Annotated in this window: 58 protein-coding genes and 2 pseudogenes (1 of these 60 only partly in view); 27 read left to right on the plus strand and 33 right to left on the minus strand. The window is 52.1% G+C overall.

From position 1 onward, the window contains the following. Window positions 1–97 precede the first annotated feature (97 nt). Both mobB and mobA read right to left on the minus strand, forming a co-directional pair. Entirely contained in the window at window positions 98–616 is a 519-nt protein-coding gene (mobB, locus tag OGY18_RS00985) for a molybdopterin-guanine dinucleotide biosynthesis protein MobB (RefSeq protein ID WP_103015350.1), read from the minus strand. Further along, a complete protein-coding gene (gene mobA, locus OGY18_RS00990) occupies window positions 598–1,182 on the minus strand; it encodes a molybdenum cofactor guanylyltransferase MobA (RefSeq protein WP_003825335.1) in 585 nt (194 codons plus the stop codon). Before mobA ends, mobB begins: the two co-directional genes overlap by 19 nt. A gap of 69 nt (window positions 1,183–1,251) precedes the next feature. Between mobA and OGY18_RS00995 the strand changes: the two genes are divergently transcribed. From OGY18_RS00995 to dsbA, 3 genes are all read left to right on the plus strand, one after another. Continuing rightward, window positions 1,252–1,521 carry a YihD family protein gene (locus tag OGY18_RS00995; protein ID WP_003028616.1) on the plus strand — a complete coding sequence of 90 codons (270 nt, stop codon included), beginning with the start codon at window positions 1,252–1,254 and terminating at the stop codon, window positions 1,519–1,521. A gap of 76 nt (window positions 1,522–1,597) precedes the next feature. Then, window positions 1,598–2,584, plus strand: a complete 987-nt coding sequence (locus tag OGY18_RS01000; protein WP_286551321.1) for a serine/threonine protein kinase — start codon at window positions 1,598–1,600, stop codon at window positions 2,582–2,584. 16 nt (window positions 2,585–2,600) lie between these two features. Then, the gene (gene dsbA / locus OGY18_RS01005) at window positions 2,601–3,224 is read left to right on the plus strand and encodes a thiol:disulfide interchange protein DsbA (RefSeq protein ID WP_003028621.1); all 624 of its coding nucleotides are present in this window, start codon (window positions 2,601–2,603) and stop codon (window positions 3,222–3,224) included. A gap of 13 nt (window positions 3,225–3,237) precedes the next feature. On the opposite strand, the gene yihG is transcribed toward dsbA, so the two are convergent. After that, window positions 3,238–4,104, minus strand: a complete 867-nt coding sequence (gene yihG, locus OGY18_RS01010; protein WP_284969549.1) for a 1-acylglycerol-3-phosphate O-acyltransferase, YihG family — start codon at window positions 4,102–4,104, stop codon at window positions 3,238–3,240. Here yihG and OGY18_RS01015 point away from each other — a divergent pair. The 3 genes from OGY18_RS01015 (at window position 3,986) to spfP (ending at window position 7,537) form a co-directional block, all read left to right on the plus strand. Further along, window positions 3,986–4,321, plus strand: a complete 336-nt coding sequence (locus OGY18_RS01015; protein WP_230320052.1) for a hypothetical protein — start codon at window positions 3,986–3,988, stop codon at window positions 4,319–4,321. The genes yihG and OGY18_RS01015 overlap by 119 nt on opposite strands. Before the next feature lie 215 nt (window positions 4,322–4,536). Continuing rightward, complete coding sequence (gene polA / locus OGY18_RS01020) at window positions 4,537–7,323, plus strand: DNA polymerase I (protein WP_286551322.1); 2,787 nt, start codon at window positions 4,537–4,539, stop codon at window positions 7,321–7,323. A 166-nt stretch (window positions 7,324–7,489) separates the two neighbouring features. After that, window positions 7,490–7,537 (plus strand): small protein SpfP, encoded by a 48-nt coding sequence (spfP, locus tag OGY18_RS27455; RefSeq protein ID WP_071892919.1) that lies wholly within the window; start codon window positions 7,490–7,492, stop codon window positions 7,535–7,537. 227 nt (window positions 7,538–7,764) lie between these two features. On the opposite strand, the gene yihA is transcribed toward spfP, so the two are convergent. Beyond that, on the minus strand, window positions 7,765–8,397 hold the full coding sequence (gene yihA, locus OGY18_RS01025; RefSeq protein ID WP_063941722.1) for a ribosome biogenesis GTP-binding protein YihA/YsxC: 633 nt from the start codon (window positions 8,395–8,397) through the stop codon (window positions 7,765–7,767). A gap of 209 nt (window positions 8,398–8,606) precedes the next feature. Between yihA and OGY18_RS01030 the strand changes: the two are divergent. The 3 genes and pseudogenes from OGY18_RS01030 to hemN all read left to right on the plus strand — a co-directional run bounded on the left by OGY18_RS01030 (window position 8,607) and on the right by hemN (window position 11,033). Then, window positions 8,607–8,855 (plus strand): annotated as a pseudogene (locus tag OGY18_RS01030) (hypothetical protein). Between the two features lie 106 nt (window positions 8,856–8,961). After that, a complete protein-coding gene (gene yihI / locus OGY18_RS01035; protein WP_003028627.1) occupies window positions 8,962–9,471 on the plus strand; it encodes a Der GTPase-activating protein YihI in 510 nt (169 codons plus the stop codon). A gap of 188 nt (window positions 9,472–9,659) precedes the next feature. Continuing rightward, a complete protein-coding gene (gene hemN / locus OGY18_RS01040; RefSeq protein ID WP_126319655.1) occupies window positions 9,660–11,033 on the plus strand; it encodes an oxygen-independent coproporphyrinogen III oxidase in 1,374 nt (457 codons plus the stop codon). Between the two features lie 87 nt (window positions 11,034–11,120). On the opposite strand, the gene OGY18_RS01045 is transcribed toward hemN, so the two are convergent. The 4 genes from OGY18_RS01045 to glnA form a co-directional block, all read right to left on the minus strand. Continuing rightward, window positions 11,121–11,231, minus strand: a complete 111-nt coding sequence (locus tag OGY18_RS01045) for a YshB family small membrane protein (protein ID WP_020996121.1) — start codon at window positions 11,229–11,231, stop codon at window positions 11,121–11,123. Window positions 11,232–11,343: 112 nt separating this feature from the next. After that, entirely contained in the window at window positions 11,344–12,753 is a 1,410-nt protein-coding gene (gene glnG, locus OGY18_RS01050) for a nitrogen regulation protein NR(I) (RefSeq protein ID WP_003825317.1), read from the minus strand. A 10-nt stretch (window positions 12,754–12,763) separates the two neighbouring features. Next, a complete protein-coding gene (gene glnL / locus OGY18_RS01055) occupies window positions 12,764–13,813 on the minus strand; it encodes a nitrogen regulation protein NR(II) (protein ID WP_008786986.1) in 1,050 nt (349 codons plus the stop codon). Window positions 13,814–14,095: 282 nt separating this feature from the next. Then, window positions 14,096–15,505, minus strand: a complete 1,410-nt coding sequence (gene glnA / locus OGY18_RS01060) for a glutamate--ammonia ligase (protein WP_003825314.1) — start codon at window positions 15,503–15,505, stop codon at window positions 14,096–14,098. Between the two features lie 379 nt (window positions 15,506–15,884). Here glnA and typA point away from each other — a divergent pair, with 379 nt between their 5' ends. Next, window positions 15,885–17,708, plus strand: coding sequence for a ribosome-dependent GTPase TypA (typA, locus tag OGY18_RS01065; RefSeq protein WP_008786988.1), 1,824 nt, complete (start codon window positions 15,885–15,887; stop codon window positions 17,706–17,708). Between the two features lie 69 nt (window positions 17,709–17,777). Here the strand turns inward: typA and ompL are convergent, their stop codons facing one another. The 8 genes from ompL to yihU form a co-directional block, all read right to left on the minus strand. Then, entirely contained in the window at window positions 17,778–18,470 is a 693-nt protein-coding gene (ompL, locus tag OGY18_RS01070) for a porin OmpL (protein ID WP_003825311.1), read from the minus strand. A 66-nt stretch (window positions 18,471–18,536) separates the two neighbouring features. Then, window positions 18,537–19,958 (minus strand): MFS transporter, encoded by a 1,422-nt coding sequence (locus OGY18_RS01075; RefSeq protein WP_286551326.1) that lies wholly within the window; start codon window positions 19,956–19,958, stop codon window positions 18,537–18,539. A gap of 46 nt (window positions 19,959–20,004) precedes the next feature. Next, window positions 20,005–21,387, minus strand: coding sequence for an MFS transporter (locus OGY18_RS01080; RefSeq protein ID WP_003825308.1), 1,383 nt, complete (start codon window positions 21,385–21,387; stop codon window positions 20,005–20,007). Between the two features lie 45 nt (window positions 21,388–21,432). Then, window positions 21,433–23,469 (minus strand): alpha-glucosidase, encoded by a 2,037-nt coding sequence (locus tag OGY18_RS01085; RefSeq protein ID WP_286551328.1) that lies wholly within the window; start codon window positions 23,467–23,469, stop codon window positions 21,433–21,435. A gap of 48 nt (window positions 23,470–23,517) precedes the next feature. Further along, window positions 23,518–24,360 (minus strand): aldose-1-epimerase, encoded by an 843-nt coding sequence (locus tag OGY18_RS01090; RefSeq protein WP_286551331.1) that lies wholly within the window; start codon window positions 24,358–24,360, stop codon window positions 23,518–23,520. A gap of 18 nt (window positions 24,361–24,378) precedes the next feature. After that, window positions 24,379–25,620 (minus strand): sulfoquinovose isomerase, encoded by a 1,242-nt coding sequence (gene yihS / locus OGY18_RS01095; protein ID WP_126957459.1) that lies wholly within the window; start codon window positions 25,618–25,620, stop codon window positions 24,379–24,381. 12 nt (window positions 25,621–25,632) lie between these two features. Further along, window positions 25,633–26,508: a sulfofructosephosphate aldolase gene (yihT, locus tag OGY18_RS01100; RefSeq protein ID WP_003825301.1), complete on the minus strand. Its 876-nt coding sequence runs from the start codon at window positions 26,506–26,508 to the stop codon at window positions 25,633–25,635. A gap of 10 nt (window positions 26,509–26,518) precedes the next feature. Further along, a complete protein-coding gene (gene yihU, locus OGY18_RS01105) occupies window positions 26,519–27,415 on the minus strand; it encodes a sulfolactaldehyde 3-reductase (protein ID WP_048227546.1) in 897 nt (298 codons plus the stop codon). Between the two features lie 166 nt (window positions 27,416–27,581). On the opposite strand from yihU, the gene OGY18_RS01110 reads away from it, so the two are divergent. The 6 genes from OGY18_RS01110 to fabY all read left to right on the plus strand — a co-directional run bounded on the left by OGY18_RS01110 (window position 27,582) and on the right by fabY (window position 32,306). Continuing rightward, window positions 27,582–28,478 (plus strand): sugar kinase, encoded by an 897-nt coding sequence (locus OGY18_RS01110; RefSeq protein WP_148362611.1) that lies wholly within the window; start codon window positions 27,582–27,584, stop codon window positions 28,476–28,478. 33 nt (window positions 28,479–28,511) lie between these two features. Beyond that, window positions 28,512–29,315, plus strand: coding sequence for a DeoR/GlpR family DNA-binding transcription regulator (locus tag OGY18_RS01115; RefSeq protein ID WP_003825295.1), 804 nt, complete (start codon window positions 28,512–28,514; stop codon window positions 29,313–29,315). A 105-nt stretch (window positions 29,316–29,420) separates the two neighbouring features. Further along, window positions 29,421–30,020, plus strand: coding sequence for a glucose-1-phosphatase (gene yihX, locus OGY18_RS01120; RefSeq protein WP_003825293.1), 600 nt, complete (start codon window positions 29,421–29,423; stop codon window positions 30,018–30,020). Further along, entirely contained in the window at window positions 30,014–30,886 is an 873-nt protein-coding gene (locus OGY18_RS01125; protein ID WP_008786998.1) for a virulence factor BrkB family protein, read from the plus strand. The genes yihX and OGY18_RS01125 overlap by 7 nt, the downstream gene beginning before the upstream one ends. Then, a complete protein-coding gene (dtd, locus tag OGY18_RS01130) occupies window positions 30,883–31,320 on the plus strand; it encodes a D-aminoacyl-tRNA deacylase (RefSeq protein ID WP_003825289.1) in 438 nt (145 codons plus the stop codon). The genes OGY18_RS01125 and dtd overlap by 4 nt, the downstream gene beginning before the upstream one ends. A gap of 44 nt (window positions 31,321–31,364) precedes the next feature. Then, window positions 31,365–32,306, plus strand: coding sequence for a fatty acid biosynthesis protein FabY (gene fabY, locus OGY18_RS01135; RefSeq protein WP_003825286.1), 942 nt, complete (start codon window positions 31,365–31,367; stop codon window positions 32,304–32,306). A gap of 5 nt (window positions 32,307–32,311) precedes the next feature. Here the strand turns inward: fabY and OGY18_RS01140 are convergent, their stop codons facing one another. The 3 genes from OGY18_RS01140 to OGY18_RS01150 all read right to left on the minus strand — a co-directional run bounded on the left by OGY18_RS01140 (window position 32,312) and on the right by OGY18_RS01150 (window position 33,807). Next, entirely contained in the window at window positions 32,312–32,599 is a 288-nt protein-coding gene (locus tag OGY18_RS01140) for a type II toxin-antitoxin system RelE/ParE family toxin (RefSeq protein ID WP_003825284.1), read from the minus strand. Continuing rightward, window positions 32,592–32,834: a type II toxin-antitoxin system ParD family antitoxin gene (locus tag OGY18_RS01145; RefSeq protein WP_003825282.1), complete on the minus strand. Its 243-nt coding sequence runs from the start codon at window positions 32,832–32,834 to the stop codon at window positions 32,592–32,594. The genes OGY18_RS01140 and OGY18_RS01145 overlap by 8 nt, the downstream gene beginning before the upstream one ends. Window positions 32,835–32,898: 64 nt before the next feature. Further along, window positions 32,899–33,807 (minus strand): alpha/beta hydrolase, encoded by a 909-nt coding sequence (locus OGY18_RS01150; protein ID WP_286551339.1) that lies wholly within the window; start codon window positions 33,805–33,807, stop codon window positions 32,899–32,901. 188 nt (window positions 33,808–33,995) lie between these two features. Between OGY18_RS01150 and OGY18_RS01155 the strand changes: the two are divergent. Together OGY18_RS01155 and nadS are read left to right on the plus strand one after the other, a co-directional pair. Further along, window positions 33,996–34,124, plus strand: a pseudogene (locus tag OGY18_RS01155) (type II toxin-antitoxin system RelE/ParE family toxin); the annotation flags it as partial. Next, the gene (gene nadS / locus OGY18_RS01160) at window positions 34,125–34,412 is read left to right on the plus strand and encodes a NadS family protein (protein ID WP_038635893.1); all 288 of its coding nucleotides are present in this window, start codon (window positions 34,125–34,127) and stop codon (window positions 34,410–34,412) included. It abuts the pseudogene before it with no gap. A 43-nt stretch (window positions 34,413–34,455) separates the two neighbouring features. Here nadS and fdhE read toward each other — a convergent pair whose 3' ends face one another. Genes fdhE through fdnG form a run of 4 tightly spaced genes read right to left on the minus strand, consistent with a single transcriptional unit; the run spans window position 34,456 to window position 39,979 of the window. After that, window positions 34,456–35,385 (minus strand): formate dehydrogenase accessory protein FdhE, encoded by a 930-nt coding sequence (gene fdhE / locus OGY18_RS01165; RefSeq protein ID WP_003028685.1) that lies wholly within the window; start codon window positions 35,383–35,385, stop codon window positions 34,456–34,458. Beyond that, window positions 35,382–36,017 (minus strand): formate dehydrogenase cytochrome b556 subunit, encoded by a 636-nt coding sequence (gene fdoI / locus OGY18_RS01170; protein ID WP_286551342.1) that lies wholly within the window; start codon window positions 36,015–36,017, stop codon window positions 35,382–35,384. The genes fdhE and fdoI overlap by 4 nt, the downstream gene beginning before the upstream one ends. Further along, complete coding sequence (gene fdoH, locus OGY18_RS01175; RefSeq protein WP_003825273.1) at window positions 36,014–36,916, minus strand: formate dehydrogenase O subunit beta; 903 nt, start codon at window positions 36,914–36,916, stop codon at window positions 36,014–36,016. The genes fdoI and fdoH overlap by 4 nt, the downstream gene beginning before the upstream one ends. A 12-nt stretch (window positions 36,917–36,928) precedes the next feature. Further along, window positions 36,929–39,979 (minus strand): formate dehydrogenase-N subunit alpha, encoded by a 3,051-nt coding sequence (gene fdnG, locus OGY18_RS01180; RefSeq protein ID WP_100193805.1) that lies wholly within the window; start codon window positions 39,977–39,979, stop codon window positions 36,929–36,931. Between the two features lie 194 nt (window positions 39,980–40,173). Here fdnG and fdhD point away from each other — a divergent pair, with 194 nt between their 5' ends. Beyond that, window positions 40,174–41,010, plus strand: a complete 837-nt coding sequence (fdhD, locus tag OGY18_RS01185) for a formate dehydrogenase accessory sulfurtransferase FdhD (protein ID WP_197385394.1) — start codon at window positions 40,174–40,176, stop codon at window positions 41,008–41,010. Here the strand turns inward: fdhD and OGY18_RS01190 are convergent. Together OGY18_RS01190 and OGY18_RS01195 are read right to left on the minus strand one after the other, a co-directional pair. Next, window positions 40,977–41,483, minus strand: a complete 507-nt coding sequence (locus tag OGY18_RS01190) for a YgjV family protein (RefSeq protein WP_286551346.1) — start codon at window positions 41,481–41,483, stop codon at window positions 40,977–40,979. The two genes, fdhD and OGY18_RS01190, sit on opposite strands and share 34 nt — an antisense overlap. 58 nt (window positions 41,484–41,541) lie before the next feature. Further along, window positions 41,542–42,063 carry a Crp/Fnr family transcriptional regulator gene (locus OGY18_RS01195; RefSeq protein ID WP_286551348.1) on the minus strand — a complete coding sequence of 174 codons (522 nt, stop codon included), beginning with the start codon at window positions 42,061–42,063 and terminating at the stop codon, window positions 41,542–41,544. Between the two features lie 129 nt (window positions 42,064–42,192). On the opposite strand from OGY18_RS01195, the gene OGY18_RS01200 reads away from it, so the two are divergent. Further along, entirely contained in the window at window positions 42,193–42,405 is a 213-nt protein-coding gene (locus tag OGY18_RS01200; RefSeq protein ID WP_003825262.1) for a YdgH/BhsA/McbA family protein, read from the plus strand. Between the two features lie 42 nt (window positions 42,406–42,447). Here OGY18_RS01200 and OGY18_RS01205 read toward each other — a convergent pair whose 3' ends face one another. Together OGY18_RS01205 and OGY18_RS01210 are read right to left on the minus strand one after the other, a co-directional pair. Beyond that, the gene (locus OGY18_RS01205; protein ID WP_003825260.1) at window positions 42,448–42,771 is read right to left on the minus strand and encodes an AzlD domain-containing protein; all 324 of its coding nucleotides are present in this window, start codon (window positions 42,769–42,771) and stop codon (window positions 42,448–42,450) included. After that, window positions 42,771–43,430: an AzlC family ABC transporter permease gene (locus OGY18_RS01210; RefSeq protein WP_003825259.1), complete on the minus strand. Its 660-nt coding sequence runs from the start codon at window positions 43,428–43,430 to the stop codon at window positions 42,771–42,773. The genes OGY18_RS01205 and OGY18_RS01210 overlap by 1 nt, the downstream gene beginning before the upstream one ends. A gap of 101 nt (window positions 43,431–43,531) precedes the next feature. On the opposite strand from OGY18_RS01210, the gene OGY18_RS01215 reads away from it, so the two are divergent. After that, a complete protein-coding gene (locus OGY18_RS01215; RefSeq protein WP_003825255.1) occupies window positions 43,532–44,080 on the plus strand; it encodes a helix-turn-helix domain-containing protein in 549 nt (182 codons plus the stop codon). Window positions 44,081–44,163: 83 nt separating this feature from the next. Here the strand turns inward: OGY18_RS01215 and rhaM are convergent, their stop codons facing one another. The 5 genes from rhaM to rhaB form a co-directional block, all read right to left on the minus strand. After that, window positions 44,164–44,478 (minus strand): L-rhamnose mutarotase, encoded by a 315-nt coding sequence (gene rhaM / locus OGY18_RS01220; RefSeq protein WP_003825253.1) that lies wholly within the window; start codon window positions 44,476–44,478, stop codon window positions 44,164–44,166. Next, window positions 44,475–45,623 (minus strand): lactaldehyde reductase, encoded by a 1,149-nt coding sequence (gene fucO / locus OGY18_RS01225; protein WP_286551351.1) that lies wholly within the window; start codon window positions 45,621–45,623, stop codon window positions 44,475–44,477. Before fucO ends, rhaM begins: the two co-directional genes overlap by 4 nt. Before the next feature lie 74 nt (window positions 45,624–45,697). Continuing rightward, window positions 45,698–46,525, minus strand: coding sequence for a rhamnulose-1-phosphate aldolase (gene rhaD, locus OGY18_RS01230; protein WP_003825250.1), 828 nt, complete (start codon window positions 46,523–46,525; stop codon window positions 45,698–45,700). A 143-nt stretch (window positions 46,526–46,668) separates the two neighbouring features. Then, window positions 46,669–47,928, minus strand: a complete 1,260-nt coding sequence (gene rhaA / locus OGY18_RS01235) for an L-rhamnose isomerase (protein WP_286551354.1) — start codon at window positions 47,926–47,928, stop codon at window positions 46,669–46,671. Next, window positions 47,925–49,394, minus strand: coding sequence for a rhamnulokinase (gene rhaB, locus OGY18_RS01240; RefSeq protein ID WP_286551356.1), 1,470 nt, complete (start codon window positions 49,392–49,394; stop codon window positions 47,925–47,927). The genes rhaA and rhaB overlap by 4 nt, the downstream gene beginning before the upstream one ends. Window positions 49,395–49,697: 303 nt before the next feature. On the opposite strand from rhaB, the gene rhaS reads away from it, so the two are divergent. The 4 genes from rhaS (at window position 49,698) to OGY18_RS01260 (ending at window position 53,084) form a co-directional block, all read left to right on the plus strand. Next, complete coding sequence (gene rhaS / locus OGY18_RS01245) at window positions 49,698–50,546, plus strand: HTH-type transcriptional activator RhaS (protein WP_003825246.1); 849 nt, start codon at window positions 49,698–49,700, stop codon at window positions 50,544–50,546. A gap of 136 nt (window positions 50,547–50,682) precedes the next feature. Beyond that, on the plus strand, window positions 50,683–51,522 hold the full coding sequence (gene rhaR, locus OGY18_RS01250) for an HTH-type transcriptional activator RhaR (protein WP_286551358.1): 840 nt from the start codon (window positions 50,683–50,685) through the stop codon (window positions 51,520–51,522). A 181-nt stretch (window positions 51,523–51,703) separates the two neighbouring features. Further along, window positions 51,704–52,417 (plus strand): hypothetical protein, encoded by a 714-nt coding sequence (locus OGY18_RS01255; protein WP_079939312.1) that lies wholly within the window; start codon window positions 51,704–51,706, stop codon window positions 52,415–52,417. A 187-nt stretch (window positions 52,418–52,604) separates the two neighbouring features. After that, window positions 52,605–53,084, plus strand: a complete 480-nt coding sequence (locus tag OGY18_RS01260) for an Hcp family type VI secretion system effector (RefSeq protein ID WP_286551361.1) — start codon at window positions 52,605–52,607, stop codon at window positions 53,082–53,084. Window positions 53,085–53,193: 109 nt separating this feature from the next. Here the strand turns inward: OGY18_RS01260 and rhaT are convergent, their stop codons facing one another. Further along, complete coding sequence (gene rhaT, locus OGY18_RS01265) at window positions 53,194–54,228, minus strand: L-rhamnose/proton symporter RhaT (protein WP_003825242.1); 1,035 nt, start codon at window positions 54,226–54,228, stop codon at window positions 53,194–53,196. Window positions 54,229–54,517: 289 nt separating this feature from the next. Here rhaT and sodA point away from each other — a divergent pair, with 289 nt between their 5' ends. Together sodA and kdgT are read left to right on the plus strand one after the other, a co-directional pair. Beyond that, a complete protein-coding gene (sodA, locus tag OGY18_RS01270) occupies window positions 54,518–55,138 on the plus strand; it encodes a superoxide dismutase [Mn] (RefSeq protein WP_003825239.1) in 621 nt (206 codons plus the stop codon). Between the two features lie 235 nt (window positions 55,139–55,373). Further along, window positions 55,374–56,298: the 5' portion of a 2-keto-3-deoxygluconate transporter gene (gene kdgT, locus OGY18_RS01275; RefSeq protein WP_003825237.1), read on the plus strand. The gene runs 59 nt beyond the window's last position; 925 of the gene's 984 nt are visible here — the first part of the coding sequence; it begins with the start codon at window positions 55,374–55,376; its stop codon lies off the right edge, out of view.

Below are 56,298 nucleotides of genomic sequence, written 5' to 3' on the forward strand. Positions count from 1 at the left end.
ATGCGGCGTGCCGCCTTATCCGGCCTGCAGGGGCTGGGCTGAACGTATTTTGTAGGCCTGATAAGCGCAGCGCATCAGGCGCATCACAACACCACGGTTACCATCTTATCCATTGCGTAACAAAATCAGCAAGTTGCTGTATATCGTTGATGTCTAACAATGGAACATCCACCGCCAGCGGAACATCACTGGCAACCGCGATAACATATTCGTCTATCGCCAATTCTTCAGGACTATGCCCGCAACCGTCGCGAAAAAGCACGATCTTAGCGACAGGTTCATGCTTAAACCCTTCAACCAGCACTAGATCCAACGTCGCTGCATCCATCCGGCTTACCAGATACGCTAAATCCAGTTCGGGCTCTTCCGGTGTTTCTACCATTAATGCCCAACGTTGCTGGCTGGCGACCAGCGTTTGTGCTGCACCGGCTTTGCGCAGTTCATAACTATCTTTACCGGGCTTGTCGACATCCATATTGTGATGAGTATGTTTAATCAATCCGGGACGTATACCTCTGGCACGTAGTTCCGGGATCAACTTTTTGAGCAGCGTGGTTTTTCCCGTGCCGCTCCATGCCGCAATGGCGAGTAATGGGATCATGATTTTTCCTGCCATTTTGCGAGCTCTTCGGGGGTATTCACGTTTACGAACGCATCTTTATGATCGCTGAAATCGACAGCATGACCGCCAGCCAGACGCATAAAGACCATGACACGTCGTTCACCGGACTGAAGATAATCCTGCAGCAAAGGCTGCATAGAGCGGTGCATCAGCGCAATGGTTGGGTGATCTCTTTCCCCATCATGCACCCAGACAACGGGTGCATCTTTACGTTGCTCTTTTAGACGAGCGACCAGATCGTGAGGAATATAGGGCATATCGCACGGGCAAAACAGAAACCACTCCCCCGTTTGCTGCAGGAATACCGATAGCATCCCGGCCAGTGGGCCAGGGAAATCGGCCAAGGAATCGGGAATAACTTTCAGGCCGCTTTGCTGGTATATATCCCGGTGGCGATTGGCATTAACCACCACGGTTTCGACCTGCAAAGCGAGAATGTCGGCCACATGCCGCCAAAGAGGTTTACCGTCCAGTTCAAGCAGACCTTTATCGGTTCCGCCCATCCGTCTGGCCTTACCGCCAGCCAGCACAACCCCTGTTATTGCACTATCCAGAATCACTGATATCGCCTCTTTTAATGTGGGATTGACCCTGCTAACGTATCTGTATTGAGCCTAAGGAGCACAACCATGAAATGTAAACGTCTGAATGAAGTTATTGAACTCCTCCAGCCTGCCTGGCAGAAGGAACCCGATCTTAACCTGATGCAATTTTTACAGAAACTGGCGCAAGAGTCAGGTTTTGACGGCGAACTGGCGGATTTAACTGATGACATTCTGATCTATCACCTGAAAATGCGTGACTCGGCGAAAGACGCGGTCATTCCTGGTATTCAGAAAGATTATGAAGAAGATTTTAAAACCGCACTACTCCGCGCACGTGGCGTAATTAAAGAGTAAAAGCTTGTAATCGCCGCCACCGAAAGCGCTGCGAGATGATATCCTGAATCATTCGTAGTATTTTCCGGATGATGGGATGAACGACAACGCTTTTAATTTCCAGACGCTACACCCGGATACCATCATGGATGCACTGTTTGAGCAGGGGATCCGGGTGGATTCCGGGCTTACTCCGCTTAACAGCTATGAAAACCGTGTCTATCAATTCCAGGACGAAGACCGTCGACGCTTTGTCGTTAAGTTTTATCGCCCTGAACGTTGGTCTGTCGATCAGATCCAGGAAGAGCACCAGTTTGCTCTGGAACTGGTAAGCGATGAAGTTCCGGTAGCTGCGCCGTTGGTACTGAACGGCCAAACGCTGTTAAGCCATCAGGGTTTCAATTATGCGATCTTCCCCAGCGTCGGTGGACGCCAGTTTGAAGCCGACAACATCGATCAGATGGAGGCGGTGGGGCGCTATCTCGGGCGTATGCACCAGACCGGATGCAAGCGTACTTTTGCCTTCCGCCCAACGATTGGCCTTGAAGAGTACCTGGCTGAGCCGCGTAAAGTTTTTGAACACGCACAGCTTATCCCATCAGGGCAAAAAGCGGCTTTCCTGAAGGCAACGGATGCGCTTATCGCGATTGTTACCGAACGCTGGCATACGCGTTTTACCACGTTACGCCTGCACGGTGATTGTCATGCCGGTAATATTCTGTGGCGCGATGGCCCGATGTTTGTCGATTTAGATGATGCCCGCAATGGTCCGGCTATTCAGGATTTATGGATGCTCCTCAATGGTGATAAAGCTGAACAACGCATGCAGCTAGAAACCATTATCGAGGCTTATGAAGAGTTTAGTGAGTTCGACACGGCGGAAATCGGACTGATAGAACCTTTACGCGCTATGCGTTTAGTTTATTATCTTGCCTGGCTGATTCGACGTTGGGCTGACCCTGCGTTCCCAAAAAACTTCCCGTGGTTAACCGGAGAAGATTACTGGCATCGTCAGACCGCGACCTTTATTGAGCAGGCAAAAATTCTGCAAGAGCCCCCCTTACAATTAACGCCAATGTATTAATCGGAGAAACTTGAACATGAAAAAAATATGGCTGGCGCTGGCTGGTATGGTCTTAGCTTTTAGCGCATCTGCAGCGCAGTTCCAGGATGGTAAACAATACATCACCCTGGAGAAGCCTGTTGCGGGTGAACCGCAAGTGTTGGAGTTCTTCTCCTTCTACTGCCCGCACTGCTATCAGTTTGAAGAAGTGCTTCATGTATCTGATAACGTGAAGAAAAAACTGCCGGAAGGCACCAAGATGACCAAATACCACGTCGAGTTTCTTGGGCCTTTGGGCAAAGATCTGACGCAGGCATGGGCGGTTGCTATGGCGCTGGGTGTTGAAGATCAGGTCACTGTTCCGCTGTTTGAAGGGGTTCAGAAAACTCAGACCGTTCAGTCCGTTGCTGATATCCGTAAAGTGTTTGTCGACGCAGGTATTAAAGGCGAAGACTATGATGCGGCATGGAACAGCTTCGTGGTGAAATCACTCGTGGCGCAGCAGGAAAAAGCGGCAGCTGATTTACAGCTGCAGGGCGTTCCGGCGATGTTCGTGAATGGCAAATATCAGGTCAACCCGCAGGGCATGGATACCAGCAGCATGGATATCTTTGTGCAACAGTATGCGGATACCGTGAAGTACCTGGTTGGTCAGAAGTAAAAGCAAAAGCCGGTCACTGACCGGCTTTTTTACTTGATGCTTTAATCGCATCTATTTGCGCGTCTTTCTCACTCCACAGCGTATTCAACCACAGCTGAAAGCGGCGCTTGAATGCCTTATCGTTCACGTAATCACCGTGTAACTCTTCATGGATTGGCTCCAGATTCACCCGCACGACAATCCGCGTTAGCTTACCGCTCAGCATATCGTAGAACGGTCGGCTACTGTTTTCCGGATAGCACAACGTGACGTTCAACATTTTATCGAACTGTGACCCCAGTACGTTCAATGCCATTGCAATACCTGCCGCTTTAGGAGGGAGCAGGTTTTGATAAGGAGAGCGGGTTTGCTCACGTTTATCTTTGGTAAAGCGTGAACCTTCGACAAAATTCACAATGGTTGTCGGGTGTACGCGAAACTTCTCGCAGGAACGACGCGTTGTTTCGACATCTTTACCACGGCGTTCCGGATGGCGAAGCAGATAGCCACGTGAATAGCGTTTCATAAACGGCATATCCAGCGCCCAGCAGGCCAGGCCAATAAAGGGCACCCAGGCCAACTGCTGCTTGAGGAAATATTTATTCATCGGGATGTGCTTACGGAACAGAACGCAAAGCACAACGATATCGGCCCAGCTGTAATGATTACAAATGAGCAGATACCAGTTTTTCTTGCTAAGACCTTCCAGCCCTTCAACATCCCACTTCAGCCGCGGATTAAGGTGCAGCAGTAGCGCCAGACCTTCACACCAGCAGTACATCATGAAATTACAGAAGACGGAAACCTTGCGCCAGACGACAGGAATGGGCAAAAGGAGTTTCACAACTCCGGCAAGGATGATCGGCACAGAACAAAAAATCGTGACCAATATGGTCAACACGATACTCAGCAACAGCGTTATCGCAGCGAGTATTCTCGTCATAATTAAATTATTCAAAAGGTTAGCCATAGACAGTGCGCGAAAGAGGCGCAAGGGGCTGATTTTATCAGAAAACGAACCAAATGATGGATCTTCCCTGAATAGAAAAAAAGAGAATATCTATCCACATCAGGATATAAGCTGTAAAAATGGAATAAAATGCCGTGAGTTTATTTAACCAATTGAAATTGTTGTATAAATATAATGAAGCATTAATTTCCTTGCTATATTTAAAGAGCTGAAAATTATTTATTCACAAAGTTATCCACAGCTGTCTTTGCGAGCAAAGCAGAAGATCTGCAAAAGTTTTTCGACAAATGCGGAGAAAAACTCATGTTTTCATCCTGTCTGTGGCATCCTTTACCCATAATCTGATAAACAGGCACGGACATTATGGTTCAGATCCCAGAAAACCCACTTATCCTTGTAGATGGCTCATCTTACCTGTATCGCGCATACCACGCGTTCCCACCGCTGACTAACAGAGCAGGAGAACCTACGGGCGCGATGTACGGTGTCCTCAACATGCTGCGTAGCTTGATTCTGCAATATCAACCAACCCATGCAGCGGTGGTATTCGACGCCAAGGGTAAAACCTTCCGTGATGAATTATTCGAACATTATAAGTCTCACCGCCCACCGATGCCGGACGATCTGCGTGCACAGATTGAACCTCTGCATGCGATGGTAAAGGCGATGGGGCTGCCACTGTTGGCTGTTTCTGGCGTGGAGGCGGACGATGTTATCGGTACGCTGGCGCGGGAAGCAGAGAAGATCGGTCGCCCGGTGCTGATTAGCACCGGTGATAAAGATATGGCTCAGTTAGTGACGCCGAATATCACCCTTATCAACACCATGACCAATACGATCCTCGGCCCGGATGAAGTGGTGAATAAGTACGGCGTCCCGCCGGAACTGATCATCGATTTCCTGGCGCTGATGGGGGATTCCTCAGATAACATTCCTGGCGTTCCAGGCGTAGGCGAAAAAACCGCTCAGGCACTGCTGCAGGGGCTGGGTGGGCTGGATACCCTCTATGCCGAATCAGACAAAATAGCGGGGCTGACCTTCCGTGGTGCGAAAACCATGGCGGGCAAACTTGAGCAGAACAAAGAGGTGGCGTACCTCTCTTATCAATTGGCTACCATCAAAACGGATGTTGAGCTGGAATTGACCTGTGAGCAGCTGGAAGTCCGTCAGCCCGCTGCAGAAGAACTGCTTGGCCTGTTTAAACAGTATGAATTCAAACGTTGGGTTACTGACGTTGAAGCGGGTAAATGGCTACAGGCAAAAGGAACGAAGCCGGCTGCAAAACCGCAAGAAACTATTGTCGTCGATGAAACGCCTGAGGAGCCGGCTACGGTTCTTTCGTACGATAACTATGTGACGATTCTGGACGAAGCGACGCTGGAAGCGTGGATCGCTAAGCTGAAAAAAGCACCTGTCTTTGCCTTCGATACTGAAACTGACAGCCTGGACAACATTTCCGCGAATCTGGTTGGCCTGTCTTTTGCCATTGAACCGGGTGTGGCGGCGTATGTTCCTGTTGCCCACGATTACCTGGATGCCCCTGACCAGATCGCGCGCGACCGCGCGCTGGAGCTGCTAAAGCCGCTGCTGGAAGATGAGAACGCGCACAAAGTCGGGCAAAACCTGAAGTACGATCGCGGCATCCTGGCGAACTATGGCATCGAGCTGCGCGGCATCACTTTTGACACCATGCTCGAATCCTACATTCTTAACAGCGTCGCTGGACGACATGATATGGACAGCCTGTCGGACCGCTGGCTGAAACATAAGACCATCACCTTTGAAGAGATTGCTGGAAAAGGCAAAAACCAGCTGACCTTTAACCAGATAGCACTGGAAGAGGCTGGTCGTTACGCTGCGGAAGACGCCGACGTTACGTTACAGCTGCATCTGAAGATGTGGCCAGAATTGCAGCAGCATAAAGGGCCGTTGAACGTCTTTGAAAATATCGATATGCCGCTGGTGCCGGTTTTGTCTCGCGTTGAGCGCAACGGTGTGAAAATCGATCCGGCTGTTCTGCACAAGCATTCAGAAGAGCTGACGCTGCGTTTGAATGAGCTGGAGCAAAAAGCGCACGAGATCGCCGGAGAAGCGTTTAACCTCTCTTCCACTAAGCAACTGCAAACTATCCTGTTTGAAAAGCAGGGTATTAAGCCGTTGAAGAAAACCCCAGGCGGCGCGCCATCAACGTCGGAAGAGGTACTGGAAGAGCTCGCGCTGGATTACCCATTGCCGAAAGTGATCCTGGAATATCGTGGTTTAGCAAAACTGAAGTCGACCTATACGGATAAGCTTCCGTTGATGATTAACAAGAAAACCGGACGCGTGCACACCTCCTACCATCAGGCGGTTACCGCCACCGGGCGCTTGTCTTCAACGGATCCAAACCTGCAAAACATCCCGGTACGTAATGACGAAGGTCGTCGTATTCGTCAGGCGTTCATTGCGCCAGAAGACTACGTGATTGTCTCTGCGGACTACTCACAGATTGAACTGCGTATCATGGCGCACCTTTCACGTGATAAAGGTCTGCTTACCGCGTTTGCCGAAGGGAAAGATATTCACCGCGCAACGGCGGCAGAAGTTTTTGGTTTACCGCTTGATGCTGTGACCAGCGAGCAACGCCGCAGCGCGAAAGCCATCAACTTCGGTTTGATCTACGGGATGAGCGCCTTTGGTTTGGCGCGCCAGTTGAATATTCCGCGCAAAGAAGCACAGAAGTACATGGATCTCTACTTTGAACGCTACCCAGGTGTGTTGGAATACATGGAACGTACCCGCGCGCAGGCGAAAGAGCAAGGCTATGTAGAAACGCTGGAAGGTCGCCGTCTCTATTTACCGGATATTAAATCCAGTAATGGTGCTCGTCGCGCTGGTGCTGAACGTGCGGCCATTAACGCCCCGATGCAGGGAACTGCCGCAGATATTATCAAGCGAGCCATGATTGCTGTGGATGGATGGCTGCAAACCGAGCAACCGCGCGTGCGCATGATCATGCAGGTACACGATGAACTGGTGTTTGAAGTGCACAAAGATGATCTGGAAAGCGTCTCTAAAAAGATCCACCAACTGATGGAAAACGAGACCCAGATTGACGTGCCGTTGCTGGTGGAAGTCGGGAGTGGTGAAAACTGGGATCAGGCGCACTAAGGGTTTACTTAATAACGCCCCTTTTTCGTAACTAAGCAACATAAGAGAGAGCTTTTTGTGATGTCCATTAGAATTCCCTATGTAAGGAATGAAAAAAAATTACAAAAAGTGCTTTCTGAGCTGCTCAAAAAAGAGTAAAGTTATTCTCGTAGGGTACAGAGGTAAGATGTTCTATCTTTCAGACCTTTTACTTCACGTAATCGGATTTGGCTGAATATTTTAGCCGCCCCAGTCAGTAATGACTGGGGCGTTTTTTATTTTGCTCGTCATACTTCAAGCTGCATACGCGTTGGCTTCCTCGCTCACCCCAGTCACTTACTTATGTAAGCTCCTGGGATTTGCTGCGTCGCCGCCTTTATGCAACTCGAATTATTTAGAGCAAAAATAAAGATCTGTAGGCCGGATAAAACGCGCTACGGCGCCATCCGGCATATCGGTGGGTTATTCCCCGTCCTGCTCCTCTTCAACCGGTGCCAGTTCACTAAACCAGCTATCCAGTTTTTGCCGCAGTTTGTCCACACCCAGTTTTTTCAGCGATGAAAATGCTTCTACCTGCACATCACCGTTAAATGCCAGTACGGCTTCACGTACCATATTCAGCTGCGCTTTGCGTGCACCGCTGGCCAGCTTATCTGCTTTAGTCAGCAGTACCAGAACCTGAACGTTGCTCTCAACTGCCCACAGGATCATCTGTTGATCGAGATCTTTTAACGGGTGACGAATATCCATCAGCACTACCAGACCTTGCAGGCTCTGACGCTTTTCCAGATATTCAGCCAGCGCGCGCTGCCATTTACGCTTCATCTCTTCCGGAACTTCGGCATAACCGTATCCTGGTAAATCGACCAGGCGTTTGCCGTCAACGACTTCAAACAGGTTGATGAGCTGAGTACGACCCGGCGTTTTAGATGTACGCGCCAGACCTTTTTGATTCGTCAGGGTATTTAGCGCACTGGATTTGCCTGCGTTGGAACGGCCAGCAAAAGCCACTTCGATACCGGTATCGGAAGGTAAGTGGCGAATATCAGGCGCACTCATCACAAAGTGCGTCTGTTGATAATTCAAGTTAGTCAAAGCAGTCCTCTCCATCAATCAGGGCTTTGCAGCGATTATACCTGAACCCCAGCAAAAGGCTGGTTTTTCGACGAGTGGGCTGTGTAAGTAAAAACCCCGCGCTTTGTGAGACATTGCCGACAGTTTCTATACGAGATGACAGAGTAAAAAATGACAGAACTAAAATAAATCATATGGTTACATTTGGGCGCTATTCTTAAAATCAGAAATTGTTACCCAGGTTACTTGTACGTTTAAACCAAAACGGTAAAGTAGCATCCATAGCGAGGAAGCTGAAAGGATAGACGACTCAGGATGAGGGTCAGGAGCGCCAGGAGGCGAAGACACAGGATTGTCAGGAAGACAAACGTCCGGAGACGTTAGTAAAAGGAAATGGAAACAACACGGAATGTTACAGGCTAAGGGAAAAACAGGGTGTGTTGATAGCCAACAGGGATTGTAGAGCCCGTAAGGGTTGAGAGTCAGGAAAAAAGGCGACAGATTACTCTGTCGCCTTTTTTCTTTATTTCTGCTAGATTCCGGCGCAATTATATACTGAATAAAAACAGCCAAAGACGAATCATGATGAAACCAACTTCTACACCACGCGGTAAAGGTCCTGCAAAAGCGCGTCGTAAAACACGCGAAGAAATTAACCAGGAAGCTCGCGACCGTAAGCGCCAGAAAAAACACCGTGGTCATGCGGCAGGTAGCCGTGCGTCCGGTAGCGAAGGCGCATCTGGTGGCGGAAACCAAAATAAGCAAAAAGATCCTCGTATTGGCAGCAAAACCCCCATTCCATTGGGCGTGACCGAAAAAGTCACCAAACAGCACAAACCGAAGAGTGAGAAACCTATGCTTTCACCACAGGCTGAGTTGGATTTACTGGAAACGGATGAGCGCCTGGATGCGCTGCTGGAGCGTCTTGAAGCAGGAGAAACCCTGAGCGCGGAAGATCAGTCCTGGGTTGATGCCAAGCTGGATCGCATCGATGAGCTGATGCAAAAGCTGGGTCTTTCTTACGATGACGAGGAAGAAGAGGAAGAAGAAGAAAAGCAGGAAGACATGATGCGCCTGCTGAAAGGCGGCAACTAACGGTTTTACACCGTGGGTCTTCCCGTCCTGCTTATAACCCTTCCGGTTATATGTTATCTGGTGTGGTTATTCGTTAAACTACAGCGGTTGTCGCGGCGACAGAAGTGGCTGCGCAACCGACTTATCACCCGTACAGGGGTTAAGTCGGTACGCCGTACCCGCCAGAGACGCCATCGGAAGGAGTGAGCATGTCAGAGCAGTTAATAGACTGGGACCTGGCCCTGATCCAGAAATATAACTATTCCGGGCCACGATATACCTCGTACCCGACCGCGCTGGAGTTTTCTGAAGACTACGGCACTGAGGCATTTCTAAAGGCCGTGGCGCGTTATCCTGAGCGTCCTCTCTCGTTGTACGTTCACATCCCGTTCTGCCACAAGCTGTGCTACTTCTGCGGCTGTAACAAGGTCGTGACTCGCCAGCAGCATAAAGCCGATCAATACCTCGATGTCTTAGAACAAGAAATTATTCATCGCGCACCGCTGTTCGCCGGACGCCATGTCAGTCAGCTGCACTGGGGCGGCGGCACGCCAACGTACCTGAATAAAGCGCAAATCAGCCGTTTGATGTCGCTGCTACGTGGCAACTTTAACTTTAACGACGACGCCGAAATTTCGATCGAAGTGGATCCGCGTGAAATTGAGCTGGATGTGCTCGATCATTTACGCGCTGAAGGTTTTAACCGCCTGAGCATGGGGGTGCAGGACTTCAATAAAGAAGTTCAGCGCCTGGTGAACCGTGAGCAGGATGAGGAGTTTATCTTTGCGCTGCTGAATCATGCGCGTGAGATTGGCTTTACCTCAACGAACATCGATCTGATTTATGGTTTGCCAAAACAGACGCCGGAAAGTTTCGCCTTCACCCTGAAACGCGTTGCTGAGCTGAATCCAGACCGACTGAGCGTCTTTAACTACGCGCACCTGCCGACGCTGTTTGCCGCTCAGCGCAAAATTAAAGATGCCGACCTGCCCAGCGCGCAGCAGAAGCTGGATATCCTGCAGGAAACCATCTCTTCACTGACCGAAACTGGCTATCAGTTCATTGGTATGGATCACTTTGCCCGCCCGGATGATGAGCTGGCGATTGCTCAACGCAAGGGTGTGCTGCATCGTAATTTCCAGGGTTATACCACCCAGGGTGATACCGATCTGCTGGGAATGGGCGTGTCAGCCATCAGTATGATTGGTGACAACTACGCGCAGAACCAGAAAGAGCTGAAGCGCTATTATCAGCAGGTAGACGAGCAGGGTGACGCGCTGTGGCGCGGAATTGCCCTGACCCGCGATGACTGCATTCGTCGTGATGTTATTAAGCTCCTGATCTGCAACTTCCGCCTCGACTATGCCGCTGTGGAACAGCAATGGGATCTGAACTTCGCTGACTATTTTGCCGAAGACCTGAAACTGCTGGCACCGCTGGCGAAGGATGGGCTGGTGGATGTCAATGAGAAGGGGATTCAGGTCACGCCGAAGGGCCGTCTGCTGATCCGTAATATTTGCATGTGCTTCGATGCGTATCTGCGCCAGAAAGCGCGGATGCAGCAATTCTCTCGGGTGATTTAACGCTTTTCCGGGTGGTGCTTCGCTTATCGTGCCTACGAAAATCTCAATACGTAGGTCGGGTAAGCGAAGCGCCACCCGGCGAACCCGCTAGCTGAAAAGCCCAACAAGCGCTGCGCACAATACTGCGGCGACCGCAGTTTGTGGCGTATGGCTTTCGACTGCACCGCTCGACAGCAGATTAATGATTGATTCCAGCATGATGACTTCCCCCCGTTTTCCGGGCACGATCATACTTAACTCATCGGAACAGTAAAGCGCAAAATAGCAGCTATTTGCGCTCAATTATTAATCTTTACACAGTGACGATATGTCACTCCATTCCGAGTTCTTTTAGCTTACGCGTCAAGGTATTACGACCCCAGCCGAGCAAGCGTGCCGCTTCCTGTTTATGCCCCTGAGTATGACGGAGCGCGGTAGTCAACAGCGTGCGCTCCATCTCCGGTTGGGCCTCGGAAAGCAAGTTTTGATGGCCGGAGCGTAATGCCCGATCTGCCCACTGTGCCAATAGCGTTGCCCAACTATCCGGCTGCATATGGGACGGTGCGTCTGGCACGGAGGTTTCAAACAGCTCGGTTGGTAAGTCCTGAATCAGTACTTCCTGCCCGGCGGCCATTACGGTTAACCAGCGGCAGGTGTTCTCAAGCTGACGCACGTTACCTGGCCAGGCCAGACGGGTGAGCGCAGCCTCAGTTTCCGGGTGTAATTGTTTGGCTTCCACCCCCAGTTCGCGGGCGGCCTCCTGCAGGAAATGACGCGCCAGGCGGGGGATATCCTCCCGACGTTCACGCAGCGGTGGCAGATGTACCCGAATGACGTTCAGCCGATGGAATAAGTCCTCACGGAATTTGCCTTCTTGCACGCGTAGTTCAAGGTTTTGGTGTGTGGCGGCGATAATGCGTACATCTACCTTTACGGGCGCGTAACCGCCTACGCGGTAAAACTGTCCGTCGGCTAATACGCGCAATAAACGCGTTTGCACGTCCAGCGGCATATCGCCAATTTCATCGAGGAACAGCGTACCGCCGTCTGCCTGTTCAAAGCGCCCCTGACGAATGGTATTCGCCCCGGTAAACGCGCCTTTCTCGTGACCAAACAGCTCAGATTCGATCAAATCTTTCGGAATAGCCGCCATGTTCAGCGCGATAAACGGCGCTTTGACGCGCGGGCTATGACGGTGCAACGCATGGGCGACCAGCTCTTTACCGGTCCCTGACTCTCCGTTTATCAATACGCTGATTGACGATCGGGACAGGCGGCCAATAATGCGAAAGACGTCCTGCATTGCTGGCGCTTCGCCGATGATGTCGGTTGTGGGGCCGTTAATCTGAACATTACGCGGCTGCTGCTGTTCCTGATAATGGCTGATGGCACGCTCGACCAGCGCCACGGCTTCATCAATATCAAAAGGTTTGGGCAGATAATCAAACGCCCCTTGCTGATAGGCGCTGACGGCGGCATCCAGATCGGAGTGCGCGGTCATTATGATGACCGGAAGCATCGGATGCCGCTGTTTAATCTGTTTTAACAGCGTCAGGCCGTCCATACCCGGCATGCGGATATCTGACAACAGTACGTCCGGCGTCTTGCTGGCCAGCGCGTCCAGTACCTCTTTACCACTTTCAAATGTGGTACAGCTTAGCCCTGCCCCTGCGAGCGCACGTTCAAGCACCCAACGGATGGAACTATCGTCATCAACGACCCAGACTATTCCTCGTTGCATAAACGTCACCTTATTTCCTGATAGGCAGGTAAACCGAGAACTCGGTATGACCCGGCCAACTGGTAAATTCAATTTTGCCAGAATGTTGATCAATCAAATTACGGGCGATAGATAATCCAAGGCCGGTACCGCCTTCGCGACCGCTGACCATTGGGTAGAACAGCGTGTCCTGCAAATGCGAGGGAATACCCGGACCGTTATCCTCAACATCAATTCGTGCCGCCAGACGGTAACGCATGCCGTGTAGCGTGAGCTGAAACGCGGTGCGGGTACGCAGAATGATCTCGCCGCCTTCCGGTCCCAGCGCCTGCAAAGCATTGCGCACGATGTTCAGCAAAACCTGCTCGATCTGGTCCGGGTCGTGCAGTAATTCGGGCAGACTTGGGTCGTAATCCCGGATTAGCGTGACGTTTTCCGGCAGCTCCATCGAGACCAGCGCCACCACGCGTTCCGCCACTTTGTGAATACTTTCCGTGATGTGCATTCCCGGCTGTTGTGGCCCCAGCAGACGGTCAACCAGATTACGCAGGCGGTCCGCCTGTTCAATAATGACTTTGGTATATTCGGTCAGCGCCGGGTCCGGAAGTGCTTTGCTGAGAAGTTGCGCCGCACCGCGTAATCCGCCCAGCGGGTTTTTAATTTCGTGCGCCAGGCCACGCACCAGATCGCGGGCAGCAATCTGCTGGGCGTGCTGGAGCTGTTCCTGACTCAGACGGCGCTGGTTATCCATAGGGGCCATCTCCAGCAAGATAAGGCCATCAGGCAGCCTCTGAGCGGTCACAGAGAGGATATGTGAGTGGCTGTCTATCACCAGCGTCACTTCGTTATCCGTAAAGCCCTGGCCTGCTTCCAGGCTCTCTCGCATCAGTCCGATGTTTAAGGAGAAATAACTCAACAGATCGGGAAGCGGTGTACCAAACAGTTTGCGGGAGCTTTGGGCGAGCAGCTGCTGTGCCGCCGGGTTGGCGTAATGTACAGCCAGTTCATCGTCGACCAGTAAGATGCTGTTGATTAAAGAATTGAGGATCTGCCCAGCATCGGGCAGCGTGCCGGTTGCCATTCAGCAGTCTCCTGAAAAGTGTTGCACCAATTTAGTGCATTATAGCTTTTTACATCAAAAAAGCGCGAAAAAGCAGGTTGTTAGTGGAGAAAAAAGCCCATCCTGGGATGGGCTACAGATGACTGGCAAACATAGATGCCGGATGGCGGCTTTGCCTTATCCGGCCTACAAGGTAATGTTACCCTCCAGGCCTGGTAAGATTGCGCCATCAGGCGTCCTATCATTCGCCATCGATCTCAAGCCTGCCTAAGCAGGCTAAAAGTTCCACGGCAACTCAAACGATTAAACGCTGTAGTACAGCTCAAACTCTACCGGGTGCGGAGTCATACGCACGCGGTCATCTTCTTCGCGACGCAGCGCAATGTACGCATCGATCGCTTCATTGGTGAACACGCCGCCTGCGGTCAGGAACTCGCGGTCCAGATCCAGTTCTTTCAGTGCTTCTTCCAGAGAACCAGCAACCTGTGGGATCTCTTTCGCTTCTTCCGGCGGCAGGTCGTACAGGTTTTTGTCCATTGCTTCGCCCGGGTGGATCTTGTTCTTAATACCGTCAAGACCAGCCATCAGCAGCGCTGCGAAGCACAGGTACGGGTTAGCAGCCGGGTCCGGGAAACGCACTTCGATACGACGAGCTTTCGGAGAAGCAACTACCGGGATACGGATAGACGCAGAACGGTTACGGGCAGAGTAAGCCAGCATGACCGGTGCTTCGTAACCCGGGACCAGACGCTTGTAGGAGTTGGTGGTCGGGTTAGCCAGGGCGTTGATCGCTTTAGCGTGTTTGATTACGCCACCGATGTAGTACAGCGCCTGCTCAGACAGACCCGCATATTTGTCACCGGAGAACAGGTTTACGCCGTTCTTGGACAGGGACATGTGGCAGTGCATGCCGGAACCGTTATCGCCAAACATTGGTTTTGGCATAAAGGTCGCGGTTTTACCGAAACGGTGAGCGACGTTGTGAACGACATATTTGTAGATCTGAATTTCGTCCGCTTTTTTGGTCATGGTGTTAAAGCGGGTCGCGATTTCGTTCTGACCAGCAGTCGCCACTTCGTGGTGATGCGCTTCAACAACCAGGCCCATCTCTTCCATGATCAGACACATGGTAGAACGGATATCCTGAGAAGAATCTACCGGAGGAACCGGGAAGTAACCGCCTTTCACGCCAGGACGATGACCTTTGTTACCACCTTCGTATTTGGTGGAGGAGTTCCATGCGCCTTCGATATCATCGATAGCCACGTGGGAACCGGAAATAGATGCGCCGAAACGGATGTCGTCAAACAGGAAGAACTCTGGCTCTGGCCCGAACAGAACGGTGTCTGCGATGCCGGTAGAACGCAGATATTCTTCAGCACGTTTAGCGATGGAGCGTGGGTCACGGTCGTAGCCCTGCAGCGTACCTGGTTCCAGGATATCGCAACGGATGATCAGGGTAGACTCTTCAAAGAACGGGTCGATGAGAGCAGTAGACGCATCTGGCATCAGAACCATGTCTGATTCGTTAATGCCTTTCCAGCCACCGATTGAGGAGCCGTCAAACATTTTGCCTTCTTCAAAGAATTCGGCATTTACCTGATGAGCAGGAATAGTGACGTGCTGTTCTTTACCTTTGGTATCAGTGAAGCGTAAATCAACAAACTTCACTTCGTGTTCGTTCAGCATCGTCAAAACGTGTTCAGCGGACATACTTACTCTCCCGGATTGGTCATTGTCGTCGTGGTAACGAAGTCTTCAATTCTGCAAAAATTGGCCGTGTCGCCATAAAAAATATAAAGCGAAATCTGTGCCAACTTTTAAATTGCCCCTAAAAGGCGTTATCATGCGCACCATCGTGCAAAGGGGCTGCACCATGAAGGTTGTATTGCACCATTATAGTGCTTTAATGTGAACATTAAGCACCATATTGGTGCAAAGCATGTCAGATTACCCCTTTTAACGCTCCGTGAATGTGATCACAAAGAAACTCTGCAATACTTGTTTGCGGAGGATGTTTGTGATCCTGTTTTGTACTGCGATTAATCCGTGTACAATAACGCGCTATTTCTAAAATGCCTGAGGCAAAGTTGTGATCGAAAATTTGCGTAACATCGCCATCATCGCGCACGTAGACCATGGTAAAACGACCCTGGTAGACAAGCTGCTCCAACAATCCGGTACGTTCGATGCACGTGCTGAAACCCAAGAGCGCGTGATGGACTCCAACGATTTGGAGAAAGAGCGTGGGATTACCATCCTCGCTAAAAACACCGCTATCAAATGGAATGACTACCGTATCAACATCGTTGATACCCCGGGGCACGCCGACTTCGGTGGTGAAGTTGAACGTGTAATGTCCATGGTCGACTCCGTGCTGCTGGTGGTGGATGCAATGGACGGTCCGATGCCGCAGACGCGCTTCGTGACCAAAAAAGCCTTTGCCCATGGCCTGAAGCCAATTGTTGTTATCAACAAAGTTGACCGTCCTGGCGCGCGTCCTGACTGGGTTGTTGATCAGGTATTTGACCTGTTCGTTAACCTCGACGCTACCGACGAGCAGCTGGACTTCCCGATCGTTTACGCTTCTGCGCTGAACGGTATCGCGGGTCTGGATCACGAAGACATGGCTGAAGACATGACTCCGCTGTATCAGACCATCGTTGATCGTGTACCGGCTCCGAGCGTAGACCTTGATGGCCCGCTGCAGATGCAAATCTCTCAGCTGGACTACAACAACTACGTTGGCGTAATCGGTATCGGCCGTATCAAACGCGGTAAAGTTAAACCGAACCAGCAGATCACTATCATTGATAGCGAAGGCAAAACCCGTAACGGTAAAGTCGGTAAAGTTCTGACCCATCTGGGTCTGGAACGTATCGAGAGTGATATTGCCGAAGCAGGCGATATCATCGCGATCACCGGTCTGGGCGAACTGAACATCTCCGACACCATCTGCGACCCGCAGAATGTTGAAGCGCTGCCAGCTCTGTCCGTTGATGAACCGACCGTAACCATGTTCTTCTGCGTAAACACCTCTCCATTCTGCGGTAAAGAAGGTAAATATGTTACCTCTCGTCAGATCCTTGACCGCCTGAACAAAGAGCTGGTGCACAACGTTGCGCTGCGCGTTGAAGAAACCGAAGATGCGGATGCGTTCCGTGTATCCGGTCGTGGTGAACTGCACCTGTCTGTTCTGATCGAAAACATGCGTCGTGAAGGTTTCGAAATGGCGGTTTCCCGTCCGAAAGTAATCTTCCGCGAAATCGACGGCCGTAAACAAGAGCCGTTCGAAAACGTAACGCTGGACGTTGAAGAGCAGCATCAGGGTTCTGTGATGCAGGCTCTGGGTGAGCGTAAAGGCGACCTGAAAAACATGAATCCAGATGGCAAAGGCCGCGTACGTCTTGACTACGTGATCCCAAGCCGTGGTCTGATCGGCTTCCGTTCAGAATTCATGACCATGACTTCCGGTACCGGTCTGCTGTACTCCACCTTCAGCCACTACGACGACGTTCGTGCGGGTGATGTGGGTCAGCGTCAGAACGGCGTACTGATCTCCAACGGCCAGGGTAAAGCAGTTGCGTTCGCACTGTTCAGCCTGCAGGACCGCGGTAAGCTGTTCCTGGGTCACGGTGCTGAAGTTTACGAAGGCCAGATCATCGGTATTCACAGCCGCTCTAACGACCTGACTGTAAACTGCCTGACCGGTAAGAAACTGACCAACATGCGTGCGTCCGGTACTGACGAAGCAACGGTTCTGGTTCCGCCGGTTAAGATGACTCTGGAGCAGGCTCTGGAATTCATCGATGACGACGAACTGGTAGAAGTTACCCCAACCTCTATCCGTATCCGTAAGCGTCACCTGACTGAAAACGATCGTCGCCGTGCAATGCGTGGCGCGAAAGAAGAGTAATTAACACTCTTTTTCAGGTAAGCACAAAAAAGCCGCTGATTATCAGCGGCTTTTTTTATTTCGGAAAGATTAGAAGAAATACTTAGCCCCGACACGAATTTGATTTTGTTCGCGGTGATAAGGTTCTACATTACGATCTAACCAGCGTAGTTCCAGGTAGGGTAACCAGTGTTCATTGATACGATACTTGAAGGTATTCGTAATCTCCCAGTGATGATCTTTTCCGTTACTGCTATTGAAGTCATTCACTCGAATAAAATAGTGCGGCTCAAAGGTATAGGAAAATTTATCGGTGATAGTAAAATTCCAGTAGTTGCCTATTTCATAGGTATCATTATTGTCCTGGTCACCGTTTAGATCGGTTGAGCTGTAGTTATTATGGTTATATCGGTTACGCACGGTAAGATTAAACCATGGGGTAAATTTATAGTTAACATCCAGATAAGCCGCACCACCGGAACCCGCACTCTTATCATTTATCAACCCACCTGGCTGGATAGTTAATTTATCTGTCGGTTTAAATAACGGATACCAGCCCTCTATTTCATTATAGCCGTGTTTTAACTCATCCTTGCGTTGCATGGTGTAGGTGTTGGTGAGCATGATACCCGCGCCCATATCGGAGTTATAGCCAACGCGCATCATCACTTCTATCTGATCTGACGCCAGATTATATGCCTCGCGGTTCTCGACATAGGCACCCGCAAAAACAGAGGTAGAAGCAACCGAAGATAAGAGAATTATTGTTGTTAACTTTTTCATAATAAATCCATTTTTTAAGCGTAGGGAGGCCGCCATCCATTAAGATGGAATAGGCGGCTATTATTTTTATACGTTTACAGCAGAGGTATTATTTTTAGTGGTAACAGGATTCGATAGATTATTGTTTTTCTTCCGTTGGCTGATTTCCTCAATAATAAAAGCAAAGCGAGTTTCGTTGAGCTTATAAAATAAACCCATTGTGAATGCAGCGATAATGGCCAGCCCACAAGGCCAGAGGAAAATAAGCTGACGCAGACCGAGCAAAGTTGCATTACTTTGGGTTATGTTGGGGATATAACCGATTTGCGTCAGCATGATGCCCGGCAGGAAACCAGCGAGCGCAGCGGAAATTTTGCGCGAAAAGGTATAACCCGTATACACCGAACCTTCCGCGCGGATCCCTGTTTTCCATTCGCCATAATCGACCGTATCCGGAACCAGCGCCCAGTTCAGGCTGTTAACAAAAGCGGTTCCGAAGAAGGCCATACAGGAGAATGTCACGAACAAAAATGATGTGCTGCCCCAGAAAAAGTTCAGTACATCGCCGATAGCCCATAATGCCAGACCGCCGAGGTAAACCTGCTTTTTACCGAAGCGTTTCACCGCAGCGGGAACCAGCAGCACCCCAACCAGAATGCATCCCATGCTGAAGAACCCCATCCACGACAGCAGATGAATATCATTGAGCACGTACTGGGTGTAGTACACCTGGATTGCCAGCTTGATGTTGAATGCCGCTAGCGTGCATAAGTTGGCGACACACAGCACCAGCAGGGGAGGGTTACGGAAAATGGCACAGAACGATTTGAGAATGCTGGGCTTATGGTGATCCGGCACGATTTCAATGTAGCGTTCCTTCACTCCGCTGAAACACCACCACATGCTGAACAACCCGCAGACTGAAAAGATCAGTGCGGCGATCAGATAACCCAGCGAGGATGAACTGACAAATAGAGCTTGAATCGGCATAAAGCCAACGGTGCACAGTAACAGACCAACGGTAGCGCCGCCCTGACGCCAGGCGGCGATCTGAGCGCGTTCATGCGGGTTTTTAGTGATCGCAGGCACCATCGCGCCGTAGGAGCAGTTCATCAGGCTATAGAACAGACCGAATAGCATAAACAATACCGTCGCCAGCCCAGTTTTTACCGTTAGCGTAAAATCTGTCGCCAAAAACTGCGCGCTGGCAACAACTGCGACAGGAAATGACGCATACAAAATAAAAGGTCTGAATTTACCTTTTGCGCCAATATTACGCCTTGAGTCCAGCAATACACCGGTCAACATATCAGTGAAGGCGGTGAAGAACTTCGCCACCAGAAAGATAATCCCACCGTAATACGCCGGCATCCCTAGTTCATCGGTATAAAATTTAAGCAGATACAGTGTGCCGATACACAGCATCAAATTTGAGCCGAAGTCACCCACTCCGTAGGCGAATTTTTCACGCAGGCTCAGTTTTAGCGTTAGCGGATCATGAAAAGACATAATCGCTCCTCAATAGCGCCCCGTAGAGCGCTATTAATTATTATTATCAAACGGGTTGTTTACGCGCTTCTATCTCTTCAACGATGCGGACATACATCTTCTCGTTAAGGTTGTAGAAACAGCCCATAGCCACAATGGTGATCACCGCTAAAGCGCAGGGATAAATAAAGATCAACTGACGCAAACCTTCGACCGTACTTGCTGATTGCACCACGTTGGGAACGTAGCCGATTTGCGTCAGCATCCAGCCGGGGAAGAATCCCGCCAGCGCTTGTGAAACTTTACGAAAGAAGGTGAAACCGGTGTATACCGTGCCTTCAGAGCGTACGCCGGTTCGCCATTCGCCATATTCCACCGTATCGGAGACCAGCGCCCAGTTCAGGCTGTTAACGAATGCTGAGCCGAAGAACGCCAGGCAGGAGAAGGCGACAAAGCTGACGGAACCGCCACCAAAGAAGTAGTTAAGCAAATCCCCCGCGACCCAAATTAGCAAACCGCCAATGTAGACTTTTTTCTTGCCGAAACGTCTAACCATTCCTGGCATCAAGAAGACGCCGATGAAGATACAGCCCATGCTGAAAAAGCCCATCCAGGAAAGGAGAATTGGGTCATTCAGTACGTACTGGGTGTAATAGACCTGAATTGCCAACTTAACGTTAAATGCGCCAAGCGTACAAAGGTTGGCAACGCACAGAATAAACAGAGGGCGGTTACCGGCGATGGCGCGGAAGGATTGCAATAATCCCGGTTTTTGCGCGGCATCCACGGGTTTCACTTCCACGTAGCGTTCTTTTACCCCGGCATAGCACAGCCACATAAACAGCAGGCCAAACAGCGAGAACAACGTGGCGGCGAAGATATAACCCAGCTGTGAATTGCCTTCGATCAAGTTCATTACCGGTACAAAGCCGACTGTACATAGCAACAAACCCAGGGTTGCGCCCCCTTGTCGCCAGGCTGCCAGTGAAGCGCGCTCGTCCGGATTTTTCGTAATCGCGGGAACCATTGCACCATAGGAGCAGTTCATCATGCTGAAGAACAGTCCGTACAGCATAAACAGCACCGTTGCCATCACCGTTTTACCGGTTACTTCAAACGGTGTACCGACAAAGTTGGCAATCGCCAGCAACGTAACTGGAAATGCGGCGTAAAGAACGAACGGACGGAATTTCCCTTTCGGGCCGATTTTGCGGCGGGAATCGAGCATAATCCCGGTGCCCATATCGGTAAACGCGGTAAAAAATTTGGCGATAAGGAAAATGATGCCGCCATAAGTTCCTGGTAAACCAAGGACATCGGTATAAAACTTGAGTAAATAGAGGGTACCAATGTCCAACAGGATATTGGAGCCTAAATCACCCATCCCATAGGCGAGTTTTTCTTTGAACGGCAAGCGTAGGGTTGCCGGATTAGAGGAAGTCTGACTCATTATTATTCTCCATGTGCCCGCGAGTTTCCCCGCGGGCGAGCCGTGTTAGATATTGCGTAAGGTGGCAAACAGTGACGCCCATTCACTCTTCGCGCGATAAAACACCGGAGGCTTGCCGATAGGCGCATCCACGGTAATTTCACCGCCCTGGTAAGTTTCCCCAGTCCAGACGTTTACCCAGCTATCCTCTGGCAGATACAGCGTCCAGTTTTGCTGGCCCTGTTCGTGAACCGGCGCGACCAGCAAATCTTGTCCCAGCAGATACTGATATTTCAGGGTATAGGTCCGAGCATCGTCTTCGTAATGCAGGAACAGCGGGCGCATCACCGGCAGACCGGTAGCGCTGTTTTGCGCGACAGCCTGTTTTAGATACGGTTTCAGGGTGGTAAAGACGGTGGTCATACGGGCAAAGTGGGCGATGGTTTCAGCATCACCATCAAACTGCCAGTTATCGCCAGGGCGGTTACCTTCGTGGGTGCGCATCATCGGCGTGAAGGCACTGAAGTCACACCAGCGCAGCAGCAGTTCTTTGCTGCGTTTCATGTCAAACAGGGTGGTGTAGCCGCCGATATCGCTGTGGTGCAGACCGTGACCGGTCATCGCCAGCGACAGCGCCGCAGGAACGACGGAAGCCAGACCGTCGTCGAGGCTCCAGTCAACGTTCTGATCGCCTGCCCACATCATGGTGGAGTACTTCTGGCTGCCGGTGTAGCCCGCACGCATAAAGAACAGGATCTCGCCGAGTTTGCCGGTCTCCTGTAACGCTTCGTAGTTGCATTTCGCCCACAGTGCGGGCCAGGCGTTATGCATAATTTCAGCGCTGACGCCGTTGTGCAGATACGTATCGGTTGGCAGATATTCGCCAAAGTCGGCCATCCAACCGCCGCAGCCCAGCTCAATCATGTTCTTTTTGATGACTTCTTTGAACCAGTTGTAGGCTTCGGGGTTGGTCAGATCGACCACACCGCCGTAAAACTCGCCGAACTCAACCAAATAGTCAGCGCCTGAGGCATCTTTCGCCAGATAACCGCGAGCGGCAGCTTCGGCACAGAGATCTTTATCGCTGGCGACGTATGGGTTGATGTAGGAGAGAAACTGCACGCCTTCTTCTTTCCACTGCTTAATACGGTTATCCAACTGCGGATAGTTGTCGCTGTTCCACTTCCAGTTCCACATCACGCGCTTGCCAAAGGAGGTCATGCGGATCCCGGACCAATCCTGCGCCCAGATGCCGTTTACTTTCACGCCTGCGTTACGCATGGTGTCCAGTTTGTTCTGGCAAATCTCAGTACCGCCCTGAATACCGAGCGTGACGCCGTCGTAAATCCAGTCCGGCAGCTCCGGCTGGCGACCTAACAGCGCGGTCAGTTTTTCCAGCAGGGAAATATACGTGTCGGCGCACTCAAAGCGCAGGGTGGTTTTGTCTTCCCACAGCGCCAGCTCGTGATACTCCGGTGCGCTGAAGTCGAAATTCATATAGCAACTGTTATCAACGTGGCAGTAGTACTTCTGTGTGCTGACGAAGGTCGGCTGCGGGAAGAAGGTCCAGTAGTAGTCTCCGCCGGCATTTTCTTTGCAGTCAGCCTGCCAGGTGACATAGCTGTTTTTGTTACGGCCCACGCCCTGTTCGCTGGTCCACAGTGGGAAGGGTTTTCCGCGCAAATCGAAGTAAGAGAATTGTTCACCGCAGCCGTAAATATGATCGTCCGGGTTGGCTGCCAGACGCAGCCAGATGCGGTTATGGCTGAGATCATCGTTGTGCAGGTCCAGCTTCAGGCGGCTCTGTTCATCGGTAGAGATGTGCAGCGTGGCGTTGATGGTATTACCGCGGCTGAAATGTACCAGCCAGCCATCAGGTGACTCGCTAACCGTGGCGTCGGTCAGAGCAATCTTCTCATTGAGCTTGTCTTTGATGCTGAAGTTGCCGCGAAACATGTCAATGTCGGCAACGCCAGCGCCGATCCATAGACAAGGGGTTTCTGTGCTGTGACGTAAAATCAGGCGCTGGTGGTACGTTAAAGCAAATCCATCAGGTAGTGATGTGAGTTCTAAGGCGGTTGACCGTTGTTGTAGCGAATTCATTATCGTCTCCGTAAAAATAGGGTAATTCGGTAATTTGTCGGAAATCTGTTATTCACTGCCGATTAAAAAATGCATTTGATGTGTTTCTCCGGGCGCGAGATGAATCAGGCTAATTCCGGAGTTAAAGGCGTCTGGCGGGCAGGTCATCGGTTCAACCGCAAGGCCACGCCGTGCTAATTTTTCGCCGGTGTACACCTGTAGCCAGGGCTGGTGGCTGCGTAAAAAAGTGGACATGTTTTGCGATGGACTGGTTATCCTGACTTCCCACTCAGCGTCAGGTGGCATGGTCCTGAACGTATGATCGATAGTGGTCTGCGCAATGCGTCGCTGCGTTGTGAAATCCCGTTCATCGCATGTTTCTTCACTCGCTGGGAGTGTTAATTCACAGTCATCGATAGGGTGCTGATTGCAGGTCAGGTAGGGGTGTGCTCCCGCGCCATAGGGTGCAATTTCGTCACCCACATTCTGTGTCCGAATAATGACGTGCAATCCGCTGTCTGCCTCCAGTCGGTAAATCACCTCTGAAACCAGCGCAAAGGGATAGCCATAAGAGGGCGGAAGAAAAATCGTCAACGACACTTCCGTGTTCGACAGTTGATTAATCTGCCAGTCCCGCCAGGCCAGCAATCCATGGATGGCGGTATGTGAAACAGGGTCGTTAACGGCAAGTTGGAAGGTCTTGCCGTTATGTTGATAGCAGCCATTTGCAACGCGGTTTGGCCAGGGAACCAGCACTTTTCCTAAATGTGCCAGCGGCATCTCTTCCGGCTTATGTGGAATCACAATGTGACGCCCACGGTGCGTCAATTCTGCTAGTCCAGCACCAACCGTGACGATTTTCGCCTGGAAGTTTCCTGTTTGAAGATGAATGGTTTTTCCACCGTTATGCATGGCTGCTCACCTTGTTACTTATTTAGCGTTGATATCCAGCAGACCGGCAGCCACTGCCGGAGCAAGGCCCGGAGCCAGCGGTAGACGCGGGATCACCAGGCAGTGCAGCAGGTGATAAATGTCCTGCTTACCGTCCCAGACTTTGGTCGTCACCTTGTTATCGGTATCCAGTTCCTGCCACCATGAACCGGTCTCGTAGTCCATCAGATATGTGATGCAGTAATCCCACCACTTCTGGTACCAAGCTTCGTACTGGCTGTCGCCGGTGAGGGTATACAAGGCATAGGCGGTACCCATGGCTTCGACTATCGGCCAACGCACTCTTTCGCGAACTATGGGTTTACCATCCCAGTCCACCGAATAGACAAAACCATCTGCACCATCTGGTGCCCAGGCATCACGGATGGTGGCGTGGAACAAGCCTTTGGCATCTTCCAGCAGCCAGGCGGGAGGCGTTTCGAAGCGGGCTTCCAGTGCGGCATGCAGATGCAGCATCAGGCGACCCCATTCGATCCAGTGGCCCGGCGTGCCGCCGTAAGCGCGGAAACGGTGTGCTGGGTTATCCTTGTTGTAATCGCGGATTGGGTTCCACTGTGAATCGAAGTGTTCGTTAACGCGATACTCCCCGCTGCGGGCTACGTCGTGAATAATCACCGATGCAATTCGCAGTGCGCGATCGAGCCATTTACGGTCATGGGTAACGTCATACACGATCAGGAAAGCCTCGACCGCGTGCATGTTGGCGTTACCGCCGCGGTAATCTTCCGTCTGGCTAAAAGCTTCGTCCCAGGATTCCAGGCACATCTGCTCCTCTTCGCTCCAGAAGTACTTTTCAATCACGTCGATAGCGTCATCCAACAATTGCCTGGCCTGCGGATGACCGGTGGTGACCGCACTTGCCGCACCGAGCAAAACAAAGAAATGCTGATAGCCCTGTTTGGAGGCGTCCATAACGCCTTCGTCATTTACGCAGGCGTACCAACCGCCGTAGCGAGTGTCGCGTAGCGCGCCATTCAGTGCTTTAATGCCATGATCGACTAGCTGATATGCGCCAGGACGACCCATTGACGCGGCAACGGAGTAGACGTGCAGCATGCGGGCGGTGATCCACAGATGTGTCCCCATATCTGCTCTGACCTGACCACTGTTTCCCAGCCAGCCAAATCCGGTGGGTACCGCCGCATTCTTACCAAAGTTAAAGATGCGGTCGGTTTCTTGCTCCAGCCAACGGTTGTGGCTTAGGGTGTTGAACCATTTCATTCTTAGATCCTCTTAGCGCCGGGCCATCATTTCGTCGACGATATCGCCCAGGCGTTGCAATTTAGGTGCGGAAACATCACGCAGCATCAGTTCGGTATCCGGCAGGCCAACAACCGATGACCAGACCGCACGTCCGGCCAGGAAGCCAGATGCGCCTGCGGTCATTGCTACGCTGACTGCTCGCGGGAACAGTTTTTCATCTACACCAGAGGAGAGAATGACCCACGGCATGTTGATGTTTTCATTCAGGCGCAGAGAGGCGCTAAGCAATTCTTGTTGGGTACCTTTGCCGTACAGCGGCATTTCGACCTTGTAGAGATCGGCACCGCTATCACCCAGTTCTTTTGCGGCATCGATAATGGCCTGTTCGCGATCGAACTTATCGCCACGACGCGGTGGGCGAACAACCGGCTCGATGATGCTTAGCAGGCCATTGGAATGGCATAGCTCATTGAATTCTTTCACCATATCAAGACGCTGTTGGGCATCTTCATCGCTACGCCACAGCACCAGCAGTTTGAGAGCCTTAGCACCATCTTGCTTCACGGCCTGCGGGTTGATTTTTTTATCAATCACCACGCTATCGACCGGGATTCCGTTACCCGGAATAAACTCATCAGCGGCCACAATCATGGCGCAGCTTTTGGCGACCGCGTTTTGCTCTACAACCTGGCGGTAGCAGAACTGCTGATCGACCAGAATGGCGGAGGCATAGGGGGACAGGATCTTCGCCGCATTGACTTTGAAATCGGTCAGTACGCTGTCATTGACCGGGGATTTTGCACCTGCTGCGGCAAACATTAAGCGCATGGCTTCGCGCTGATCGACCGCCAGCATGGCAAATCCGCCAGAAGCTCGGGTGATATCTTTCAGGGTGTACTTCGTCATTGCTCAGTCCTTACTTATCTGTGTGTTTATTTAGCCCGGCGGATGCGCGAACCTGTTCAAGAATGGCCGTCCAGTCTTCCCGGCCACGGCCAGCGGCACGCGCCTGGTTATAGACTTCGCGGGAGGCAGCACCGAGCGGCATCGGCACATGCAGTTGGTTGGCAACGTCCAGCGCGATGCCAAGATCCTTGTGAGCTAAATCGATCATGAATGCCGGGGAAAGATCGCCTTTCAGCACTTTGTTCGGCCAGGAGGTAGTGAAGTGGCCTTTCCCGGCGGGGGTACCGCTCATAACTTGCAAGGCCACATCAAAGGAGAGGCCAAGTGCCTCGCACAACACGGCTGCTTCGGCAGAAAGAGCGTTCAGTGCGATACTCATGTAGTTGTTGATGAGTTTCACGCGGATCCCCATGCCGGGACCCCCAGCATTGATCAGTTCATTACCCATCGCCATCAGAACCGGTGCGGCGCGTTCTACCTGCTGTGCTGTTCCGCCTGCCAGCAGCAACAGCGTTCCCGCGATAGCGTGATCGGAGGTACGCCCAACCGGGCAATCCATCATGTCGAAGCCTTTGGCACGCATATCGGCGATCAGCTTGTCGGTTTGCAGTGGGTGAATAGTCGACATATCAATCACTAATGCCTGCGGGGAGAGGCTTTCGCAGATACCTTGCTCGCCGAACAGTACGCTACGCACCAGATCGCCATTTGGCAGCATGGTGATGACAAATTCTGCCCCTTTTGCTGCCTGAGCCGGGTTGCTGGCAGGCTGTGCTCCTTTTTCCACCAGGCGCTGAACGGCATCCGGGTTAACGTCAAAGACGCTGAGTTGGTGACCCTGCTTCAGCAAGTTGCTCGCCATGGGTGAACCCATCTGACCTAATCCGATAAATGCTATAACTGCCATAACGTTCTCCTGAGACGTGGATGTCATTTTTTGTCATTTAAGGTCGTTTGTTTTTGTCTGTTTTTGATCGTATTTGTAATTTATGGTCAAAAAATTGACAGCCGTCACTTTTTAAACATTTTGTGAAATTAAAATGGTCTCATCTTGAAACGCCTAAGGAATGACCATGATTCGTATTGCTTGTGTAGGTATTGCCGTGATGGATCGCATCTATTACGTGGAAGAGTTACCGACTGAAGGAGGTAAGTATGTGGCGAAGCGTTATACGGAAGTGGGCGGTGGGCCTGCTGCAACGGCCGCAGTGGCTGCAGCGAAGCTGGGCGCACAGGTGGACTTTATTGGCCGTGTGGGCGATGACGACACCGGAAATAGCCTGCTGGCGGAGCTGGAATCCCTGGGGGTAAATACCCGTTACACCCGGCGCTACGCAGGGGCGAAGTCTTCGCAATCGGCAATTATGGTTGATACGCAAGGGGAGCGGATTATCGTTAACTATCCCAGCCCGGATTTATTGCCGGATGCTGATTGGCTGAATGAGATCGATTTTTCCCAGTGGGATGTGGTGTTGGCGGATGTTCGCTGGCATGAAGGGGCCAGAAAGGCGTTCACGCTGGCGCGTCAGGCGGGAGTGATGACAGTACTGGATGGTGACGTAACGCCACAAGATATCAGCGAGCTGGTGGCGTTAAGCGATCATGCTGCGTTCTCTGAACCTGGTCTGGTGCGTTTAACCGGGATAAATGATTCTGAAGTTGGACTGAAACAAGCAAAAACGCTCACAAATGGACATGTTTACGTAACGCGGGGAAGTGAAGGCTGTGACTGGATAAAAAATAATACGTTGCAGCATCAATCTGGATTTAAAGTCGACGTTGTGGATACTACGGGAGCTGGAGATGTTTTCCACGGTGCACTCGCATTCAGCCTGGCCGGCGGCGATGCTCCAGAAGAGGCCGTCAGGTTTGCCAGCGGGGTTGCTGCGTTAAAATGCACGCGTCCGGGAGGAAGGGCCGGAATCCCTGACTGTGATCAAACCCGATCTTTTCTGTCACTTTTTGTATAAAATGCCAGGGCAATGGTTTTTCGAGGAAATTTCATGAGTCTTACCGAACTGACCGGTAACCCGCGACACGATCAACTGCTTATGCTGATTAGCGAGCGCGGTTATATGAATATCGACGAGCTGGCCAGCCTGCTGGACGTGTCCACGCAAACCGTGCGTCGTGATATTCGTAAACTCAGTGAGCAGGGATTAATTACGCGTCATCATGGTGGCGCGGGCAGAGCTTCCAGCGTGGTGAATACGGCGTTTGAGCAGCGTGAAGTCTCCTGGACGGAAGAGAAAAAAGCCATCGCGGAAGCGGTGGCTGATTACATTCCCGATGGGTCAACGGTGTTTATTACCATTGGCACCACCGTTGAGCAGGTAGCACGCGCGCTGTTAAACCATAATCATTTGCGCATTATTACCAATAGCCTACGCGTGGCGCACATTCTGTATAACAACCCACGTTTTGAAGTCATGGTGCCGGGGGGGACGTTACGCCCGCATAACAGCGGCATCATTGGCCCTTCTGCCTCGGCATTTGTCGCTGATTTTCGGGCCGACTACCTGGTTACCAGCGTTGGCGCGATCGAAAATGATGGTGCGCTGCTGGAGTTTGATGTCAACGAGGCCAGCGTAGTGAAGACGATGATGGCCCATTCAAGGCATATTCTGTTGGCTGCGGATCATACGAAATATACGGCTTCTGCCGCGGTAGAAATTGGCAATGTGTCTCAGGTGACCGCGCTGTTTACCGATGAGTACCCAGGCCCGGCCCTGCATAATTTACTCCAGTCACAGCAGGTAGAAATTGTGCAGGTGAGTCCTTCACAGGATGATGCTCTGGCAGTGTAATTCTCCCCAATGATGGCTCGATAAGTTCGTAGCCATCACTCTCGCATAGTCAAACTTCTCCTTTCCCGCTACAGTTATTCATCCACGGCGAATAAGGAGAAGGGCATGCTCTATATCTTTGATTTGGGTAATGTGATTGTCGATATCGACTTCAATCGCGTGTTAGGAACTTGGAGCGATCTGAGCCGTGTACCGCTGGCTTCGTTAAAGCAAAGTTTCACCATGGGAGAGGCTTTTCACCAGCACGAGCGAGGTGAAATAACGGATGAAGCCTTTGCCGAGGCGATATGTCATGACATGGCGCTACCGTTAAGCTATGAGCAGTTCTCCCATGGCTGGCAGGCTGTTTTTGTTGCCTTGCGTCCTGAAGTCATCGACGTCATGCAAAAGCTGCGTGAGCAGGGGCATCGGGTGGTCGTCTTGTCGAATACTAACCGTCTGCACACGACGTTCTGGCCGGACGAATACCCCGAAATCCGCCAGGCTGCTGACCATATTTACCTTTCCCAGGATCTGGGCATGCGTAAACCGGAAGCGCGGATTTACCAGCATGTCCTGCAGTCTGAAGGTTTTTCTGCGCATGAGGCGGTATTTTTCGACGACAACGCCGATAATATTGAAGGGGCTAATCGGTTAGGGATTACCAGCATCCAGGTTGTCGATAAAACGACCATTCCGGACTATTTCGCGAAGTTGCTATGCTAAAAAATGTTCAGCAACAAGCCAGGCACCATACGCGTCCTGTTCGGGCCTGGCTGAAGCTACTATGGCAGCGGATTGATGAGGACAACATGACGACGCTGGCAGGGAATCTTGCCTATGTCTCATTGCTCTCATTAGTGCCGCTTATTGCCGTAGTTTTTGCTCTTTTCGCCGCATTTCCGATGTTTTCTGACGTCAGTGTCCAGCTACGTCATTTCATTTTCGCAAACTTTATCCCGGCGACGGGAGATGTCATTCAGCGTTATATTGAACAGTTCGTCGCCAACTCGAACAAAATGACGGCCGTTGGGGCGTGCGGGCTGATTGTGACAGCGTTATTACTGATGTATTCCATTGATAACGCCCTGAATACTATCTGGCGCAGCAAGCGTACTCGGCCTAAAGTTTACTCTTTCGCCGTTTACTGGATGATTTTAACGCTGGGGCCGCTGTTGGCGGGGGCCAGTCTGGCAATCAGCTCTTATCTGTTGTCATTGCGCTGGGCCAGCGATCTCAACACGGTGATTGATAACGTCCTGCGTATTTTCCCGCTGGTGCTTTCCTGGCTCTCGTTCTGGCTGCTTTACAGCATCGTACCGACTACGCGTGTACCCAACCGTGATGCGGTTATTGGCGCCTTTGTGGCCGCTGTGTTGTTCGAAACCGGAAAGAAAGGATTTGCGCTCTATATCACGATGTTCCCGTCTTATCAGCTCATTTACGGTGTCCTGGCGGTGATCCCCATTTTATTCGTCTGGGTATACTGGACCTGGTGTATCGTCTTGCTAGGCGCGGAAATAACTGTCACTCTCGGGGAATACCGCAAACTTAAACAAGCCGCAGAACAAGAAGAAGCAGAGCAACCATGATTGCATTAATTCAGCGCGTAACCCGTGCCAGCGTCACCGTGGAGGGCGAGGTGACGGGTGAAATTGGCCCAGGACTTTTGGTCCTGTTAGGTGTCGAAAGGGATGATGACGAACAGAAAGCGAACCGCCTGTGCGAGCGCGTACTCGGCTATCGAATCTTTAGCGATGCCGAAGGCAAAATGAACCTTAACGTGCAGCAGTCAGGGGGCAGCGTGCTGGTGGTTTCACAGTTCACGCTGGCGGCAGATACCGAACGCGGCATGCGCCCGGGGTTTTCAAAAGGGGCTGCGCCCGATCGTGCAGAGGCGTTGTATGAGTACTTTGTTGAGCGTTGCCGCCAACAGGAAATGAATACGCAAACCGGTCGATTCGCTGCGGATATGCAGGTTTCACTGGTTAATGATGGCCCCGTGACGTTCTGGTTACAAGTATGAACCAGCTACCGGTGTGGCCGCGGACAACAAGAGAGAATACGACTATGTATCACCTTCGAGTACCGCAAACAGAAGAAGAATTGGAGCGTTACTACCAGTTTCGCTGGGAGATGTTGCGTAAACCTTTGCACCAGCCTAAAGGCTCCGAACGGGATGCCTGGGATGCGATGGCGCATCACCAGATGGTGGTGGACGAAGAGGGAAATCTGGTCGCAGTTGGCCGACTGTATATCAATGCGGATAACGAAGCCTCCATACGCTTTATGGCCGTTGACCCTTCCGTGCAGGAGAAAGGGTTGGGCACGCTGATGGCGATGACCCTGGAGTCTGTGGCGCGTCAGGAAGGAGTCAAACGCGTAACCTGTAGCGCCCGTGAAGATGCGGTCGAATTTTTCGCCAAACTGGGATTTGTGAGCCAGGGAGAAATCACCACACCGCAAACCACGCCGGTGCGTCACTTTTTGATGATTAAGCCTATTGCGACGCTGGACGACATTCTCCATCGCGGGGACTGGTGCGGACAGCTACAGCAAGCCTGGTACGAACATATTCCATTGAGTGAGAAAATGGGTGTGCGCATTCAGCAATATACCGGGCAGAAATTTATCACCACGATGCCCGAGACGGGCAATCAGAACCCGCACCATACGCTGTTTGCCGGGAGTCTGTTTTCCCTGGCGACGCTAACGGGCTGGGGACTTATCTGGCTGATGCTGCGTGAGCGTCATCTGGGCGGGACGATAATCCTTGCCGACGCACATATCCGATACAGCAGGCCGATCACCGGGAAACCTACCGCTATCGCCGATCTGGGCTCGCTGAGCGGTGACCTGGACCGTCTGGCAAGAGGTCGCAAGGCGCGCGTTCAGATGCAGGTTGGGGTGTTTGGCGATGACACGCCGGGCGTGGTGTTTGAAGGCACCTACATTGTGCTACCCGCAAAACCGTTTGGCGCATATGAAGAAGGCGGGAACGAGGAAGAGTAGGCCTTCTAGCTAAAATGTAATATTGGGTTCATTTGCTGATGTAAAATGCGGATTATGAAAATGCCATAATCCGCATTTTGATAAAAAATCGCATGCTGTCGATGATTGTATTGACGGGTACCTTCCTTAATCGCAGAACAGTTGTGACCCATCAAAGCGTTTTTCTCTAACAGTAAAAAAAGCTGTTCCATCTCAGTCGTGTATTTATCCGCCTGCTGATAACCGAATTTTCTCCAGGTGTATTCATAGATAGATTCAAAGTCTTCGACTGCCTGATTAGAGAGTTTATACATTCAGACTGCGCTTTTTCCTGTGCGCGACCTCCTGTAGAGTCAGGTCGCTTGTGCCGCTGTGTATCCCATCCTCCAGCGCGTCGCGTAATGCGTTGTTTCGCAATTCTTGTTCTTCCAGTAAACGTAATGCTGAACGGACAACTTCGCTGGTGGAACCATAGCGCCCACTTTCAATCATTTCGTTAATAAAACGATCGAGATGCTCGCCAATTGTAATGCTGGTAGTTCTGGGCATAGGTTTGTCCTTTGTGTTATCTATTCACACAAGATAGCACCCGTGGACGAAAACATGAACAACCTTACTGACCTAGCCGCCAGGCCACATCCCGCATAACGCTTCGTGCTGCCTGGCTCACCCCAGCCAACTGGAAAAATCCGTGGATAACGCCGAGATAGCGTTGGCAAGTGCACTCCACGCCCTGCTCCTGGAACCGTTGATACAGGGCCTCGCCTTCATCTCGCAGTGGGTCGAATTCAGCTGTAATGATGTGCGTGGGCGGTAAACCGTTGAAGTCTTCGCGCCAGAGTGGGCTGACTTCGGGATGCAATGGATCGGTTTGCGGCATATACATCTCGTAGCCCGACAGCAGCGTGTCGCGGGTGATAATGTAATCCTGTCCATTATGGTCATAGCTCGCAAACCTGACGGTTGCGTCCAGCATCGGGTAGATCAACATAAGCTGCGCAGGTTGCCACTGCCTGGTAGCTTTCAGGCGTAGTGAGGTGACCAGCGCCAGATGCCCGCCAGCGCTGTCGCCAGCCAGCGTAATGTTGCTACGGTCGACACCCAGTTTCTGGGCATACTTCCAGATAATATTGGCCCCGGTTTCAGCATCGTTATGTGCTGCCGGGAAGATGTGCTCAGGTGCGAGGCGATACTGCACCGCAATGACCCGACAGCCGCTGTACCAGGCAAGTTGCCTTAACTGGTTATCATGTGTGGCAAATCCGCCGCTGACAAAGCAGCCACCGTGGTAATAGATAACGCAGGGGAGATTTCCCGTGCTGCCCCGCGGCGAAACTACGCGAAACATCATGGCATCGAGTTCAATATCTTCAACTTGTACGCGGGTTTCAGTGTCTCCGGCCAGGACCGTGCTGGCGATATAGCCTGCTCTCCGGTCATCAATATTCTGCTCGCGCGAAGAAGGGCGCCCCGCCACGATAAATGCCTCAACCAGCTGTGCAATCCCGCTTTCCAGTGCCATTTTTACATCCCCTTATCTGTATAGATATACAGGTTTATAACCTGGATAACTAAGAATGAAAATGGGAAAAATGGGGGCAGGTATGATTCTGGAAAGCGGCTCGCAGATTAAAAACCGTCATTGGTTTCTGCTGTTTGAATTCGGTATTGTGAGGAAAATGTACTATACGCCATTGACGTATAGTTAAGAGGATTATTTACTTTCATCAAATCAGAAAATCACAAATTCGATTGTTGCTGATTTATCAGAAAGGGATCAAGGATGATCTTACTCCACAAGAAAAAGTGCTGCTGCGTATGTTGAATGAGAGGTGGTAAATGGATAAGGCACTATTTGAGCGATTAACTCAAAGTATGGTTCAGATGAATGAGATCGCTGAAGGAACGCGACAACCTTCCCGTACCTTTCATATTGACGCCATGAAAATAAAGGAAATTCGCCAGTCTTCAGGATTATCACAGACTCGTTTCGCAGATTTGATATCGGTAAGCGTGGATACGTTGCGAAATTGGGAGCAAGGGCGTCGTTCACCGACCGGTCCAGCAAAAGCGTTGTTACGTGCTATTGCCAATGATCCAAAACATGTCATTCAGGCACTAAGATAATCCCCGGCAGTTTGGTTCAATTGCCGGGGGAAGATCTTAAAACTTACTCCCCTTCACCTGGGAACAGGAACGGGTTGATGGAGCTGCGGGCAAAGCCCTCTTGCTCCATGTGCGCGTCCAGCATCAGTGAAGCGAGATCGTCAGCCACGGCTTCAACTTTAGGGTCTTTTTCCTGATAGAGAATCTTCAGGTAAGTCCCGCAGTCGCCGCAGCTTTCAGCTTTAATTGCCGCCTGTTCGTTATCCAGCGACCAGTAGTTCAAATCACGGCTTTGCTCGCAGTTGCTGCACTTCACGCGTACCACGTGCCACTCGGTTTCGCAGAGGTTGCAGTGCAGATAGCGCAGCCCCTGAGTAGTACCGATTTGCACCATGCTGGAGACCGGCATTGAACCACACACCGGGCAGTACTGACGCTGTTCGCCGTATTCCGCACGGGCTTTGCCGGGGATCAGGCTTGCCATCTGCGCCCAGTAGAGCGACAGGGCAGCCCAAATAAACGGTGCTTTATCGCTGCTGACGGAGGCGAAATCAGAGGCAAACAGCGCGCTGGCCATCAGCTCCAGTTCCTGCTCTGAGGCTTTTTCCAGATTTTCGATCACGGCAAGCGCAGGGCCGCTCATTTCTGGTTTCAGCTCAGCAATTAACGATTGCAGCAGTTTTTGCCAGTGCTTGTCGCGTGGTAGGACGTGGATATCCAGCGGCGGTTTGCCCTGATCGTTCGCTTCTTTGATGCGAGCGGTCAGATCCATCTGCAGCGGATGGTCGTACAGTACCACTTCCTGCGCGTGGGCGATCAGCGCGGCAAAGCGCAGGTAGTCGCCCAGTGGGTTGTTCTCGGCCAGCTCGCGCAGGCGCTCAGCGCGGCGGTTATACAAATTTTTGAGTCTGGGGAATAATAACGGCGGAATCATATCCGCCGTGCGTTTCTCGCTCTTCTCCAGCTCATCTTGCGGGATTATGCGAATACTCATTCAGATGACTTTTCCTGTTTCTGGCGGACTTCACGGTACCAGCGCGGGTGATGTTTCTTCGCCCATGAACTGGTAACCCATCCTTCCACCATCGCGGTAATGGTGCCTTTCACCCAAAGGGCGGCGTAAATGTGCACCATGATAACCACAATTAACGCTACTGCGGCAAATGAATGCAGCATTAACGCGAATCGGATCACCGGGATTGAGAAAGCAGGCGCAAAATACGGACGCCAGATGACCACTCCGCTCACCAGCAACAGGACCAGGAAGATAATCGCCGCCCAGAATACGCATTTCTGGCCGAAGTTATAACGTCCCGTGTCACCTACTTCCTCGTTGACGACAATCTTACGAATATTCTTCGCCCAAAAGATATCATCCCGATTGATTAGATTGTGGTGCCAGTAACGGAAAAACATGGTGATAAACGAGGCAAACATGATCACGCCGACAAACGGGTGCACAATTCGCGCCAGTTGTGGAGTGCCCATGATGTGCATCAGCCAGTTAAAAGACGGGAAGAGAAAGCCCATCCCGCTCACCGCCGCAAGAATGAAGCAGAAGGCGGTGATCCAGTGGTTGATGCGTTCCGGCGCCGTGTAGCGCACGATGGTGTCACGTCGTTTCATTTGCGCACCTCGTCGTCTTTTTCATGCAGATTGTCTTCTTCCTCTTCCGCACGGTTCGGGCCTACGCCGACGTAGTGGAAGATGCTGGCCGCAAATGTCGCTGCAAAGCCGACGGCTGCGAGGGGTTTCCAGATGCCTTTCCAGAACTTAACGGTAGCGCTGATCTCTGGGTTCTCTGGCAGGCCATGATACAGATTCGGTTTGTCCGCATGGTGCAATACGTACATTACGTGCGTACCGCCAACACCCGCCGGATCGTACAGACCCGCGTTTTCGTAACCACGCGTTTTCAGCTCCGCCACGCGTTCGCCTGCCAGGGTTTTCATCGACTCTTTGGTGCCGAAATGAATGGCACCGGTTGGGCAGGTTTTCACGCAGGCCGGTTCTTGCCCGACCACAACACGGTCAACGCACAACGTACATTTGTAGACGCGGTTGTCTTCCGGATTGAGGCGCGGCACGTCGAACGGGCAGCCCGCGATGCAGTAGCCACAGCCGATGCACTGCTCAGACTGGAAGTCGACGATACCGTTGGCATACTGAATGATTGCGCCTTCAGCCGGACACGCCTTCAGGCAGCCCGGATCGGCGCAGTGCATACAGCCATCCTTGCGGATAAGCCATTCCAGTTTGTCGTTTTGTTCCACTTCCGAGAAGCGCATCACCGTCCAGGATTTGGCGGTCAAATCAGCCGGGTTGTCGTACACCCCAACGTTGTTGCCCACTTCATCACGGATGTCGTTCCATTCAGAACACGCCACCTGACACGCTTTACAGCCGATACAGGTGGTGACGTCGATAAGCTTCGCCACTTCTTCCTGATGGTCCCGCGCCTGAGGCGCGGGGGTGAAACCGTTAGTGGCGGAACGACGAATGATGTCTTGCGATTGATAAGCCATAGGTCGTCTCCGTTACACCTTTTCCACGTTCACGAGGAAGGACTTAAATTCCGGCGTCTGCGTGTTCGCATCACCGACGAATGGCGTTAACGTGTTAGCGATAAAGCCTTTTTTCGCCACACCTTCGTAGCCCCAGTGAATCGGAATACCGATAGTGTCGATATCCTTACCGTTAGCCTTCAGCGTGCGAATACGTTTGGTCACCACCGCCTTGGCCTTAATGTAGCCGCGATTAGAGGAGACTTTGACGGTATCGCCGTGGGAGATACCGAGCTTATTCGCCAGCTTCTCGCCAATTTCCACAAACTGTTCCGGCTGAGCGATGGCATTCAGCAGCGCATGCTTGGTCCAGTAGTGGAAGTGCTCGGTCAGACGGTAGGTTGTACCGACGTACGGGAACTTATCTGCTTTACCCAGTGCTTCCGCGTCACCTTTAAAGATACGTGCGGCAGGGTTAGAGATAACGTTCGGGTGCAGCGGGTTAGTTCCCAGCGGCGTTTCAAACGGCTCGTAGTGTTCCGGGAACGGACCTTCCGCCATCTTATCGATAGCAAACAGGCGTCCCATCCCTTCCGGCTGCATGATGAACGGCCCAACGTTGCTGCCCGGTGCGGCGGCGCTGTAGTCCGGAATATCCATCCCGCTCCATTTTGCCCCGTCCCATTTCAGGATCTGACGTTTTGGATCCCACGGATTCCCCTGCGGATCAGCAGAGGCGCGGTTGTACAGAATACGTCGGTTGAGCGGCCACGCCCATGCCCAGCCCAGCGTATTGCCAAGGCCTGACGGGTCGGCATTATCGCGACGCGCCATCTGGTTGCCTTCCGGCGTCCAGCTACCGGCAAAAATCCAGCAGCCGCTGGAGGTAGTGCCGTCGTCACGCAGTTGGGCGAACGAGCTAAGCTGTTGGCCTTTCTTGACGATAACCGCACCGGTTGCCGGGTCGGTAATGTCGGCCAGCGCTTTACCGTTACTCTCCATCGCCACTTCTTCCGAAGCCGGTTCGTGCGGGGTGGAGTAGTTCCAGGTCATGCTCAGCACCTGTTCAGGGTTCGCGCCACCTTGCTCGGCATACATCTTGCGCAGACGCAGGAAGATACCGGCGAGGATTTCGCCATCGGTAACGGCAATCCCCGGGGCGTCCGCGCCTTTCCAGTGCCACTGCAGCCAGCGACCGGAGTTAACGATAGAACCGTTCTCTTCAGCGAAGCAGGTGGACGGCAGACGGAATACTTCGGTCTGGATTTTCGACGGATCAACATCGTTTGACTCACCGTGGTTCTGCCAGAAGGTGGAGGTCTCGGTGTTGAGCGGGTCGATAGTGACCAGGAACTTCAGTTTGGACAGTGAAGCCACAACTTTGTTTTTGTTCGGGAATGACGCGACCGGGTTAAAGCCCTGGCAGATATAGCCATTCACTTTGCCCTGATTCATCATCTCGAAGTACTGCAGGACGTCGTACCCTTTATCCCACTTCGGCAGCCAGTCGAAGCCCCAGCTGTTTTCCGCTGTCGCTTTATCGCCAAAGAAGGCTTTCATCATCGAAACGAAGAATTTCGGGTAGTTGCCCCAGTAGTTCACCTGACCTTCCAGCAACGGTTTTGGCGTGTTGGCGGCAAGGTAGGTTTGCAGGTCAGTCTGTTTCTCGCTTGGCAGCGTCATATAGCCTGGCAGGCTTTGTGACAGCAGGCCTAAGTCGGTCAGGCCCTGAATGTTGGAGTGACCGCGCAGGGCGTTAACACCGCCGCCAGCCATCCCCATGTTGCCAAGCAGCAACTGGATCATCGCCATGGTACGGATGTTCTGCGCACCCACGGAGTGTTGCGTCCAGCCCAGGGCGTACAGGAACGACGCGGTTTTATCTTTGGCACTGGTTTCTGCGATGTACTCACAGACCTTCAGGAAGTCGGCCTTTGGCGTACCGCAGATGTTTTCTACGACGTCCGGCGTGTAGCGGGAGACGTGCTGTTTCAGCAGGTTCCACACGCAGCGCGGATGTTGCAGGGTGACATCGCGTTTGGCGAAGCCTTTTTCATCCAGCTCGTAGTTCCAGCTGGTTTTGTCATACTTGCGTTTGTCCGCGTCGTAGCCGGTGAACAGGCCATCTTCGAAACCGTAATCCTCACGCACGATCAGGCTGGCGTTGGTATAGGCCTCAGTGTATTCGCGGTTGAATTTTTCGTTGTTCAGCAGGTACAGCAAAACGCCTGACAGGAAAGCAATGTCAGTGCCGGAACGAATTGGCGCATAGAAATCAGCCACCGCAGCGGTTCGAGTAAAGCGTGGATCGATAACAATCAGCTTCGCACCGTTGTGAATTTTGGCTTCCATCGCCCAGCGGAATCCGACCGGGTGAGCTTCAGCGGCGTTACCGCCCATCACCACGACGAGGTTGGCGTTTTTAATGTCAACCCAGTGGTTGGTCATCGCACCGCGACCAAATGTTGGAGCAAGACTTGCTACCGTTGGTCCGTGTCAGACGCGTGCCTGGTTGTCGACCGCGAGCATACCGAGCGCGCGGGAGAATTTTTGCGTTAAATAACCGGTTTCGTTACTGGAAGCGGAAGCACACAGCATTCCGGTGGAAAGCCAGCGGTTAACGGTTACGCCTTCAGCGTTTTGTGCCACGTAGTTAGCGTCGCGGTCTTCTTTCATCAGCTTAGCGATGCGGTCAAATGCCTCATCCCAGCTAATCTGTTGCCACTTATCTGAGCCTGGTGCGCGATATTCCGGGAATTTCAGGCGGCTTTCGGAGTGGATGAAGTCCACAAGTCCTGCCCCTTTCGGGCACAGCGCGCCACGGTTCACCGGGTGATCCGGGTCCCCTTCGATATGGAAGATGGATGCTTTGGCGTTTTTTGCGCCGTCACCGAGGCTGTACATTAACAGTCCACAGCCAACGGAACAGTAAGTGCAGGTGTTACGGGTTTCGCGGGTGCGCAGCAGTTTATATTGCCGTGTTTCCGCGAGCGCTACGCCGGGTGCAAAGCCCAGTGCCGCTGCCGTGGTGCCTGCCATACCGCCAGCGCAGATCTTAAAGAACTGCCTTCTGCTGACCTGCATGGTTCGCTCCTTGTTTCGACATTGTCACGTTCCCTTCGCTTTTCTGTAACGCGAACGCGAGGGAAGTGGTTGTTATTTTTCTTTGCGGACGGGACCGCAAAGGTCCAGAATTGGGTGAATTTCCCTCCGTCCAGGAGGGATTTGTAAAGAATACCACAATGTTGGTATGCGTGTTCCAATATGGTTAAAAGAAAGTGAATAAGATTATTCAAGAAAACATCAAGAATGTGACATCTTCGACAGGATCTCGCCAGTTGACCCTCTGGAAACGCGAGGATTTGCAACATCCTCAGCCTGATGAGGTAGCTGAAGAAGTGCCTGTTGCGCTGGTATACAACGGGATTTCGCACGTGGTGATGATGGCATCACCGAAAGATCTTGAGCACTTCGCGATGGGTTTTTCACTTTCTGAAGGCATTATTGAGTCCCCGCAGGATATCTACGGAATGGACGTAGTGCCTTCCTGCAACGGATTGGAAGTGCAGGTTGAACTGTCCAGCCGTCGCTTTATGGGGTTGAAGGAGCGTCGTCGCGCGCTGGCCGGTCGCACCGGTTGCGGCGTTTGTGGCGTGGAGCAGCTCAATGACATTGGCAAGCCGGTCCAGCCGCTGCCGTTTACCCAGACATTCGATCTGGCGAATCTTGATAACGCTTTACGACATCTCAACGATTTTCAACCCGTGGGGCAACTGACAGGCTGCACGCACGCGGCTGCCTGGGTACAACCGTCAGGTCATCTGGCGGGCGGGCATGAAGATGTTGGACGTCATGTTGCGTTGGATAAACTGCTGGGACGACGTGCAATCGAAGGGGAAACCTGGCAACAGGGCGCGGTATTAGTCTCCAGCCGCGCCAGTTATGAGATGGTGCAGAAGTCGGCGATGTGCGGTGTGGAGATCCTGTTTGCTGTTTCTGCGGCGACAACGCTCGCCGTGGAAGTTGCCGAACGTTGTAACCTGACGCTGGTGGGTTTTTGCAAACCGGGCAGGGCGACGATCTATACGCATCCGCAACGTCTGGCCGCGCTGTGACGCCACCAGGCGGCCAGAATACTGCCGGAAAATGCCAGTTCCATGATTACGGCAACTGGCGAGCCAACAATCACATTGTTCAGCAGCCAACACAGGCTGCCACACAAGGTGTATCCCCGTAATTTTCCGCTGCGTTTTTGAAATGACGCAAATGTCATCAGCAGGCTTCCCATCAGCGGCAATATACTCGACAGATTTTGCCAAAGATAAATGCTACACAGCAGCGACCCCAGCATAAATCCCCACATCACCCAGCGGTGAAAGGTGACGATGGCTGTCGCGTAGCGGCATACGGCAATGATCATTAACCCAGCCGCAGCGTGTTGATCCAAAAGATAGAAATGGATAGCTAACAGAGAAGTGGAGCTGGTGAGCAGCGTTAAAGTGATAGCCCGGCGTTGAAAATGAAAAGCGGAAATATCCAGTAAGAAGCTGATGCCAGCCAGCATCTGAGAAAGAAGAAATGCGTTCATTGTGGTCGCCATCTATTAAAGAGTTACGGGACAATAATCGACGCATCACCGTAAGGCGTTAACCTTTGTTAAGACGCTGGCGAATGCGGGACAGGCTAACGGGGGTAATGCCGATATAGTTGGCGAGATCGCGCTGGGTGAGCTGTGACTCCCAGTCCGGGAAGTGCGTTTGTACGTACTGGTAGCGTTGCTCTGGGGTATTGAGCAGCAGCATTTGCTCTTTTTTCTCTTTGTAGATCAATTGCTGGACCAGTAGCTGGGTCTTAATATCCTGATTTTCCGGCGTATCCAGCAAAGCCAAGGGGATTTCAGTGGTTTCTCCAGCGGCGATCATTTGCAGACTGTAATCGGCAGGCGTGTTAGTTAGCCAGTTCAGGTACAGAAAGCAGTATTCCCCGGCAAAGTAGAACTCTTTAACCCTTTCAACGCCGTTGTCCGCGTGATAAACCGCACGAGCCACACCATGATGTAAAAGATGAATTTTACTTTGTGGTTCACCCTGACGAAGTAACCAACTACCCGCCGGTTGCGTTTTTCTACGGCTGCCAGCAAGCCATTGTGATTCCTGATTACGTAACATCTTATCTCTCAAATAATTTGAATAAGACTGGCAAATCCTTCCGCTTTCAGTTGTTCGAGTATCAGCCTATTATTTATCACATCAAGGCACGGTGCCTTACTCAAACAGCTAAGTTAAAGGGTTTATATCATGAAAAGCATCAAAACTTTTGTCGCAGTTATCGCTCTGGCTACTTCATTCGGTTCTTTCGCTGCTCAGACAGTGACCGCAACCGGTTCTACGCTGGAAAGCGCTGAAGCAAAAATCGCTGCTCAGGCTGAACGCGCAGGTGCCAGCGATTACAAAATCACTCAGGCCTATACCGGTAACCGCGTGCACATGACCGCCGAACTGCTGAAATAAGATACCTTAGTACTGTCGAAAGAGCGCCCTTGAGGCGCTTTTTTAGTTTATGCCCGCCATTCGCAGCAGCGCCGTCACCACTGCCGCAGCGACGATCACCACGATTAGCGGCATCTTGCGCCAGGCGAGAAATACCGCAAAAGCCACGCCCAGCACGCGGGCCATGCCAGCGAAGTGTTCACCTTCGTAAAAGGTGGTCGCCAGCGCAACGGAGAACAGTAATACCGTTGCGGCGTCGGAAAGCAGCGCCTGCGAGCGTTCCGAGAACGCTAAACGGCTCCCAAGCTTCGCTCCTCCTAAACGCATTAAATACGTTCCCAGAGATAACATGGCGATACCGACGATAAACAGCGTCATGTTGCCCATTATTTTTTCCTCGTCAGTAAGCCAAACAGTGAGAGCAGAACCGGTAAACCGACCGGCGCAAAGGGGATGGCGGCAAGCGACAACCCGGCACCGCTACAGGCGCGAATCAGCGTGGTGCGGTTTTTAAAGGCCGGGACCACTAAGGCTAATAAAATTGCAGGGAAGACGGCATCCAGACCGATGGTTTCCGGGGCGGGGAGCAGTTTGCCGACGCCCGCGCCGATCAGTGTGCCAACAGGCCAGAAAATCGCGACGCCCAGACCGCACAGCCAGAAGGCGGCTTTACGTTGTTCGGGCGTTTTTTGCGACAGGCCAAAGACTACGCTTTCGTCGTTCATGATATGACAGCCGAGGAAACTCGCAGCCCGGGAGCCCACCAGGTCGCGCACCGTGACGCCAAACGGCACGTGTCGGGCGTTGACCAGTAAACCGGCCGCCGCCGCCGCCAGTGGGTTACCGCCGCTGGCGACGATGCCGATAAACATAAATTCGGACGCACCCGCCAGTACCGTAATCGAAAGCACAAACGGTACCCACAGCGGGAAGCCGTAGGCCATCGCCAGCGAGCCGTATGACATGCCGACTACGCCGACGGCCAGACAGACTAAAAATATTGCTTTTATCGTGTCGCCTTTGAGACTGGAAAAATAATGTTTCATACCGTTTTAGCCATATCGAACGAATTTCCATTATAATGAACGCGACCAGTTAATATTACAAGTCGAACGATTCGTTCGATATAAAGAACATGGAGTCGTGAATGACCCAGCCCATCAGTATGATCGCGAAAAGCCTTGTGCGTGAACGCCAGCGCACCGGTTTGTCATTGGCAGAGATTGCCCGTCGCGCAGGGATTGCAAAATCGACCCTCTCGCAATTGGAAGCGGGCAATGGCAATCCTAGCCTGGAAACGCTCTGGTCGCTGTGTGTGGCGTTAGATATTCCCTTTGCTCGCCTGCTGGAGCCGCAGGAACAAAAAACGCAGGTGATTCGCCGTGGCGAAGGGACAAAGGTGGTGGCTGAACAGGCCCACTATCAGGCCATTTTACTGGCCGCCTGCCCACCGGGGGCGCGGCGAGATATCTATCTGCTGCTGACGCAACCGGGCGCGGATCGTATTTCACAGCCGCATCCGCCGGGATCGGTTGAACACATCATCGTGACGCAGGGTAAGGCGATGGTAGGATTGACTGAGGCGCCGGAGGAGTTAGGCGAGGGGGACTATATTTGTTACCCCGCCGATCGGGCGCATATTTTTAAAGCGCTGGAGCCTGACACCCAGGCGATTCTGGTCTCTGAGCAAAATTGAATTGTCGGATGGCGCTATCGCTTATCCGACCTACAAAAAATAAAACCGTAGGCCCGGTAAGCTTGTGCCACCGGGCATATAACTTACTGCAAATAAAACACTTCTTTTAGCTCTGCGCTAACCGGGCTGTTGTCCGGGTTTGCTGGCATTACGTCACGCATATGCTTCCACCAACGTTGGCAAACGTCGGTGCTGGCAACGGCATTCCAGCGTTCTTCGGACTCAATCTCAACGGTGGCGAACAGCAGATTGCGCGCCTGATCGAGATAAATCGCGTAGTGATGGGCGCCGTGCTCTTTCAGCACCGCTTCCAGCTCTGGCCAGATGGGGTTATGACGACGCTGGTACTCAACGTGCGCGTCGGCATTCACCTGCATCACAAAGGCCTTGCGGATCATAACGCCTCCAGATACAGCTCGCGGACCTCGTCGCGGCTGGCGGTGCGCGGGTTGCACGGCGCACACGGATCGGCCAACGCTTTATCCAGCCAGCCTTCAATATCCTCTTTCGTCACGCCAAGGGAGCCAAAGCCCGCAGGAATACCGACACGCTTGCTGAGTGCACGAATCGCGTTGATGGCCTCCATACTTGCCGCTTCATCGCTCATGTCACGGGTATCGACGCCCATTGCCTGCGCCACGCGGGCAAAGCGCGCCACGGCGTTCGGACGGTTAAAGTTTTCGATTACCGGCAGCAGGATGGCGTTGCAGACGCCGTGTGGCAGATTATGGGTTGCGCCCGGCTGGTGCGCCAGCGCATGCACCAGACCCAGACCAGCGCTGTTAAATGCCATCCCCGCCAGATACTGACCAAACGCCATTTGCTCACGAGCTTCGAGGTTATGACCGTCGTCGACCGCTTTTGGTAGCCACAGGTTGATCAGGCGAATCGCTTCCAGTGCGTTAGCGTCGGTAAGCGGATGAGCGCCAACGGAAACATAGGCTTCCACCGCGTGGGTCAGGGCGTCCATACCGGTTGCGGCGGTGACGGAGGCCGGGATTTCCAGCATGACGCTGGCATCATCCACGGCGATATCCGGGATGATATTCGGGTCGATGATCACCTCTTTGACCTTACGGGCAGAGTCGATAATGACCGCGTTGCTGGTCATCTCTGCTGCCGTACCGGCGGTAGTGTTGATGGCGACCAGCGGGACGCCCGCATTTTTCACTTTGCCCACGCCGGAGTAAGCGGTAGAAGGGCCAGGGTTGGCTGTCAGGATTTTTACCGCTTTGGCGGTATCGATCGGGCTGCCGCCACCGAAGGCGATGATGTAGTCACATTCTGCGTTCTGATAGGCCGCAAAACCTTTCTGTACCAGCTCTTCTGTCGGGTTCGGGAATACTTCATCAAACAGGTGGTAAGACATTTGATGTTTATCCAGCGCGGCAAACAGGCTATCCAGCAGGCCCAGTTTTACCAGTTGACCATCGGTGACGATCAGCGCTTTGCCCCATTGTTTATTCGCCACGAGATTCACCATATCGGCAATCGCGCCGGCGCCATGCAGGCTAATTTTTGGCAGTGCCAACATAAAGCTCATCACTATTCTCCTTAATAATAAAATCCTGTAGGCCGGATAAGGTGAAGCCGCATCCGGCGTTGAGTTGGGAGGTATCAGTACAGCTCTATGGCGCTTGCCAGCGGCGTAACACCAAAGCGTTTGCCAAGTGCGACCAGCTCTTCACGTGAGATGGTCTGCTTCATACCGCCCATCGAAAAGATTTTGACCAGAACTTCGGCGGATTTCTCTGCGGTATCTATCAAACCGAACGCTTCGTCTAGGGTAGGTCCGCTTCCGAACACGCCGTGGAACGGCCAAAGTACCAGCGAGTGTTTCTGCATTTCCTCGGCGGTAGCCTGACCAATTTCATCTGTACCCGGCACCATCCACGGCAGAATGCCAACGCCATCCGGGAACACCACCAGGCACTCGGTGCTGCCTTCCCACAGCTTGCGGGTAATCAGCGCTGTGTTGTTTTCCAGTACGTAGGTCAGAGCGATCAGGTTGGTGGCATGGCAGTGCATGATCACGCGGTCTTTACCGTTCGTCGCTTTAATGCGTTCGCAGTGGGAGAGGAAGTGAGCCGGCAGTTCAGAGGTCGGCACGGCCTCGTGGGTCAGGCCCCAGAGGATGTGGTAGCCCGCACCGTCGCTGTCTACTTGTACCACGCCCAAATTTGCCGCGGGATCGAGCTGAACGTTACGGAAAAATTTACCGGAACCAGTGACGATAAACGGCGTGTTTGCCAGCAGCGGCATCGGCTGACTTAGCGCAATATAGCGTGGTTTTTCGTAGAAATCGGCGCTAAACGGCGCGATATCTGCTTCATCAAGACGCAGCGTCAGGTTGCCGCCGTTACGCTCGTCCCAGCCTTTCAGCCACGCATCAGAAGTGGCTTTGATCATCCCCTGGACGAACCAGGAAGTCGTAATATTTTGCATGTTCGGTGTTCCTGTTTATTGCCCAAACGTTATCGGGTCTTACGAAGGCCGGATAAGCGAAGCGGTATCCGGCAATCGTGTTTCATTCATTGCCAGATGGCGACGCGGGGCGTCTTATCCGGCCTACAAGCCTGGCGTCACGGTTAGCTACGTTTGCTCAAAATCTCTTTTTCATAAGCGCGCACGCTGTCCAGCCACTGGCTGCCCGCAGGCGTGTCGTGGCGCTGGCAATACATCTCCCAGACGGCCTGCCACGGCAGCGATTTTTGCTCTTCCAGCAGGGCCAGGCGTGCGGTGTAGTCGCCGTTGGCTTCGAGCTGACGCAGTTGTTCGGTGGGTTCTAACAGCGCGCGCAGCAGGGCTTTTTTCATATTGCGGGTGCCGATCACCCACGCGGCAATGCGGTTAATGGAGGCGTCGAAGAAGTCGAGGCCAATGTGTACGCGGTCAAACAGGTTGTGGCGGACGATCTCGCTGGCAATCGCCTGAGTTTCATCATCCAGCAGCACCACGTGGTCGCTGTCCCAGCGCACCGGACGGCTGACGTGCAGCAGCAGGCGCGGTACATACAGTATGGCGGCGGAAATTTTGTCGGAGATCACTTCAGTCGGATGGAAGTGGCCCGCATCCAGACACAGTGCGGTCTGGCGGCTGGTGGCGTAACCCATGTAGAACTCGTTAGAGCCCACGGTGTAGCTTTCCGCACCGATGCCAAACAGCTTGCTTTCGACGGCATCGATATGGTGCGCCGGGTCAAGTTTCTCGCTGATCACTTCGTCCAGTGCGTCCAGCAGACGCTGGCGCGGCGCTAAACGGTCAACGGTGATGTCTTTCATGCCATCCGGGATCCAGATGTTCATCACCGATGGTGTACCCAACTGCTCGCCAAAATACGCCGAGACGCGACGGCTGGCTTTGCAGTGATCGATCCAGAACTGGCGAATGGTGTCGTCGGCGTGCGCCAGCGTGAAACCGTCGGCGCTCAGCGGGTGTGAGAAGCAGGATGGGTTGAAATCCAGCCCTAACTGGTTCGCTTTCGCCCACTCCACCCAGTTTTTAAAGTGCTCAGGTTTGATTTTGTCGCGGGCAACCGGCGTATCAGATTCCAGATAGATCGCGTGCAAATTCAGACGTTTTGGACCAGGAATCAGGCTCAGCGCCTGCTCCAGATCGGCCCGCAGTTCGGTGGCGTTACGCGCTTTACCCGGATAGTTACCGGTAGCCTGAATACCGCCAGTGAGCGAGCCTTCCAGGTTTTCGAAACCGGCGACATCATCGCCCTGCCAGCAGTGCATGGAGACTGGCAGACGATCGAGCTGGCGTAAGGCCGCCTCGACATCAATGCCTACCGCGGCGAAACGCAGTTTTGCCAGTTCCCAGGCTTGTTCAAGTTGAGTGGTCATGCGCAAAGCTCCTTTGTCTGTCGTAGTGATTGAAACTGCGCCTGGTAGCGGGCAATTTCACTTTCAGGATTGGGAATGAAGGTGGTCAGTTCGTAGTTGGCGCGCACCACCTGACGGAAATCATCGACGTTGTTCAGCTCGTCCAGCGTCATCAACTGGATGCCAATATTGCCGAGCGTGGAGGCCTCAATCGGCCCGGACATCACGCGAATACCGCAGGCATCCGCGCACAGTTGGTTCAGTAAGGCGTTCTGGCAGCCGCCACCGACAATGTGCAGTTGGCTAAATGCTGCACCACGCAGTTGTGCCAGTTCTTGCAGGATGTGGGCGTACAGCAACGCCAGGCTGTCGAAGATACAGCGCGCCAGTTCAGCGTTTTGCAGGGGAACGGGTTGGCCTGATTCACGGCATGCCGCCTGAATTTCTGCACTCATATCGTCGGGGTTGATAAAGCGATCGTCGTTCGGGTTTATCAGGAACCGGCAGGCAGGCAGCGCTTGCGTTTGGCTGATAAGCGTTGGCAGGTCGGTAATCTGGCGCTCTTTTAATACGCGCTGGAGCAGCCACAGCCCCATAATATTTTTCAGCACGCGGTAGCGTCCTTCCGCGCCGCCTTCGTTGGTGATATTCGCCGCCAGCGCCGCATCGTTGGTATACGGCGTTCTACTCTCAAAGCCCATCAGCGACCAGGTCCCGGAAGAGAGATAGGCGCTGTTTTTGTTGGCCAGCGGAGAAGCAATGACCGCGCTGGCCGTGTCGTGACTGGCGACGGCGACAACCGGAATTTGGTTTTTCTGCGGGCAAATCCAGTGGCCGATCACGTTCCCTGGATGCGTCGGGCGACCAAACCAGGCTTTGTCTGCCCCGGTCCACGCCAGCAGTGTGTCATCCCAGTCGTCGGTATTGATATTGACTAGCTGGGTGGTGGTGGCATTGGTGTATTCCCAGTTCATTTTGCCGGTCAGGCGAAAGCTGAAGTAGTCGGGGATCAGCAGGGCATGGGCCACCTGCGGGAGCAGTTCTGGCTGCTGTTCAACCAACGCACGCAGCTGATACAGGGTGTTAAAGGGCAGAAACTGAATACCGCTACGGCGGTAAATTTCACCTTTACCCGGCTGCGTCATCGCCTGCGCCATAATGCCGGTCGTGCGGCTGTCACGGTAAGAGACCGGCAGACCGACACGTTGTCCGGCGTTATCGATCAGGACGTAATCCACGCCCCAGGTATCAATACCGATGCTGTCTATCCGAATGCCTTCATCGCAGACTTTTTTCAGGCCAAAACGAATATCGTTTTCCAGGCTGTCGATGTCCCAGGTGTCAAAACCATCTGTTTTTTGCAGGCAGTTCACGAAGCGGTGGATTTCACGCAGCGTCAGGGTGCGGTGTTCACTGTCGTAACGCGCCAGCATTACGCGCCCACTGGATGCGCCGAGATCGACTGCGACACAATGGCGAAAAGTCATAGCGAGGTCCTTCTGAGTTTTATTGCACTCAGTCTAAGAACCCCAGATAACGCGTACCTTCTTGACAGTGACAGCCGCAATTAGCGGCTGGCAACGTGGCAAAGGTGAACGTGACGCTGTTCACAATTTCTATTAATAGGACCGGTTTTAGCGGATGTGACGTCTTCCGCAATTCCCGATCTTTCCCGCCATTTCTTGAAGAATTGACCGTGTTTACGCACTTTGGCGTCAAAAATTTAAGGTGAGGGTGATAACCCTTAATTACTATTCAGCCATGTTCATTTGATCGGGAAGGATGGCATCATGACGGTATTGCATTGCGTGGATTTTTTTCCGACAGGTAAAGCGCCAGTGGCTATTGAACCGCGGCTTCCTCAACCTGCGTTTCCAGAACATCATCATGATTTTCATGAAATTGTGGTGGTCGAACACGGCACGGGGATCCATGTGTTCAACGGACAGCCTTACACTATCAGCGGCGGTACGGTGTGTTTCGTTCGCGATCATGACCGGCATTTATATGAACATACTGACAATCTGTGCCTGACCAATGTGTTGTATCGTTCCCCGGATGCGTTTCAATTTCTGGCTGGGCTGAATCAGCTTTTACCTCAGGAACAGAATGGGCAGTATCCTTCCCACTGGCGGGTGAATCAGGGTGTGTTGCAGCAGGTTCGACAACTGGTGGGGCAGATGGAAGCGCTCGGTGAGGGGATGGATACACCAACGGCGGCAAATCGCGAGATCCTGTTTATGCAGCTGCTGGTGCTGCTGCGTAAAAGCAGCCTGATGGAAGCCGCGACCGATAACGACGCGCGGCTTAACCTCCTGATGGCGTGGCTGGAAGATAACTTTGCCGACGAGGTGTGTTGGGAGGCTCTGGCCGAGAAGTTTTCCCTCTCTTTGCGCACTCTGCATCGCCAGCTCAAACAGCAAACCGGATTGACGCCGCAGCGCTACCTTAACCGCTTGCGGCTGATCAAGGCCCGACATCTGCTTCGCCACAGTGATGACAGTGTGACAGACATCGCTTATCTCTGCGGATTCGGCGACAGTAACCACTTTTCCACGCTTTTTCGCCGTGAGTTCAAGTGGTCGCCACGCGATATTCGCCAGGGGCGCGATCTCGTTGTGGCAAGCAGCCTCCAGTAACGCGAAAGCTATCAACGTTTTTTACCGCCGAATCTCAGATAATCATGTCCCTTTACGCCTTATCCGGCCTACGTGGATGCCCTGTAGGCCGGATAAGCGCAGCGCATCCGGCAAGCATTCAGGTTGAGGTCATGTGATGGCGAATCAGCTAATCCTTCTGAAATCAGACTTCTTTGCGCATGAGCAGCAGGCTGTGGCCGTGGCTGACCGTTATCCGCAGGATGTCTTTGCTGAGCATACCCACGAGTTTTGCGAGCTGGTTATGGTCTGGCGCGGTAATGGTCTGCATGTCCTTAACGATCGTCCGTACCGGATAACCCGTGGCGATCTGTTTTACATTCGCGCCGAAGATAAACACTCCTACACCTCCGTGAACGACCTGGTGTTGCAAAATATCATCTACTGCCCGGAGCGGTTGACGCTGAATGTTGACTGGCAAGGGGCGATCCCCGGATTTGACGGTACGCCGAGGCAGCCGCATTGGCGACTCGGCAGCGTTGGCATGACTCAGGCCCGACAGGTGATAAGCCAGCTTGAGCATGAAAGCAATCAGCGTGATGCACAGGCTTTTACCATGGCTGAGCTGCTGTTCGGGCAACTGGTGACACACCTTAAGCGGCATCGTTATGCCACGGATACGCTCCCGGCGACCTCCAGTGAAACGCTGCTGGATAAACTGATCACCGCGTTAGCCGGTAGCCATGAGCATGCGTTCGAACTGGATACGTTTTGCGAGCGCGAAGGGTGCAGCGAGCGCGTTTTGCGCCAGCAGTTTCGCAGCCAGACCGGGATGACTATCAACCAGTATCTCCGCCAGGTGCGGGTTTGCCATGCGCAGTATCTGCTCAAACATAGTCGGTTGATGATTAGCGAGATTTCCATGCGCTGCGGCTTTGAGGACAGTAACTACTTTTCGGTGGTATTTACGCGGGAAACCGGGATGACGCCGAGCCAGTGGCGTCATCTGGCTGAGTGAGGAATCATAATAATATCGCATATTAGGGTGATAAAATCTGACAGCGAATACTTCTATAAAATAAAATCTCCACGATGGTTTATTGCTGTAAATAAAGAGTAAAATAGGAATAACGCCCATTATCATGGGGGGCGTGAACGTATATGATAATTTATCATCATAAATGACTGAGAGCTAAGTAATGCAGGCGTCTGACTATTTAAGGATGAAGTTTCAAAATGATAGACGGCTGGCTCTAACCACTCAGAATGCTGTTGGTGGGGTTTTTCAATCAGCCAGAGGTGTTGCTTCAGATATATATTCTGGTATTGAGCGAGCTAGTTGGTATTCATCATGTTTTATACCTCAGTACAATGATATTTGTCAGGAGTTAAAATCTGAAGAAATAAGGATGCTCTATTCCATTGAGTCAATATATAGATATCGTGATGTAATTACATATATGCTTTATTTGTATTTCATAACAATAAGTGATGATGTTGATGAAGGTAATCCCGAAGGCTCGGCTCGTCAATTTATCAGAAAAATGTCTGCACTGGCTACTCATATGAATATTGCGGGAGGAACTCGGTATGCTTTTGCTTCCGCGGCTTCTATTGCGTTGTCTCAGTCTGGCTTCATGTCGAAAATCATCGTTGAGCGTTTATCTGCAAAACTGCCGCAAGCGGTATTTTTGCTGCAATTTTTCGGAGTTCAACAAAAGTGCGCTCTTGCTGCGCGGCAGCTAAAAGGAATTGATCCAGATTATTATTGGGTTTTATATCAGGCAAAGCTTGAAATGCTCTATTATTTTGTTGAACCAGCTATTTCCAATATGATTAGTAGAGTAAAGTCAAAGCACTTCTCAAATTTTGATAATTTAGCGGATTTTTTGCAGAGGGATTTTGGTGTTTAATAGTTTGATCACACTTTTATTAGAAAGTGTAGTGTTTCCAGCGCTGGTAATAGGCTTTGGTCTGTTATGGCTTCATCTATTTCCTGAATATTGTCTTTTACTAACATTAATAACGCTTATTTTTTTGATGTGGTTTTTCCCCCGGTTGACTTCACTATTCACTAAGTTTAAATAAAAGGAGTATTTCATGTCTAATCCAGCTTATTTGTGGCTAACCGATGAGAATGATTCTCCTATGCCCGGCTCATGCCAGATCGTAGGTCGCGTTGGATCTATTGAAATAAAGTCACTAACTCATAACGTCAATATTCCGGTTGATAGTAATACAGGGCGTCTGACCGGTACGCGAATTCATGCACCCATCATGTTCCAAAAAGAATTCGACCGAGTTACACCTTTTTTGTACAGGGCCTTAAGTACCGGAGCTACGCTTAAATCCGCGATGATTAAAATGTACTCAATTAATGAAGCAGGGATGGAAAAGGAGTATTTCAACATAATCCTTCACAACGTGAAGCTCACTTCAATCACGCCTGATTTATATCCTGGCGCAGCAACAGGCACACATCTTGAGACTATTCTGCTGCGCTACGAGAAAATTACCTGGAAACATTGTGACGGTAATATCATTTATACCGATGAATGGAATCAACGTACAATCTATTAAGTCAGCTTTTGGGCAACGTGAAAATGGGTGTGAGGAATTATTTACTAATGATGGGAACTGGTGGATAGATGACGCCGAGCCAGTGGCGTCATCTCAGTACTCAGCATGCTTAGCTGGCCATTCCCAGACCGACAATGTTTGCCGCGACAATGATCACCACGCAGCCGAGGCTTAGCACGCTGACCGGACGACGACCCGCGTTTTTCCACTCTTTCAATACCAGACCGACAATCCCGCCGCACAGAACATAGAAGCTCATGTGCAGCATCCAGCTTACATAGTCATACTGCGCCGGAATACGTGCGTGGCCCCAGGCGTAGAAGAAGAATTGCAGATACCACATCAAGCCACCAAGCGCAGAGAGCAGCACGTTGGTGATAATCAGCGGTTTGGCTAACGAGAAGTCGGCTTTTATCGACAAGTTCTTCACTTTTGCCAGACGAATGAAGCAGAAGCCCAGGTTAACAAGCGCGCCACCGCCCATAATGACCACATAGCTAGGCAGGGCGACATACAGCGGATCGACGCCCAACGCGGCGGCGGCATCGTGCATCGGTTTCGCTGCGTTCATCGCAAAGGACATCCCGGCGGAGAAAATACCGCACATGACGGCCAGAACCAGACCTTTTTTCAGGTTGAAATCTTCCGCTTTGATGCCCATTTTGCGTTCTTTTAACTGACCGGCACGGGTAACAATGCCTACGCCAATCAGCGCGACCAGTACGCCAAGCAGCGTCATGCGGCCACCAGAGGTATTGATCAGTACATCAAAATTGCCGTTGATAATCGGGGTCATCAGCGTGCCGACAATCAGCGTAATACCTATCGCAATCCCGATACCCATCGACATACCGAGATAGCGCATGGTCAGGCCATAGTTGATATTGCCAATCCCCCACATTGCACCAAACAGAAATACCGGAGCCAGTGTGGAGAGGCTGAAGGAGCTGAAGTAGGCCCAGAAATCGGGAAGTAACATGGCGCTGATGGTCCACGGCAGGATTATCCAGGAGACGATCCCGCCAACCGACCACATCGTTTCCCATGACCAATGTTTGACTTGCTTGAACGGGGCATAGAAACAGGCGGCACTGGCTGCCCCTATCAAATGCCAAAAGATACCCATCGTAATCGCGTTACTCATGACTTAATCCTCGTTATTTTTTATCGTCGGTAATGACCCCTCCGACCTAACGAGTTTAAAAATTACGCAGGTGGTTAACCTTTTGACGATTGCCGCCCTTTTGCGCATGTTGGCAATTATCACGTTAAGTGGGTGATTCGGCTCACATCTTTAACAATGGGTTTGATTCATTAAGACCCTGTAAAAAGTACGGCATTGATAATCATTTTCAATATCATTTAATTAACTATAATGACCCAACTGCTTACGCGGCGTTAACACTGGCCGCCCGACAATACTGGAGATGATTATGAGTTATACACTGCCATCCCTGCCGTACGCTTATGATGCCCTTGAACCGCACTTCGATAAGCAGACGATGGAAATCCACCACACCAAACACCACCAGGCTTACGTAAATAACGCCAACGCTGCGCTGGAAAGCCTGCCTGAATTCGCCAGCCTGTCCGTTGAAGAGCTGATCACCAAACTGGATCAACTGCCAGCAGACAAGAAAACCGTACTGCGTAACAACGCGGGCGGTCACGCTAACCATAGCCTGTTCTGGAAAGGCCTGAAAACCGGTACTACGCTGCAGGGCGACCTGAAAGCGGCTATCGAACGTGACTTCGGCTCCGTTGACAACTTCAAAGCTGAATTTGAAAAAGCAGCGGCAACCCGCTTTGGCTCCGGCTGGGCGTGGCTGGTTCTGAAAGGTGACAAACTGGCTGTTGTTTCCACCGCCAACCAGGATTCACCGCTGATGGGTGAAGCTATCTCTGGCGCTTCCGGTTTCCCAATCGTGGGCCTGGACGTGTGGGAACACGCTTACTACCTGAAATTCCAGAACCGTCGCCCGGACTACATCAAAGAGTTCTGGAACGTTGTGAACTGGGACGAAGCTGCCGCGCGTTTCGCAGCAAAAAAATAAGTTCTACGCTTTAACAAAAAGCCCTGCAAGCGATGCTTGTGGGGTTTTTTTGTGATCAAACTCAATATAAAAACAATGATCCACTTAAATTGAAACAAGGTTTTATTATGCGAGTGGGATCACTTTTATAGTCTCTATGAATGTCTATCTTCTTTTCATCAAGACGGGCGCATCTCAAAGCAAGATGCAATCGCCCATAAAAATTGCCCCATTTTTATGTCTACAGGTGATGGAAATGCAGATCAAACGTACGATAGAGAAAATCCCAGGCGGTATGATGCTGGTGCCGCTTTTCCTGGGCGCGTTGTGTCACACCTTTTCCCCCGGCGCCGGGAAATATTTCGGCTCCTTTACCAACGGTATGATCACCGGTACGGTACCTATCCTGGCAGTCTGGTTCTTTTGCATGGGGGCGTCGATCAAGCTAAGCGCCACCGGCACCGTGCTGCGTAAATCAGGTACGTTAGTCATAACCAAGATTCTGGTGGCGTGGGTGGTTGCAGCGATTGCTTCACGCATTCTGCCGGAACATGGTGTAGAGGTCGGATTCTTCGCTGGGTTGTCTACGCTGGCGCTGGTGGCCGCGATGGATATGACCAACGGCGGGCTGTATGCCTCGATTATGCAGCAGTACGGCACCAAAGAAGAGGCCGGGGCGTTTGTCCTGATGTCGCTGGAGTCTGGCCCGCTGATGACCATGGTGATTCTGGGAACCGCCGGGATCGCTTCGTTTGAACCGCACGTATTTGTTGGTGCAGTATTGCCGTTCCTGATTGGCTTTGCGCTGGGGAATCTGGACCCTGAACTGCGGGAGTTCTTTAGCAAAGCGGTGCAGACGCTGATCCCGTTCTTTGCCTTCGCATTAGGTAACACCATTGATTTGAGCGTGATTGCGCAGACCGGCGTGCTGGGTATTCTGCTGGGCGTGGCGGTGATTATCATCACTGGTATTCCATTGATTATCGCCGATAAACTGATTGGTGGTGGCGATGGTACGGCGGGGATTGCCGCTTCCAGTTCCGCGGGGGCGGCGGTTGCTACGCCTGTGCTGATTGCTGAAATGGTTCCGGCATTTAAACCGATGGCACCGGCAGCAACTTCCCTGGTCGCCACGTCGGTGATTGTGACCTCCATTCTGGTGCCGATTATCACGTCTATCT

This window comes from Citrobacter sp. Cpo142, from assembly GCF_030332425.1.
GTDB lineage: Bacteria > Pseudomonadota > Gammaproteobacteria > Enterobacterales > Enterobacteriaceae > Citrobacter > Citrobacter portucalensis.

Excerpts from the sequence above, each read along its gene's own strand:
- mobB (WP_103015350.1), bottom strand. The coding sequence starts at position 616 with ATGGCAGGAAAAATCATGATCCCATTACTCGCCATTGCGGCATGGAGC.
- OGY18_RS00995 (WP_003028616.1), top strand. The coding sequence starts at position 1,252 with ATGAAATGTAAACGTCTGAATGAAGTTATTGAACTCCTCCAGCCTGCC.
- OGY18_RS01000 (WP_286551321.1), top strand. The coding sequence starts at position 1,598 with ATGAACGACAACGCTTTTAATTTCCAGACGCTACACCCGGATACCATC.
- dsbA (WP_003028621.1), top strand. The coding sequence starts at position 2,601 with ATGAAAAAAATATGGCTGGCGCTGGCTGGTATGGTCTTAGCTTTTAGC.
- OGY18_RS01015 (WP_230320052.1), top strand. The coding sequence starts at position 3,986 with ATGAAATTACAGAAGACGGAAACCTTGCGCCAGACGACAGGAATGGGC.
- polA (WP_286551322.1), top strand. The coding sequence starts at position 4,537 with ATGGTTCAGATCCCAGAAAACCCACTTATCCTTGTAGATGGCTCATCT.
- yihI (WP_003028627.1), top strand. The coding sequence starts at position 8,962 with ATGAAACCAACTTCTACACCACGCGGTAAAGGTCCTGCAAAAGCGCGT.
- hemN (WP_126319655.1), top strand. The coding sequence starts at position 9,660 with ATGTCAGAGCAGTTAATAGACTGGGACCTGGCCCTGATCCAGAAATAT.
- OGY18_RS01045 (WP_020996121.1), bottom strand. The coding sequence starts at position 11,231 with ATGCTGGAATCAATCATTAATCTGCTGTCGAGCGGTGCAGTCGAAAGC.
- glnG (WP_003825317.1), bottom strand. The coding sequence starts at position 12,753 with ATGCAACGAGGAATAGTCTGGGTCGTTGATGACGATAGTTCCATCCGT.
- glnL (WP_008786986.1), bottom strand. The coding sequence starts at position 13,813 with ATGGCAACCGGCACGCTGCCCGATGCTGGGCAGATCCTCAATTCTTTA.
- glnA (WP_003825314.1), bottom strand. The coding sequence starts at position 15,505 with ATGTCCGCTGAACACGTTTTGACGATGCTGAACGAACACGAAGTGAAG.
- ompL (WP_003825311.1), bottom strand. The coding sequence starts at position 18,470 with ATGAAAAAGTTAACAACAATAATTCTCTTATCTTCGGTTGCTTCTACC.
- OGY18_RS01075 (WP_286551326.1), bottom strand. The coding sequence starts at position 19,958 with ATGTCTTTTCATGATCCGCTAACGCTAAAACTGAGCCTGCGTGAAAAA.
- OGY18_RS01080 (WP_003825308.1), bottom strand. The coding sequence starts at position 21,387 with ATGAGTCAGACTTCCTCTAATCCGGCAACCCTACGCTTGCCGTTCAAA.
- OGY18_RS01085 (WP_286551328.1), bottom strand. The coding sequence starts at position 23,469 with ATGAATTCGCTACAACAACGGTCAACCGCCTTAGAACTCACATCACTA.
- OGY18_RS01090 (WP_286551331.1), bottom strand. The coding sequence starts at position 24,360 with ATGCATAACGGTGGAAAAACCATTCATCTTCAAACAGGAAACTTCCAG.
- yihS (WP_126957459.1), bottom strand. The coding sequence starts at position 25,620 with ATGAAATGGTTCAACACCCTAAGCCACAACCGTTGGCTGGAGCAAGAA.
- yihT (WP_003825301.1), bottom strand. The coding sequence starts at position 26,508 with ATGACGAAGTACACCCTGAAAGATATCACCCGAGCTTCTGGCGGATTT.
- yihU (WP_048227546.1), bottom strand. The coding sequence starts at position 27,415 with ATGGCAGTTATAGCATTTATCGGATTAGGTCAGATGGGTTCACCCATG.
- OGY18_RS01110 (WP_148362611.1), top strand. The coding sequence starts at position 27,582 with ATGATTCGTATTGCTTGTGTAGGTATTGCCGTGATGGATCGCATCTAT.
- OGY18_RS01115 (WP_003825295.1), top strand. The coding sequence starts at position 28,512 with ATGAGTCTTACCGAACTGACCGGTAACCCGCGACACGATCAACTGCTT.
- yihX (WP_003825293.1), top strand. The coding sequence starts at position 29,421 with ATGCTCTATATCTTTGATTTGGGTAATGTGATTGTCGATATCGACTTC.
- OGY18_RS01125 (WP_008786998.1), top strand. The coding sequence starts at position 30,014 with ATGCTAAAAAATGTTCAGCAACAAGCCAGGCACCATACGCGTCCTGTT.
- dtd (WP_003825289.1), top strand. The coding sequence starts at position 30,883 with ATGATTGCATTAATTCAGCGCGTAACCCGTGCCAGCGTCACCGTGGAG.
- fabY (WP_003825286.1), top strand. The coding sequence starts at position 31,365 with ATGTATCACCTTCGAGTACCGCAAACAGAAGAAGAATTGGAGCGTTAC.
- OGY18_RS01140 (WP_003825284.1), bottom strand. The coding sequence starts at position 32,599 with ATGTATAAACTCTCTAATCAGGCAGTCGAAGACTTTGAATCTATCTAT.
- OGY18_RS01145 (WP_003825282.1), bottom strand. The coding sequence starts at position 32,834 with ATGCCCAGAACTACCAGCATTACAATTGGCGAGCATCTCGATCGTTTT.
- OGY18_RS01150 (WP_286551339.1), bottom strand. The coding sequence starts at position 33,807 with ATGGCACTGGAAAGCGGGATTGCACAGCTGGTTGAGGCATTTATCGTG.
- nadS (WP_038635893.1), top strand. The coding sequence starts at position 34,125 with ATGGATAAGGCACTATTTGAGCGATTAACTCAAAGTATGGTTCAGATG.
- fdhE (WP_003028685.1), bottom strand. The coding sequence starts at position 35,385 with ATGAGTATTCGCATAATCCCGCAAGATGAGCTGGAGAAGAGCGAGAAA.
- fdoI (WP_286551342.1), bottom strand. The coding sequence starts at position 36,017 with ATGAAACGACGTGACACCATCGTGCGCTACACGGCGCCGGAACGCATC.
- fdoH (WP_003825273.1), bottom strand. The coding sequence starts at position 36,916 with ATGGCTTATCAATCGCAAGACATCATTCGTCGTTCCGCCACTAACGGT.
- OGY18_RS01190 (WP_286551346.1), bottom strand. The coding sequence starts at position 41,483 with ATGAACGCATTTCTTCTTTCTCAGATGCTGGCTGGCATCAGCTTCTTA.
- OGY18_RS01195 (WP_286551348.1), bottom strand. The coding sequence starts at position 42,063 with ATGTTACGTAATCAGGAATCACAATGGCTTGCTGGCAGCCGTAGAAAA.
- OGY18_RS01200 (WP_003825262.1), top strand. The coding sequence starts at position 42,193 with ATGAAAAGCATCAAAACTTTTGTCGCAGTTATCGCTCTGGCTACTTCA.
- OGY18_RS01205 (WP_003825260.1), bottom strand. The coding sequence starts at position 42,771 with ATGGGCAACATGACGCTGTTTATCGTCGGTATCGCCATGTTATCTCTG.
- OGY18_RS01210 (WP_003825259.1), bottom strand. The coding sequence starts at position 43,430 with ATGAAACATTATTTTTCCAGTCTCAAAGGCGACACGATAAAAGCAATA.
- OGY18_RS01215 (WP_003825255.1), top strand. The coding sequence starts at position 43,532 with ATGACCCAGCCCATCAGTATGATCGCGAAAAGCCTTGTGCGTGAACGC.
- rhaM (WP_003825253.1), bottom strand. The coding sequence starts at position 44,478 with ATGATCCGCAAGGCCTTTGTGATGCAGGTGAATGCCGACGCGCACGTT.
- fucO (WP_286551351.1), bottom strand. The coding sequence starts at position 45,623 with ATGAGCTTTATGTTGGCACTGCCAAAAATTAGCCTGCATGGCGCCGGC.
- rhaD (WP_003825250.1), bottom strand. The coding sequence starts at position 46,525 with ATGCAAAATATTACGACTTCCTGGTTCGTCCAGGGGATGATCAAAGCC.
- rhaA (WP_286551354.1), bottom strand. The coding sequence starts at position 47,928 with ATGACCACTCAACTTGAACAAGCCTGGGAACTGGCAAAACTGCGTTTC.
- rhaB (WP_286551356.1), bottom strand. The coding sequence starts at position 49,394 with ATGACTTTTCGCCATTGTGTCGCAGTCGATCTCGGCGCATCCAGTGGG.
- rhaS (WP_003825246.1), top strand. The coding sequence starts at position 49,698 with ATGACGGTATTGCATTGCGTGGATTTTTTTCCGACAGGTAAAGCGCCA.
- rhaR (WP_286551358.1), top strand. The coding sequence starts at position 50,683 with ATGGCGAATCAGCTAATCCTTCTGAAATCAGACTTCTTTGCGCATGAG.
- OGY18_RS01255 (WP_079939312.1), top strand. The coding sequence starts at position 51,704 with ATGCAGGCGTCTGACTATTTAAGGATGAAGTTTCAAAATGATAGACGG.
- OGY18_RS01260 (WP_286551361.1), top strand. The coding sequence starts at position 52,605 with ATGTCTAATCCAGCTTATTTGTGGCTAACCGATGAGAATGATTCTCCT.
- rhaT (WP_003825242.1), bottom strand. The coding sequence starts at position 54,228 with ATGAGTAACGCGATTACGATGGGTATCTTTTGGCATTTGATAGGGGCA.
- sodA (WP_003825239.1), top strand. The coding sequence starts at position 54,518 with ATGAGTTATACACTGCCATCCCTGCCGTACGCTTATGATGCCCTTGAA.